This is a genomic window from Nitrospirota bacterium, from assembly GCA_015233895.1.
Taxonomy (GTDB): Bacteria; Nitrospirota; Thermodesulfovibrionia; order Thermodesulfovibrionales; family Magnetobacteriaceae; genus Magnetomonas.
The window spans coordinates 57,672-114,605 of the sequence record JADFXG010000010.1; the positions used below are offsets into that span (position 1 = coordinate 57,672).

Annotated in this window: 62 protein-coding genes (1 of these 62 cut by a window edge); 35 read left to right on the forward strand and 27 right to left on the reverse strand. The window is 42.5% G+C overall.

From position 1 onward, the window contains the following. Positions 1-187 precede the first annotated feature (187 nt). Genes rplM through HQK88_08890 form a run of 3 tightly spaced genes read left to right on the forward strand, consistent with a single transcriptional unit; the run spans position 188 to position 2,077 of the window. Positions 188-616: a 50S ribosomal protein L13 gene (gene rplM / locus HQK88_08880; GenBank protein ID MBF0616915.1), complete on the forward strand. Its 429-nt coding sequence runs from the start codon at positions 188-190 to the stop codon at positions 614-616. 19 nt (positions 617-635) lie between these two features. Continuing rightward, positions 636-1,028, forward strand: a complete 393-nt coding sequence (gene rpsI, locus HQK88_08885; protein ID MBF0616916.1) for a 30S ribosomal protein S9 — start codon at positions 636-638, stop codon at positions 1,026-1,028. Further along, a complete protein-coding gene (locus HQK88_08890) occupies positions 1,028-2,077 on the forward strand; it encodes an N-acetyl-gamma-glutamyl-phosphate reductase (GenBank protein MBF0616917.1) in 1,050 nt (349 codons plus the stop codon). Before rpsI ends, HQK88_08890 begins: the two co-directional genes overlap by 1 nt. On the opposite strand, the gene HQK88_08895 is transcribed toward HQK88_08890, so the two are convergent. Both HQK88_08895 and HQK88_08900 read right to left on the reverse strand, forming a co-directional pair. After that, complete coding sequence (locus HQK88_08895; protein MBF0616918.1) at positions 2,060-3,406, reverse strand: cobyrinate a,c-diamide synthase; 1,347 nt, start codon at positions 3,404-3,406, stop codon at positions 2,060-2,062. The genes HQK88_08890 and HQK88_08895 overlap by 18 nt on opposite strands. A gap of 274 nt (positions 3,407-3,680) precedes the next feature. Then, on the reverse strand, positions 3,681-5,306 hold the full coding sequence (locus tag HQK88_08900) for a 2,3-bisphosphoglycerate-independent phosphoglycerate mutase (protein ID MBF0616919.1): 1,626 nt from the start codon (positions 5,304-5,306) through the stop codon (positions 3,681-3,683). A gap of 160 nt (positions 5,307-5,466) precedes the next feature. Here HQK88_08900 and HQK88_08905 point away from each other — a divergent pair, with 160 nt between their 5' ends. Then, a complete protein-coding gene (locus HQK88_08905) occupies positions 5,467-7,026 on the forward strand; it encodes a PAS domain S-box protein (protein ID MBF0616920.1) in 1,560 nt (519 codons plus the stop codon). Between the two features lie 162 nt (positions 7,027-7,188). Here HQK88_08905 and HQK88_08910 read toward each other — a convergent pair whose 3' ends face one another. Genes HQK88_08910 through dsrH form a run of 4 tightly spaced genes read right to left on the reverse strand, consistent with a single transcriptional unit; the run spans position 7,189 to position 8,559 of the window. Then, positions 7,189-7,443 (reverse strand): sulfurtransferase TusA family protein, encoded by a 255-nt coding sequence (locus HQK88_08910; GenBank protein MBF0616921.1) that lies wholly within the window; start codon positions 7,441-7,443, stop codon positions 7,189-7,191. 29 nt (positions 7,444-7,472) lie between these two features. Beyond that, positions 7,473-7,883 (reverse strand): DsrE family protein, encoded by a 411-nt coding sequence (locus HQK88_08915; GenBank protein MBF0616922.1) that lies wholly within the window; start codon positions 7,881-7,883, stop codon positions 7,473-7,475. Between the two features lie 3 nt (positions 7,884-7,886). Further along, complete coding sequence (locus HQK88_08920; protein MBF0616923.1) at positions 7,887-8,246, reverse strand: DsrE family protein; 360 nt, start codon at positions 8,244-8,246, stop codon at positions 7,887-7,889. A gap of 16 nt (positions 8,247-8,262) precedes the next feature. Then, a complete protein-coding gene (gene dsrH, locus HQK88_08925) occupies positions 8,263-8,559 on the reverse strand; it encodes a sulfurtransferase complex subunit TusB (protein ID MBF0616924.1) in 297 nt (98 codons plus the stop codon). A gap of 499 nt (positions 8,560-9,058) precedes the next feature. On the opposite strand from dsrH, the gene HQK88_08930 reads away from it, so the two are divergent. The 4 genes from HQK88_08930 (at position 9,059) to HQK88_08945 (ending at position 13,254) form a co-directional block, all read left to right on the forward strand. After that, positions 9,059-10,255, forward strand: coding sequence for a hypothetical protein (locus HQK88_08930; protein ID MBF0616925.1), 1,197 nt, complete (start codon positions 9,059-9,061; stop codon positions 10,253-10,255). A gap of 62 nt (positions 10,256-10,317) precedes the next feature. Beyond that, the gene (locus HQK88_08935; protein ID MBF0616926.1) at positions 10,318-11,328 is read left to right on the forward strand and encodes a response regulator; all 1,011 of its coding nucleotides are present in this window, start codon (positions 10,318-10,320) and stop codon (positions 11,326-11,328) included. Next, a complete protein-coding gene (locus tag HQK88_08940) occupies positions 11,300-11,674 on the forward strand; it encodes a response regulator (GenBank protein MBF0616927.1) in 375 nt (124 codons plus the stop codon). Before HQK88_08935 ends, HQK88_08940 begins: the two co-directional genes overlap by 29 nt. 65 nt (positions 11,675-11,739) lie before the next feature. Beyond that, a complete protein-coding gene (locus HQK88_08945) occupies positions 11,740-13,254 on the forward strand; it encodes a response regulator (GenBank protein ID MBF0616928.1) in 1,515 nt (504 codons plus the stop codon). Between the two features lie 130 nt (positions 13,255-13,384). Here the strand turns inward: HQK88_08945 and HQK88_08950 are convergent, their stop codons facing one another. From HQK88_08950 to HQK88_08980, 7 genes are all read right to left on the reverse strand, one after another. Continuing rightward, on the reverse strand, positions 13,385-13,600 hold the full coding sequence (locus HQK88_08950) for a hypothetical protein (GenBank protein MBF0616929.1): 216 nt from the start codon (positions 13,598-13,600) through the stop codon (positions 13,385-13,387). An 11-nt stretch (positions 13,601-13,611) separates the two neighbouring features. After that, entirely contained in the window at positions 13,612-14,481 is an 870-nt protein-coding gene (locus HQK88_08955) for an ATP-dependent Clp protease proteolytic subunit (protein MBF0616930.1), read from the reverse strand. A 71-nt stretch (positions 14,482-14,552) separates the two neighbouring features. Beyond that, entirely contained in the window at positions 14,553-15,305 is a 753-nt protein-coding gene (locus HQK88_08960; protein ID MBF0616931.1) for an alpha/beta hydrolase, read from the reverse strand. Positions 15,306-15,313: 8 nt separating this feature from the next. Further along, a complete protein-coding gene (panC, locus tag HQK88_08965; GenBank protein MBF0616932.1) occupies positions 15,314-16,159 on the reverse strand; it encodes a pantoate--beta-alanine ligase in 846 nt (281 codons plus the stop codon). Between the two features lie 35 nt (positions 16,160-16,194). Continuing rightward, on the reverse strand, positions 16,195-17,607 hold the full coding sequence (locus HQK88_08970) for an insulinase family protein (GenBank protein ID MBF0616933.1): 1,413 nt from the start codon (positions 17,605-17,607) through the stop codon (positions 16,195-16,197). 24 nt (positions 17,608-17,631) lie between these two features. Next, positions 17,632-19,020: an insulinase family protein gene (locus HQK88_08975; protein MBF0616934.1), complete on the reverse strand. Its 1,389-nt coding sequence runs from the start codon at positions 19,018-19,020 to the stop codon at positions 17,632-17,634. Further along, positions 18,995-20,320 carry an HlyC/CorC family transporter gene (locus HQK88_08980; protein MBF0616935.1) on the reverse strand — a complete coding sequence of 442 codons (1,326 nt, stop codon included), beginning with the start codon at positions 20,318-20,320 and terminating at the stop codon, positions 18,995-18,997. Before HQK88_08980 ends, HQK88_08975 begins: the two co-directional genes overlap by 26 nt. A 407-nt stretch (positions 20,321-20,727) precedes the next feature. Here HQK88_08980 and HQK88_08985 point away from each other — a divergent pair, with 407 nt between their 5' ends. From HQK88_08985 to HQK88_09010, 6 genes are all read left to right on the forward strand, one after another. Next, on the forward strand, positions 20,728-21,567 hold the full coding sequence (locus HQK88_08985) for an MBL fold metallo-hydrolase (protein ID MBF0616936.1): 840 nt from the start codon (positions 20,728-20,730) through the stop codon (positions 21,565-21,567). A gap of 343 nt (positions 21,568-21,910) precedes the next feature. Then, positions 21,911-22,897, forward strand: coding sequence for a hypothetical protein (locus HQK88_08990; protein MBF0616937.1), 987 nt, complete (start codon positions 21,911-21,913; stop codon positions 22,895-22,897). A 24-nt stretch (positions 22,898-22,921) separates the two neighbouring features. Further along, positions 22,922-23,464 (forward strand): hypothetical protein, encoded by a 543-nt coding sequence (locus HQK88_08995; protein ID MBF0616938.1) that lies wholly within the window; start codon positions 22,922-22,924, stop codon positions 23,462-23,464. 125 nt (positions 23,465-23,589) lie between these two features. Then, a complete protein-coding gene (locus HQK88_09000; GenBank protein MBF0616939.1) occupies positions 23,590-24,369 on the forward strand; it encodes an SDR family oxidoreductase in 780 nt (259 codons plus the stop codon). Between the two features lie 31 nt (positions 24,370-24,400). Continuing rightward, entirely contained in the window at positions 24,401-24,988 is a 588-nt protein-coding gene (locus HQK88_09005) for a hypothetical protein (protein MBF0616940.1), read from the forward strand. A gap of 3 nt (positions 24,989-24,991) precedes the next feature. After that, positions 24,992-26,296, forward strand: a complete 1,305-nt coding sequence (locus tag HQK88_09010; GenBank protein ID MBF0616941.1) for a beta-ketoacyl-[acyl-carrier-protein] synthase family protein — start codon at positions 24,992-24,994, stop codon at positions 26,294-26,296. 29 nt (positions 26,297-26,325) lie between these two features. Here the strand turns inward: HQK88_09010 and HQK88_09015 are convergent, their stop codons facing one another. After that, on the reverse strand, positions 26,326-26,874 hold the full coding sequence (locus HQK88_09015) for an NUDIX hydrolase (protein ID MBF0616942.1): 549 nt from the start codon (positions 26,872-26,874) through the stop codon (positions 26,326-26,328). Next, entirely contained in the window at positions 26,862-27,605 is a 744-nt protein-coding gene (gene mqnB, locus HQK88_09020) for a futalosine hydrolase (protein MBF0616943.1), read from the reverse strand. Before mqnB ends, HQK88_09015 begins: the two co-directional genes overlap by 13 nt. Before the next feature lie 128 nt (positions 27,606-27,733). Here mqnB and HQK88_09025 point away from each other — a divergent pair, with 128 nt between their 5' ends. The 20 genes from HQK88_09025 (at position 27,734) to HQK88_09120 (ending at position 45,513) form a co-directional block, all read left to right on the forward strand. Further along, complete coding sequence (locus HQK88_09025; GenBank protein ID MBF0616944.1) at positions 27,734-28,030, forward strand: nucleotidyltransferase domain-containing protein; 297 nt, start codon at positions 27,734-27,736, stop codon at positions 28,028-28,030. Then, on the forward strand, positions 28,023-28,394 hold the full coding sequence (locus HQK88_09030) for a DUF86 domain-containing protein (GenBank protein ID MBF0616945.1): 372 nt from the start codon (positions 28,023-28,025) through the stop codon (positions 28,392-28,394). The genes HQK88_09025 and HQK88_09030 overlap by 8 nt, the downstream gene beginning before the upstream one ends. A gap of 53 nt (positions 28,395-28,447) precedes the next feature. Further along, on the forward strand, positions 28,448-29,806 hold the full coding sequence (locus tag HQK88_09035) for a sugar transferase (GenBank protein MBF0616946.1): 1,359 nt from the start codon (positions 28,448-28,450) through the stop codon (positions 29,804-29,806). Between the two features lie 3 nt (positions 29,807-29,809). Continuing rightward, the gene (asnB, locus tag HQK88_09040) at positions 29,810-31,684 is read left to right on the forward strand and encodes an asparagine synthase (glutamine-hydrolyzing) (protein MBF0616947.1); all 1,875 of its coding nucleotides are present in this window, start codon (positions 29,810-29,812) and stop codon (positions 31,682-31,684) included. After that, complete coding sequence (locus HQK88_09045) at positions 31,681-32,805, forward strand: glycosyltransferase family 4 protein (protein MBF0616948.1); 1,125 nt, start codon at positions 31,681-31,683, stop codon at positions 32,803-32,805. Before asnB ends, HQK88_09045 begins: the two co-directional genes overlap by 4 nt. Positions 32,806-32,881: 76 nt before the next feature. Continuing rightward, positions 32,882-33,271, forward strand: coding sequence for an isoamylase early set domain-containing protein (locus tag HQK88_09050; protein ID MBF0616949.1), 390 nt, complete (start codon positions 32,882-32,884; stop codon positions 33,269-33,271). A 127-nt stretch (positions 33,272-33,398) separates the two neighbouring features. Next, positions 33,399-34,091 carry a nicotinate-nucleotide adenylyltransferase gene (locus HQK88_09055; GenBank protein MBF0616950.1) on the forward strand — a complete coding sequence of 231 codons (693 nt, stop codon included), beginning with the start codon at positions 33,399-33,401 and terminating at the stop codon, positions 34,089-34,091. A gap of 30 nt (positions 34,092-34,121) precedes the next feature. After that, complete coding sequence (gene rsfS, locus HQK88_09060) at positions 34,122-34,499, forward strand: ribosome silencing factor (protein ID MBF0616951.1); 378 nt, start codon at positions 34,122-34,124, stop codon at positions 34,497-34,499. Next, positions 34,499-35,812 carry a DUF1049 domain-containing protein gene (locus tag HQK88_09065; GenBank protein MBF0616952.1) on the forward strand — a complete coding sequence of 438 codons (1,314 nt, stop codon included), beginning with the start codon at positions 34,499-34,501 and terminating at the stop codon, positions 35,810-35,812. Before rsfS ends, HQK88_09065 begins: the two co-directional genes overlap by 1 nt. A gap of 124 nt (positions 35,813-35,936) precedes the next feature. Beyond that, positions 35,937-36,278 carry a hypothetical protein gene (locus HQK88_09070; protein ID MBF0616953.1) on the forward strand — a complete coding sequence of 114 codons (342 nt, stop codon included), beginning with the start codon at positions 35,937-35,939 and terminating at the stop codon, positions 36,276-36,278. Then, a complete protein-coding gene (locus tag HQK88_09075) occupies positions 36,275-36,520 on the forward strand; it encodes a DUF2442 domain-containing protein (GenBank protein ID MBF0616954.1) in 246 nt (81 codons plus the stop codon). The genes HQK88_09070 and HQK88_09075 overlap by 4 nt, the downstream gene beginning before the upstream one ends. Before the next feature lie 161 nt (positions 36,521-36,681). After that, positions 36,682-38,706: an ATP-dependent helicase gene (locus tag HQK88_09080; protein MBF0616955.1), complete on the forward strand. Its 2,025-nt coding sequence runs from the start codon at positions 36,682-36,684 to the stop codon at positions 38,704-38,706. Further along, entirely contained in the window at positions 38,693-39,631 is a 939-nt protein-coding gene (locus tag HQK88_09085) for a hypothetical protein (protein ID MBF0616956.1), read from the forward strand. Before HQK88_09080 ends, HQK88_09085 begins: the two co-directional genes overlap by 14 nt. Before the next feature lie 38 nt (positions 39,632-39,669). Continuing rightward, on the forward strand, positions 39,670-40,545 hold the full coding sequence (locus tag HQK88_09090) for a cyclic nucleotide-binding domain-containing protein (GenBank protein MBF0616957.1): 876 nt from the start codon (positions 39,670-39,672) through the stop codon (positions 40,543-40,545). 75 nt (positions 40,546-40,620) lie between these two features. Beyond that, positions 40,621-41,340 carry a pyridoxine 5'-phosphate synthase gene (locus tag HQK88_09095; GenBank protein ID MBF0616958.1) on the forward strand — a complete coding sequence of 240 codons (720 nt, stop codon included), beginning with the start codon at positions 40,621-40,623 and terminating at the stop codon, positions 41,338-41,340. Continuing rightward, positions 41,337-41,720 (forward strand): holo-ACP synthase, encoded by a 384-nt coding sequence (gene acpS, locus HQK88_09100; protein ID MBF0616959.1) that lies wholly within the window; start codon positions 41,337-41,339, stop codon positions 41,718-41,720. The genes HQK88_09095 and acpS overlap by 4 nt, the downstream gene beginning before the upstream one ends. Then, positions 41,717-43,291, forward strand: coding sequence for an NAD(P)H-hydrate dehydratase (locus tag HQK88_09105; GenBank protein ID MBF0616960.1), 1,575 nt, complete (start codon positions 41,717-41,719; stop codon positions 43,289-43,291). Before acpS ends, HQK88_09105 begins: the two co-directional genes overlap by 4 nt. Before the next feature lie 212 nt (positions 43,292-43,503). Continuing rightward, positions 43,504-43,725: a hypothetical protein gene (locus HQK88_09110; protein ID MBF0616961.1), complete on the forward strand. Its 222-nt coding sequence runs from the start codon at positions 43,504-43,506 to the stop codon at positions 43,723-43,725. Positions 43,726-43,774: 49 nt separating this feature from the next. Then, positions 43,775-43,966 carry a hypothetical protein gene (locus HQK88_09115; GenBank protein ID MBF0616962.1) on the forward strand — a complete coding sequence of 64 codons (192 nt, stop codon included), beginning with the start codon at positions 43,775-43,777 and terminating at the stop codon, positions 43,964-43,966. A 164-nt stretch (positions 43,967-44,130) separates the two neighbouring features. Further along, positions 44,131-45,513 carry a radical SAM protein gene (locus HQK88_09120; GenBank protein MBF0616963.1) on the forward strand — a complete coding sequence of 461 codons (1,383 nt, stop codon included), beginning with the start codon at positions 44,131-44,133 and terminating at the stop codon, positions 45,511-45,513. A gap of 45 nt (positions 45,514-45,558) precedes the next feature. Here the strand turns inward: HQK88_09120 and HQK88_09125 are convergent, their stop codons facing one another. The 5 genes from HQK88_09125 to HQK88_09145 all read right to left on the reverse strand — a co-directional run bounded on the left by HQK88_09125 (position 45,559) and on the right by HQK88_09145 (position 48,574). After that, positions 45,559-46,077 (reverse strand): hypothetical protein, encoded by a 519-nt coding sequence (locus HQK88_09125; GenBank protein ID MBF0616964.1) that lies wholly within the window; start codon positions 46,075-46,077, stop codon positions 45,559-45,561. 19 nt (positions 46,078-46,096) lie between these two features. Next, entirely contained in the window at positions 46,097-46,603 is a 507-nt protein-coding gene (locus HQK88_09130; protein ID MBF0616965.1) for a zf-HC2 domain-containing protein, read from the reverse strand. Then, a complete protein-coding gene (locus HQK88_09135) occupies positions 46,593-47,135 on the reverse strand; it encodes an RNA polymerase sigma factor (GenBank protein ID MBF0616966.1) in 543 nt (180 codons plus the stop codon). The genes HQK88_09130 and HQK88_09135 overlap by 11 nt, the downstream gene beginning before the upstream one ends. 65 nt (positions 47,136-47,200) lie before the next feature. Next, on the reverse strand, positions 47,201-47,953 hold the full coding sequence (locus HQK88_09140) for a TlyA family RNA methyltransferase (GenBank protein ID MBF0616967.1): 753 nt from the start codon (positions 47,951-47,953) through the stop codon (positions 47,201-47,203). A gap of 6 nt (positions 47,954-47,959) precedes the next feature. After that, on the reverse strand, positions 47,960-48,574 hold the full coding sequence (locus tag HQK88_09145) for a hypothetical protein (protein ID MBF0616968.1): 615 nt from the start codon (positions 48,572-48,574) through the stop codon (positions 47,960-47,962). A 193-nt stretch (positions 48,575-48,767) separates the two neighbouring features. Here HQK88_09145 and HQK88_09150 point away from each other — a divergent pair, with 193 nt between their 5' ends. After that, positions 48,768-49,898 (forward strand): patatin-like phospholipase family protein, encoded by a 1,131-nt coding sequence (locus HQK88_09150; protein ID MBF0616969.1) that lies wholly within the window; start codon positions 48,768-48,770, stop codon positions 49,896-49,898. A 13-nt stretch (positions 49,899-49,911) separates the two neighbouring features. On the opposite strand, the gene HQK88_09155 is transcribed toward HQK88_09150, so the two are convergent. The 7 genes from HQK88_09155 to HQK88_09185 all read right to left on the reverse strand — a co-directional run. Continuing rightward, entirely contained in the window at positions 49,912-50,319 is a 408-nt protein-coding gene (locus HQK88_09155) for a hypothetical protein (GenBank protein ID MBF0616970.1), read from the reverse strand. Between the two features lie 80 nt (positions 50,320-50,399). Beyond that, entirely contained in the window at positions 50,400-50,702 is a 303-nt protein-coding gene (locus tag HQK88_09160) for a DUF1104 domain-containing protein (protein ID MBF0616971.1), read from the reverse strand. 155 nt (positions 50,703-50,857) lie between these two features. Beyond that, a complete protein-coding gene (locus HQK88_09165) occupies positions 50,858-52,195 on the reverse strand; it encodes a sigma-54-dependent Fis family transcriptional regulator (protein ID MBF0616972.1) in 1,338 nt (445 codons plus the stop codon). A gap of 2 nt (positions 52,196-52,197) precedes the next feature. Next, positions 52,198-53,448: an ATP-binding protein gene (locus HQK88_09170; protein ID MBF0616973.1), complete on the reverse strand. Its 1,251-nt coding sequence runs from the start codon at positions 53,446-53,448 to the stop codon at positions 52,198-52,200. A 12-nt stretch (positions 53,449-53,460) separates the two neighbouring features. Then, the gene (locus HQK88_09175; protein ID MBF0616974.1) at positions 53,461-54,708 is read right to left on the reverse strand and encodes a hypothetical protein; all 1,248 of its coding nucleotides are present in this window, start codon (positions 54,706-54,708) and stop codon (positions 53,461-53,463) included. Between the two features lie 54 nt (positions 54,709-54,762). Beyond that, entirely contained in the window at positions 54,763-55,698 is a 936-nt protein-coding gene (locus tag HQK88_09180; GenBank protein ID MBF0616975.1) for a sulfite exporter TauE/SafE family protein, read from the reverse strand. A gap of 70 nt (positions 55,699-55,768) precedes the next feature. Then, a protein-coding gene (locus HQK88_09185) for a hypothetical protein (protein MBF0616976.1) crosses the window boundary here: on the reverse strand, positions 55,769-56,934 show its 3' portion. It continues 1 nt past the right edge of the window; 1,166 of the gene's 1,167 nt are visible here — the last part of the coding sequence; its start codon straddles the right edge of the window (only 2 of its three bases are visible, at positions 56,933-56,934); its stop codon occupies positions 55,769-55,771.

A 56,934-nucleotide genomic window follows, 5' to 3' on the forward strand; every position in this document is an offset into this window, starting at 1 on the left:
ATCCGGCTAATACAGGAAATCGCGTTGTGTAGCTTTTTTGCAACACAAAGGTCATCACAAATGATAAAATCGCTGTTTCAAAAAATCAAACGGGATTTTTATTTTTTTTTACAGTATTTGGTTGACATATCGGTATATTTTATTTTACAATCTGAAGTAATCATTAAAATTTAAGGTGGAACGTATAATGAAAACCAGATATGTTACAAAAGACGAGGCAGATAGAAGGTGGTTTGTGGTTGATGCCGAAGGCAGGATACTTGGCAGAATGGCAGCAAAAATCGCCGTATATTTAAGGGGCAAGCATAAGCCCTCCTTTACGCCAAATGCAGACACCGGTGACTTTGTTGTTGTGGTTAACGCTGAAAAGGTAAAACTGACTGGCGATAAGTTAAACGATAAGATTTATTATCACCACAGCGGCTACATCGGGGGCATTAAGGCTGAGGCCGCTAAAGACCGTATAAAGAGACAGCCTGAGGCCATGCTTAAAGACGCTGTGTGGGGAATGCTGCCCAAGAACAGACTTGGCCGCGCTCTTATAAAAAAACTGAAGGTTTACGCCGGAAAAGAACATCCGCATTCCGCACAGAAACCGGAACTATTAAACTTATAGCCTGAAGGAGACACTAAAGATGGCAGATATAAAGTATGCGGCTACGGGAAAGAGAAAAACCTCCGTGGCACGTGTCGTTTTAAAGAAAGGATCCGGTGATATTACCGTTAACTCAAGAACTTTTGAAAATTATTTCACAAGAGAAACTCTCAGGATGATAATCAAACAGCCGCTTGAAATATCCGGCATGATCGGCAAATACGATGTGATGGCAAAGGTTACCGGTGGCGGCCCGGCAGGACAGGCTGGTGCGGTAAGACACGGCATTACAATAGCCCTCATTAAATCGGACTCTGATTTACGCCCTAAACTTAAAAAAGAAGGGCTTGTTACAAGAGACCCCAGAGAGAAGGAAAGAAAGAAGTACGGTCAGAAGGGCGCAAGAAAACGCTTCCAGTTCTCTAAGAGATAATGGGTGGGAAAATACGTGCTGTAATCTGTGGCGCTAGTGGTTATACTGGTGCGGAACTTCTACGGATTCTCAGCAGGCATCTACATGTTAAGGTAGTTGCAGCAACATCAGAACGGTCGGCAAATAAGCCTGTTACAGGCTTATTTCCGCACTTAATACAGTTTGCTGGTTTAGTCTTACAATCCCTCGATGTCAAAGCGCTTGCAGACAAAGGCGATGTGTTTTTTATGGCTTTGCCTCACGGAGCCTCTCAGCAGGCTGTTAATTCATTATTTGATGCTGGTAAAAAAGTCATTGATTTGTCGGCTGATTTCAGACTTAGAAACCCTGATGTTTATGAAAAATGGTATAAAGAAAAGCATAGCTATCACACTGCCCTTTCATCTGCTGTGTACGGACTACCTGAGCTTTACAGAGAATCCATAAAGGGGGCATCACTGGTTGCCAATCCAGGGTGTTATCCCACATCGGCAATTTTGGCGCTCTACCCGGCGCTTAAACAAAACATTGTCAACACTGCGGATATCGTGGTTGATTCAAAATCGGGAGTTTCAGGGGCTGGTCGAAAAGCCGACCTTGCAATTTCCTTTTGTGAGGTAAATAATGGGTTTAAAGCCTATGGCGTAAGCACTCACAGACACACGCCGGAGATAGAGCAGGAACTATCGGCTATTGACAAAACTGATATAAAAATAAGCTTTACTCCGCATCTTATCCCTGTAAATCGCGGAATGTTGAGCACTGTGTATGCCAAGCTTAAAACGGATATCTCAATAGATGAGGTAATCACTATTTATAATAACGCATATAAAGATGAGCCTTTTGTAAAAGTGCTGCCTCAGGGAATGTTTCCCGATACCCGGTATGTTGCCGGCACAAATTACTGCCACATTGGGCTTTCCATAAACCACAACAATACGCTGATTGTAGTCTCTGCCATTGACAACCTGATCAAAGGAGCATCAGGACAGGCAGTTCAAAACATGAATCTCATGTTTGGCTTTAAGGAAACAGACGCTCTCGATACTCTTTCACCGGCTATACCATAAATTCATTCCCGTTGCCAATTTTAATGCAAAGGATGGGTTTCCGGCAAAGTGTAGGTGTACATAGCTTGCAAGCGTATGCTTTACGAAAAACCCTGCTGCTCCCTCAGTGTTTTCATAAATATTTTCAATAGATGAGGAGTTTTCATAAATATCTGAGTAATGAAACTCATGGCCTCTCAAAATATCCCCCTTGTGTCCAATTATTGTGTCCTCAGTAAGTTTCACCTCTCTATAGCCAAGACGCGATAACTTTGGCCTCATCTCACACTTAACAGGCAACACACCACACATCGGATAAAAACTCCCGTCTGTAGTCTTTATCCCATCGGAAATATACATAAGCCCGCCGCATTCGGCGTACACAACCCCGCCACTTTCTGAAAACTCCCGTATCCGATTTCTAAGGTATTCGTTTTTGGAAAGTGCCTCACTGTAAAGCTCCGGATACCCGCCGCCAAAATAAATCCCACAGGTTCCCTCCGGCAGTTCCTTGTCGCTTATCGGACTAAAAAATACTGTCTCTATCCCAAATGAACGCAAAAGCTCAAGATTGTCCTCATAGTAAAAACAAAACGCCGCGTCACGTGCTACTGCAAGGCGCAGCTTGTGGTTATGTAATGGCAAATTCTTGTTATCATTTATCAATGACGGCACGGGTTCAATGCTGGTTTTAGCCAAAATCTTATCTATATCCACAGTGTCTTTTACTAATGACACAAGATTGTTAATAAAATCCGAACCGATAATTGAATCCTCTGCCGTAAAAAGCCCCAAATGACGCTCAGGTATTTTGATGTCAGCGCTTGCTGCAATAAACCCAAACACTTCTGACTTACAGTTGGATTCCACAGCAGCCTTCAGTCTTTCAAAATGTGTGCGGCTTCCAACCCTGTTTAAGATCACTCCGGCAACAGCCACATCCTTGTCAAATGCCTCTATGCCTGATAAAACGGCAGAAACGGTCTCAGCCATTCCCTTGCAATCCAGCACAACAATAACCGGTATGCCTAAAAATTTTGCAAGGTTTGCTGATGACCTCTCTTTGCCGTCAAAAAGCCCCATCACCCCTTCCACTATTGATACATCGGAAAGAGCAGTATACTTATTAAACACAGCCTGTACAAAAGTATCCCCGCACATCCACCTGTCCAGATTCCTTGAGTGAAGGCCTGTAACGGCTCTGTGAAGACCGGGGTCTATGAAGTCAGGGCCTGCCTTAAAGGGAGCAACTGTCAGTCCATGATGCTTAAAGAGAGCCATAAGGGCAAGTGAAACCGTGGTTTTACCTGCTCCGCTTTGTATGGCGGAGATTATAAAGGCGTTTTTCACTTTTGTAATTAATACCGAGTTACTTTCAAACCAATAATAATTATAAATTTTTTAATCTTTTCGTATGTTGTGCGGGCGGAGCTCGCCTCCCCTAAGGGGATTCCCCTGTAAGACTTTTTAACCGGCAAAATGCCGGTTAAAAAATTCTTTACCTAACAAACAAAACACTAAATAAAACCCAGTAGCCAAAAAACCGAGGGGTCACGGGGAAATCATTTCCCCGTGCGGAGGGGGTATAAGGGGGAGGCAGTGCCTCCTCCTTAAATATTTCCCTTTATTTAACAAAAGTAATTAGCGACGGATCATAGCCCGCCGGACTTTCAAACCCAAGCAGATTGCACAGTGTGGCTGCTGAGTTACTAAGCCCGGGTTTATCTACTTTAGAAAGTTTATACTCGCCAGCAAAGCCCTGATCGTATATGATAAACGGCACAGGGTTTAGCGTGTGTGAGGTCTTAACCGTTCTCTTACCCTTTTTAATTGAAATCATTTCGTCTGAATTCCCATGATCTGCCGTTACAATCGCTATACCGCCAAGAGAGCTGACTACATCAAGGAGTTTCCCGACACATTCATCAACCGTTTCAACCGCTGTGATTGCAGCCTCCATTACACCAGTGTGTCCAACCATATCGCCATTAGCAAAGTTAAGCCTCACAAAACGATACTTGCCGGACTTAAGAGCTTCAGTGACTGCTTCAGTTATCTCATACGCTTTCATCTTAGGAGCCTTATCAAAGGTTAATTTATCGGATGGAATTTCCATGTATTTTTCAAGTTTTTCGTCTATATACCCGGAGCGGTTACCGTTCCAAAAATATGTCACATGGCCATATTTCTGAGTCTCAGATATTGCAAACATCGGGATGCTCTCCTTAGCAAGATACTCACACACAGTTTTATCTATCTGAGGCGGAACGACCAGATAATTTTTGGGTACCTTTGCGTCCGAGTCGTACTCCATCATACCGGCATAAAATACATCGGGAAAACGCCCTCGCTCAAACTTATCAAACTCCGGGCCTGAATCAAATGTCTTAGAGATTTCTATTGCCCTGTCTCCCCTGAAATTGAAAAATATTACAGAGTCCCCGTCCTCCATGCGTCCAACAGGATTACCTGCGTCATCAACCACGACAAAGGCGTCCATGTTCTGGTCGTCAATGTCTTTTGCGTAAGAAGCGTTAACGTACTCGGTACAGGACTTACAAGGAGTTCCGATGCCGTTTACATGAGCATCCCAGCCCCGTTTTACAATCCGCCAGTCGGCTTCATACCTGTCCATGGTGACGTTCATTCGTCCGCCTCCGGAGGCTATGACGTAGTGAAATCCGCGTTCATCCCGGATTTTTTTCAGCGCCTCCTCAAGAGGGGTGACGTATTCAAGTGCGGTTCTTGGCCCCACATCGCGACCGTCTAAAAGCGGGTGCACCCGCACTTTTTTGACTCCCACCTCGGCAAGTTTATTAATCATTGCGTATAAATGGCTGATATTTGAGTGGACGTTAGCATCTGAAAAGAGGCCTATAAAGTGAACAGCGCCGCCGTTTTTGCCGCGTTCTGCGATTTTTTGCCAAAGCTTACCGCTAAACACGGCTCCAGTGGCAAAGTCTTCATTTACTCGTTTTGCTCCCTGAGCAAACACACGGCCTGCACCGAAGGCGTTATGCCCGACCTCGCTGTTACCCATATCCTCATCCGAGGGTAGCCCCACGGCCTCACCGTGTGCACGAATCGAGGTAAAGAACTCACTCTTAAACAGTTTATCCAAAGTCGGCGTTTTTGCTAAAAACACCGCATTGGTTTCATCCTCTTTACCAAGTCCCACACCATCCATGATTATCATAAGAAGCGGGCCCTTTCGTCCGGCAAAACCCTTTAGTTTTTTTAATCTCTCCATGTTTATTACTATCCTCCTAATTTATTCGCATCTCTCTCAGTAGTTGAGATTATATAACAATTGCAGGCTAATTATAAATAGCTTTTTAACAGCATAAAAAATTTGAGAAAAAATTTCATTTAGTGTTAGTATAAAAAATGCAAACCGGGAGATTATAGGGATGGCAAGCGGCAGAATTTTTGTTGTTGACGATGAGGTAATAATATCTCAGGATATAACTGTAACCCTTAAGAAACTTGGGTATGATGTTGTTGGATCAGCCTCCACAGGGCAGGATGCTATAGATAAAGTATTAGAGTTAAAGCCGGATTTAATTCTTATGGACATACAGCTCATCGGAGATATTGACGGCATAGAGGCAGCAAGAGAAATTCATAACTATTACGACATCCCTGTAATATTTGTAAGCTCCTACTCAGATGATCAATTATTAAAGAGAGCAAAAGTGACAGGACCCTTTGGCTACATCCTGAAACCATTTGATGACAGGTCACTGTATGCCTCAATAGAGATGACTCTCTTTAAACATGGCATGGAAAAAAAGCTGAAGGAAAATTCCGAACGCTATGCGATGGCTTCAAGTGCCGGAGGGATTGGGATATGGGACTGGGATATTGAGTCCGGTGATGTGTTTATAGATACCAACCTGAAAAGAATGGCTGGTTACAATGAAGATGAAATAGAAAACTCTATGAGCGCTTTCTATAGCTTGATTAGTGTGGATGATACGATTTATTTTAAAACTGAATTACAAAAGGCAATAAGCCAGTGTATGTCAAATTTTGAAATCACGCACAAGTTAAAGCATAAAGACGGCACAGTCTTGTCAATGCTTGCAAGAGGTAAAGTATATTGCGGCAAGAGGGGCAAACCAACGAGGGTTATGTGTGCCGACATGGATATATCAAGGCTTACCGCCATAGAGAAAACGCTTAAGAAAACCGTCATAAAAGAGATAAAACAGAAAGAGTTTTTTAAAGCCATGTTTGAAAAAAACATAGCCGGTATAATCATCACAGAGATAAATGGTAGAATTACAAATTCCAATAAAACGTTTCAAAAAATGCTTGGCTATAAAGCAGGGGATATTGCCGGGCGCTTCGTTTATGATTTGACCCACCCTGAGGATATTGAAACGGCAAAGAACTTTTTTAATGAAATTCTTGTAGGCAACAGAAATCATTTCACGATGGAGGCGCGTTATTTGAGGAAAACCGGAGGGTACTGCTGGGGACAGATAACAGTGTCTCTGATTTACGGAGTGGAGAGCTCTCCTGCTAATCTCTTGTATATAGTTGAAGACATTCAGAGAAAGAAAGATTTAGAGGAGCAGTTTCAGAAAAAAACAAAGGAAATTAATCTCATCTTAGACTCAATACCTGCCTGTATATGGGTCTTAGACAGTGCCGGTTTGATAGTTAACGCAAACAGATATGCCGTTGAAAGTTCCGGTTCAACGCTGGATGAACTTAAGAGTACACCATTTTCAGAGGTTTTTACGGATATTGAAAGTTCAGAAATTTTTGATTTAATTGAATCTGGAAAACCACAAACTAATTTAACTCTTGGGAGAATGATGCCATCTGGCGAAACGAAGCACTTTCGCATGGATGCTATTCCCTATACGGATTCCGGAAACGGTATTTCAGGTGTGGTTGTATATGCGTATCCGGTTACAGAAACAACACAGAACGTTGCTGACGATACGACGATCACGTAGGCAGTGATAGCTGCTTATAGACACAAATAGCTCAAAAAGTATACCTTTGTAATTACTTCGCTATCCCGTAAAGATTCTATCCGCAGATTGCGCAGATTATCGCAGATTTTTTCATCTGCGTCTATCTGCGTCATCTGTGGATTACTCCTTACTTATATAAACTTACTTGGTTTTCTTAATGTAGAGTTCCCAATGGCCCTTATCTTCTACCTTAACGGAGTCAAAGCCAAAACCCTGTTTTTCTGCGTATTTTGGAATAGAGTCCTCGGCTGATGCCGGGGCATCGCACAGAACTTTAAGAAGTGTGTCTTTTTCCATCTTTTCGAGTTTTTTCTTTGTTAACACTAAAGGATATGGACAAACCCTGCCTAACACATCCAGTACCTCTGTGGGTTCCTCAGCTTTTAAATCACCCATATAATTTTACCTCCAAAAGCAATATTTTTTTAAAAATACATTAAGTGTACAGACGACTCTATTTCAGCCATTATCTCACTAAAGGGAACAATCTGGCTCATCATGTCTGCACCAAAGTCCTCAGCATCCATAATCAGGTCTGCCTCTGCTATGCCAAGCCTCTTGACATCCTCCTCACAAATCAACACTTTAATATCGGTAAGGAGTGCGTTTTTTATGTGGGATTCCATAGTTGAAACACCATAAGCCTCTGCGTTTTGGTTCCTCAAACAGTTTAAAACGCCGTTGCCGACAAAGGCCAGTACGGGCTCCACGTTTTCGTCCTCCTCAAGGTGTATTTCTACAGTCTGGCTTGCTATGCAGTGAGTCAGTGCCAGTCTTGAACTTTCTCCCTTATACGGTAACTTATCAACAACGAAAGCTATCTTTTTAATAGCCATAGCTTACTCACCTCCTATGTGAAGCACCCGGTCGGCTCCAAAACAACTGGCTAAATACCAATCCATGCTTTTTCTGCCAAAGCTGTCTATGAAGTCCTCTTTGTGATACCCTCTTGCCTCAGCACAGGCCTCACAGGCTACAACAGTCATCCCGCCTGCCACCAAATCAGTCATGGTTTTTTCAAGCGATGAGTAATCCTTAAAAGAACGCTGCCCTTTCTTTGCAAGCATGGTGCCGTTACCGGAAAGCCACATATCAACATCATGGCCTTTTTTTCTTGCGGCCTCGGCAAGCTTCACGGCAAAATCCAGCGTCATAGACCCCACAAGGGATGAAAAACATCCTATTGTTAATTTGCTCATCTTTTTCTGTTCCCCCTTATAGCCATATTAATTTTTCAAAATTGTTAAAAATCAAATCCACGACTCCGCCGTAATCCACCACTGTTACTCTCTTGTCCACCTTTGACGGATCAAACCCCCTTACCAGCAAATCCTCCGAAAGAGCATACACTTTCGTACCTTTTCCAAGAACCGGCGACGCCTGGCCGTTTTCATTGACCACTGCATTGTAAACGCCGTTTTGCACTAACACTATTCCCAGAAAATCCGCTTTCAGCCTTTCGAGGGTATCGTTTGTTGTGCCGTATTCACTTACAAATACTCCTAACTTCATAAATACACCCCCCTTATGTTTCAGTTTTATTTAATTACCTGAGTTCTTCCAAACAACCCTGTAATTAAAACAATTAAAACATAAAATTGTCAACACTAATACTCAAAAAATGTTTACTCAAAATAAAATTGTTCAAAAAAAGTATCCGTTTTTTCTCGGTAAGAAGCCGTATACTGTTCTGAAATATCATCCAGAGTCTCTAAGTAATATCCAGAGCTTACAGAATTCTATAGGTGTTTTCGTATCAGATTTGAATTTATACAGGATTGAGGATATTAATTAACAAAAAAGAAATGACTTTGGTCACCGAAACGGGGTTTAAGTTTGATATTTTTTTAAAATTAGTTGTTTTTTATTGTGATTTTTATAACTATTAATTTAATATATGGGCGTGGATGAATTATTTGGGGATATGAAATCCGAGGCTGCCAAAAGGATAGAAGAACTTAGTGAAAACTATGCTAAGCAAACCATAATAAACGAGCTCCTTGGTCTTCTAATGAAAAACATGACCCTTAAGGAGCAGCTAACCGAAACCTTATCCCTTATACTGAAAGCACCAGCACTCAATGTACAGTCCAAGGGCGCTATCTTTCTGTGTGACGACAACAAGCGCCAGATGCAGATGTATATAAGTAAAAATCTTGCACCTCAGCTTCTGGAAAAGTGCGCCACTATAGACTTCGGCTATTGCCTGTGTGGCAGGGCAGCAGTGGACAAAAAAATAATACATGCCCACTGTGTAGATGACCGCCACGATATACATTTCGACGGGATGCCCGAGCACGGCCACTATAACGTGCCGGTGCTATTTGAAGGCCATGTAATAGCAGTCATAGTCCTCTATATCGAACATGGATGTAAGCGGGACAACAACGAGGAGGAATTCCTCTACGCCATAGCAAACATCGTAGGCGGACTTATCAGACACAAGCAGACCGAGGATGAACTTATACAGGCCAAAGAGGCGGCAGATGCGGCAAACGTTGCCAAAAGCCAGTTTCTGGCAAACATGAGCCATGAACTGCGCACTCCTCTGAATGCCATAATCGGTTACAGCGACATGCTTGTCGAGATTGCCAGCGAAGAGGGGCACGAGGCGCTCAGAATGGATTTGCTCAAAATAAACACTGCCGGCAAACACCTCCTGTCCCTTATCAACGACATCCTCGATATATCGAAGATCGAAGCAGGGAAGATGGAACTGTACATGGAGGAGTTCTATATAGAAAAAATGATAAAGGATGTTTCGTCCACCATCGCGCCTTTAATGGACAAGAGAAAAAACACCCTCGAAATACACTGTGAAAAACATATTGGCGCAATGTATGCCGACCTTACGAGGGTCAGGCAAATTCTGTTTAATCTCCTGAGCAACGCCTGTAAATTCACCGAAAAAGGCCTTATCACGTTAAGTGCTGCTAAGAAGATGATAGACGGCGTTAGCTACATGAGCTTTTATGTCTCCGATACCGGTATTGAGACCGTTGCAAAATTCCCAAAATGTGGGAAAAGTATTTCCCAATTAATACCGAGTAGCAGCCTAAAATATAATAATGATGAGATTACCACGTCGCTATCGCTCCTCGTAATGACGGATAGGTACGCCCACGCACAGCCCACGCCGTCATTGCGAACCCCCGCAGGGGGTGTGGCAATCTCATCCTTTTTCTATAACATTTTGTTATATTTTTGAACTCAACTTTGGTGTTATAATATTTTTGCAACGGTCTCGGTATTGGTATGACTTCGGAGCAGATGTCTAAAATCTTTCAGGTTTTTACACAGGCTGATGCCTCAACAACGCGCAAGTTTGGTGGCTCAGGCCTTGGCCTTGCCATTACTAAGAGCTTCTGCAGTATGATGGGAGGCATGATAAGCGTAGAGAGCAAGCAAGGTGAAGGCACCGTGTTTAAAGTGTTGCTACCGACTACTCAAATAGTAAAAGTAAAACAACCGCCTCCACAAGAGCCGCAACGGCAAGTACACGATACTTGCGAGCCAAGTGTTTTAGTTGTGGATGACGACCCCGCTGTGAGCGATCTTCTGGAGAGGATGCTCACAAAGGAGGGGTTTAGGGTCTATACGGCTCTGGATGCTAAGACGGCGGTGCAGATGGCAGTGGATTTGAAACCCGACGTAATAACGCTTGACGTGATGATGCCGGGCAAGGATGGGTGGGCAGTACTGGAGGCAGTCAGAAGCGACCCTTGCGTGTCGGAGATTCCGGTTGTCATGATCTCGATGATTGACGAAAGGCAGATGGCCTTTGCTCTTGGGGCATCGGAGTATATCATAAAGCCTGTGGACAAAAAATGCCTCACCTCGATTCTTGCTAAATATAAAAAGATTCAACGCCCCAATCTTGCCTTGATAGTGGAGGACGACAAAAACGCAAGCCATCTCCTTTGCAGGATAATAAAGAGGCTTGGCTGGGAGGCGGATGAGGCGGAAAACGGAACCGAAGCCTTGAGGATACTTTCTTTGAGGATACCCGATATAATAATACTCGATCTGATGATGCCACAGATGGATGGGTTCCAGTTTATCGGAGAACTAAGAAAATCGAGACAATACTCCACTATCCCTATTGTAGTAAACACTGCCAAGGAGTTGACCATGGAGGATAAAATAGAGCTTGGCGGTAATATCGAAAGGATAATCCAAAAAGGTGGTGTATCAACAGGGGAGTTGACAGATATAATAAAGGGACTGCTTAGAAATAAAAGGGGAGGGACGAATGAAGATACTTCTGGTGGAAGACGATGAGACAAACTATGACATGCTCTCCAGACGCCTCATCAGGGTGGGCTTTGATGTAATTGGCGCCTCTGACGGTATCGAGGGGATAAACAAGGCTCAACAGGGGAATCCGGATATAATACTTATGGATATAAGCCTTCCTGTCATGGATGGTTTCGAGGCAACGAGGATATTAAAAAAAGACCCGGCTTTGAAAAATATTCCCGTCATAGCCCTTACCGCTCACGCAATGACAAAGGACAGAGTGGATGCAATCAATGCCGGCTGCAACGACTATGACACCAAACCAGTCGATTTCCAAAGGCTTTTAACGAAGATATCCGCCCTGACAGAGAAAAGCCGGGGGATTTGACCTTGTATCGCCAAAAGAGGCACGAGCTTTTAACTCCATTAAACCACATTATAGGATATGCTGAGATGCTCATAGATGACGCCGCCACAAACGGCACCAATCCACTGCACATCGAGGAGTTTAAGACCGTTCAGGAGCTTGGCATTCAGCTGCTGGAGACTGTAAACGAGCTGTTTCCAGGACATAATTATGACACCGCACTGGTGGATATTAAGAAGGTTGATCTGTTGTTTATCATACCGATTCAGATTTATATATTGTGCGAAACACAGGCCAGACTCAGCGGCATAGACTGCCAGACAAAGGATATAAAGACGATACAGAGCGCTATCGGGCGGTTCCTTAGCCTTGCCAGCGATGCAAAGATGACACAATCTTTTAAGGGCAGCAGTATTGGAGAGTCCACGCTGTCTCTCGTAGAGACGTATCTGTCACGAATAAACACCTCCGCGTTGTCAAACAACGTAGTGCAGCAGGAGGGAGTTGGCAAAAGCAGAATTCTTGTAGTCGATGACAATCGCTTAAACAGGGAAATCATCCAAAGGCGGTTGAGCAAGCTTAGCCTTGGTTCCGACTCCGCAGTCGATGGCGAGGAGGCGCTAATTCGGCTGACGAAAGACAAATATGACCTCATACTGCTCGATATAAACATGCCAGGCATAAACGGCTATGAAGTTTTGAGCCGTTTGAAATCCAACCCGGCGCTATGCGATATTCCCGTTATCATGCTCTCTGCCATGACAGATACCGAAAACGTCGTCAAGGCCATCGAGATGGGAGCGGAGGATTTTATCCCAAAACCATTCGAGTACGTGATTCTAAAGGCACGCATAATGTCTTTGCTTGTGCGTAAGTCGCTTCAAGACCAAAAAGAGGCCTACAAGAAACAACTTGAACAGATAAATCTCAATTTGGAGGATAGGGTAAGGACTCAGGTAAAGGAGCTTTCCAGCTCTCATCTGGCAATGATATTTGCACTGTCAAAGCTCGCCGAATCGCGTGATCAAGAGACAGGGGAGCATCTGGAGCGCGTAAAATCCTATTGTGATATGATTGCCAGGACTCTCAGTGTCTATGCCCAATACGACAAGATAATTGATGCAGACTTTATCGAAACGCTTGCTGAGGCAAGCCAGTTGCATGATATAGGAAAAGTGGGAATCCCCGACAGCATACTTCTAAAACCGGGGAAGCTCACTGCCGAGGAGTTCGGGATTATGAAGACACATACCACGATAGGGGCACAAACGCTGCGTAACGTCGAGCTCAAGCATGGTGGCAACCAGCTTGTAAGGATGGGAATAGAGGTAACCGAAAACCACCATGAAAGGTATGATGGCAAGGGCTATCCAAACGCTCTGGCTGGTGAGCAAATCCCGCTTTCAGCCCGGATACTTGCACTGTGCGATGTGTATGACGCACTGCGCAGCAAGCGATGTTACAAATTGCCAATGACGCATCTGGAGACGGCAGGTATTATAATAGCCGAGAGGGGGCAGCAGTTTTCCCCCGAAGTAATAGATGCCTTTATCGAATGTCATGAAGAGTTAGATAAAATATGGGTACAACTACACGGTTAGGGTAAAACAGACATAACCGCCAGCACCAATACTGCTTTGCCTATGCTATAAAACATACTCTCTTGTGTATCATTTTCCTTGAGTCCGTCCCTGCCGCTTGATTATAAACTTCCGGCAAGTTTTACAGAGTTTAGTTATTAGTTTGATTTAATGAGTAATTACCCCTGTCTTCATAATATTTTCTACCAATTGTGTCCACAGGTTCAATATTATAAAACTGTTTTTTAATCAGACCGGCTTCTTTCATCTTTTTAAAAAAGTCCTGCATTTTTTTTAACTCGGAGTTTTTCGAAAAGTCAGAGTTATTATCTTCTAATATTTTTCTTATTTTATCTGATGTATCCATATCCCTTCCTCTTAAAAAAAGTATTTAGAATGCATAAATAAAGGCACCTTAGCTCTAATTATATACTCACAGATGAAATCATTATAATCTCTTATGAGTGTCTTTAATTCTATTTTGTTAGAATAATCTTCTATTTCTAACTTTAAGACATCTCTCAAGGTTTTAATTCCGATAAATCTCCCGTGAGAATGCCATAATTTATTATCACCCAGTAACTTTGCAATTTCTTCTGCTCTCTCTTGCTTTTCTTTTTTTGTAACTTCCTTCCCCTTTTTCGATTGAGTTGTTTTGTGTATTTTCCAATCGCTGAATTTATACTTTACTAACCATTCTTTTAAGAGGGTAACGGTTAAATCTCTCGCTTGTTCATATTTTCTCAGAAGAGCCAAATCCATGTTCTGTAAAATCACAAATTCGGCAGATGTTAAAGTGTTTTGTTTTGATTTTTCAACTAATTCATTTGCCTTATCTAAGTAACCAAGTGCAGGGACAAAGGTGTTATTAATGTATACTTGTGGGTCTATAGGGCCTAAAGATGAGGAATAATCCATGTAAATTTTATCGCCGGACATACAAAAAATTGTTCCTGCAGATAGAGCATGGTCTGGAATTATAAAAAATATTTCCTGATAATGATGACGTATAATTTCGACCATTTTTTCTACAGTCTCTACACTGCCACCATTGGTATTAAGCATAATAGTTAATCTATTTTTACTATTGTTGTCGGATTTTAATTGTTCTATAAAATCCCTGAATGCTTTTAAATAACCAGGGTTAATGTCCCCATAATAAAAAACCGCGTCAGAACCAAAGTGTTCAGATAACTTTTCTAAACGCTCATCCAAAACCGTTTTAATAGTATGGTCAAAATTTTTCAAGTGGTTCGTCCTTTAATTATCTTAACTTAATTTTGTACGTGTGTCAATTATGTAATAGCATTTAATAGCTTTTAACAACCGATAAAATCAAATAAAACCTTGTTGAACTCATCCGGGGTCTCCACCATGGGGCTGTGGCCGCAGTTGGGAATGGTTACAAAACTGCAATTTTTAATGGCTTCAGCTGTTTTCATGCTCCCTTTCATTGTTACAAATCTGTCCAGATGTCCTTGTATAAACAGGGTTGGAGAGTTTATCATACCAATCCTGTCTGACCAGTCGGCATCAAACATGGCCTTAGAGTGGCTAATGTAGGTATTATCCGAAATTGCTTTTGCCTGTGTTACGATTTCCTCAAAAAAATCCTCATCTTTAAGTTTTGGCATCACATTTTTGATTGATTTTCTAAATACCTGCTCGCGTTTCCTTAACTGTCTGAGATTGTCCTCTCCATAACTATAAAATGCCTTAAACCCATGCATCGGTATGGAATTTACCAGCACCAGTTTTTCCACACGCTCCGGATAATTTATAGCCATCAGCTGGGCTATGCCGCCTCCCATCGAATGCCCTACAAGAGTTACCCGCTCTAAGCCCTCTGTTTTCAGGAAATTGTTAATAAGCAAGGCTAAATACTCAAGTGTTATCACAGCTTCAGTCTCTTTGGTTTTGCCACATCCGGGAAGATCCACTGCGTAACCCTCACATGGCGCTTTAATCTCTGACAGGGTCTTTTTCCACCATAGCGAAGAGGCAAGGTTTCCGTGTATAAATACAATTTTTTTGTCCCCTGAGCCAGCCTTTATAAAATGCAGGTCAGCCATGCGGAAAGTTATGGGACAGTTACTACCAGGTTATCTATCAAGCGGGTGGAGCCGATTTTCACAGCGATAGCAAGATCAACCGGTTTTCCGCTGTAAGACGCTACATGTAGCTCTGAAATATCATCCAGCGTCTCTGAGTCATATACAGAGCTATACTGAATTTCACTAATGTGTGCAGAGGATGTTAGCACCTGGTGCATAAATGTAGCAGCATCTTTGAATTTAACCAGCCGCTTTTCACTTATCAGTGACCCGGCTTCACGCAGCGCCCTGTAAAGTAAGGGGGCATCTTGTCTTTGTTCAGAGGTCAGATACGTGTTCCTTGAGCTCATTGCAAGACCGTCCTGTTCTCTTACAGTTTCACAAAATCTGAGATTAACCGGCATGTTCAGATCGTTTACCATTTTCCTTATTACCACACACTGCTGATAGTCTTTGAGTCCGAAGTAGCTGCTGTCTGGCATCACGGTGTTAAAGAGTTTAGCTACGATTGTTGCAACGCCACTGAAGTGTCCTGCTCTGTAAGCGCCGCATAACCTGTTGGAAATTCCCCTTACCTCTATAAAAGTAGCAAACCCCTCACTGTACATATCTGTGGCTTCAGGTAAAAACAGAGCGTCAATGCCAGACTGTTCAAGTTTTTTAAAATCGCCGGCAAAATCTCTTGGATATTTTTCAAAATCCTCCCCTGCGGAAAACTGAGCCGGATTAACGAAGATGCTTACCACGGTAAGGTCATTTTCCAGCTTTGAGGCTTCAATCAGACTTATATGCCCACTGTGGAGAGCCCCCATTGTAGGCACAAACCCAACAGTCTTACCCATTTTGTGTTTCTTATGTGACCACTGCTGCATAGCAGCTGGAGTCTTTAACGATTCAACCACTGCGGTTATTTTACGTCCTGTGCCGCATTAATTTTGCTCTTACTGCCCACTATGACTAATTGATAGTTGGTGTCATTCAGATACTTTAATGCAACACGTTTGACATCCTCTTTGGTTATGCCGTTAATGTAGCCTATGTAGCGCTTATCGTAGTCAAGTCCCAGTCCGTAAAACTCGGTCTGAGCTATAAAAGTTACAACTTTATCGGTCGTATCGAGGCGTCTGGGAAAGCTGCCGGTTAAGTATGACTTTGCATCACTAAGCTCTTCATCCTTTACAAGGGTTTCTTTCATTATTTTTATTTGCTTTAAAATTTCAGTAATGGTAGTTTTGGCAAATTCATTTTTTGTCTGAGTAGTTACCCTGAAATCTCCGCCGTACTTGTAAGCAAGGAAGTGTGAGTGAACATCGTAGGCAAGCCCCATATCGTCCCTTATGGTTTTAACCATTCTTGAGGCAAACCCTCCGCCGCCTAAAATATAGTTCATTACGCTAATTGTATAGTAGTCTGGATTGTCGCGTTTGATACCGGTTGTGCCAAGTATTATGTTTGCCTGGGTTATGTCTCTGTCGATTAGTGTGACGTTTTTCTTTGTGAGATACTTTTCCGGCTTAAGTGCACCACGCTCTTTAACATGTCCTTCTTTCCAGTTGCCCATGTGCTTATCTAACAACGCTGCAATCTCATCGTAAGTAATATCACCGGCTACGGCAAGAATGCTATTTGACGGAACATAGCGCTCATGGTGGAAATTAACCAAATCCTGCCGCTTTATGGTATTAATAGTCTTTGGAGTCCCGGTTGAGAGCCTGCCGTATGGGCTGTTTCCATAAACCTCCGAAATAAATGCCCTATTTGCCACAAAATCCGGGGATTCCTCCTCTTGTCTCAAAGCGCCAAGAATCAATTCCTTTTTTTGGCTTAATTCTGACTCTGTAAATGCTGGATGCATTACACAGCCGGCAAAGATTTCAAATGCTCTGCCGAAGTCTTTTTTAAGAGCAGAAAGTCTTATAGAGGTATAATCAGCTTCTGAGTTCACCTCTAAGGAGGCGCCCATAAACTCTATCTCCTCGATGATTTCCTTAGATGTGTGTTCCTTAGTGCCCTCAAGCAGCATCTCGGCAACAAGGTGGGACAGCCCCGCTTTAGCTGCCGGCTCATCCAGCCGTGAGGCTGCAACAATCATTTCAAGCTTTACTATTGGGAGATTATGCCGCTCTGACACGATAACCCTTAACCCATCCGGCAAAACCTCCCTCCGTGCCTCCACACCCTCTGAGACGTCAGGCATAAAAGCACCTGCAGTTAAAACAATAAGCATTGCTGCTGTAAGGCAGACACTGTTTGTCACTGATTCTGCAATCCTTGTGCGTACTGTGTTGTATATGTTAAATACCGGTTTTTTAATTTTCATACCACATTTCTCCTGTTAAAAATATTACTCTGGTATCAGAACTCCAACAGTTCTGTTTGTCGGCACAAGGTATTTCTTTGCCACCCTCATGACATCAAGAGCAGTGACCTTACTGATTTCCTTAAGGTACTCGTCCTTAAGCCTCCGGTTTCCAAGCATCTCGTACATACCAAGAATTTCAGCCTGAAAGAAAATTGAGTCCTGTCCCATTATAAAGGTGGATTCAACCATGTTTTTTGCCTTTTGAAGCTCCCGTTCTGACAGAGGCTCCTCCTTAAGCTTCTCAAGTTCCATATCTAATGCTTTCTCAAACTTGTCAACGTCGCCAATATTTTTGGTGGTTCCTCCCACATAAAACAGGTATGGATCAATGTACAGACCGCTGTAGGAGGCAAAGGCGTTAAAAGCAATTCGCTGTTCCTTTACGAGATCACGGTAAAGGCGTCCACTTTTACCCGACAGCGCTATAGTTAACACATCCACTGCGTAGCTGTCCTTATCAGGCACGGAGGGCACGTGGTAGGCCATGACAAGATACGGTAGTTTAGCCTGTTTTTTAAGGGTTAAGCGTTTTTCTTCTGTCTGTGGTGGTTCAGTTACAGCCACAGGCTCTTTGGCCGGACCTCGCTTGATTTTCCCAAAATATCTATTAATCTTTTCCATGATTTTATCAGAGTTAACATCACCGGCAATTATTACAACCGCATTGTCCGGACTGTAGTACGTCTTATAGTAACGGTAAAGCTCATCGCGGGAAATATTTTCTATTTCTTTCATCCATCCAATTACAGGATTGCCGTAAGGGTGACGTGTGAAGGCCTTGGCGTTAAGCTTTTCCAACAGGAGGTCCTGCGGGTCGTCGTCGGTCCTCAGTCTGCGTTCCTCCATAACCACCTTTCGTTCCGAGTTGACATCCTCCTCTCTTACAAGAAGGTTGGACATCCTGTCAGCCTCCATCTCTACAGAGATGTCTATCCTGTCTGAGGCCACAGTCTGGTAGTACATGGTGTAGTTTTTCGTTGTGAAGGCGTTGTCAGTGCCGCCGTTTTTCTGGATAAGGTTAGAGAACACCTTAGAGCCATAGTTTTTGGTCCCTTTGAACATCATATGCTCAAGGAAATGGCTTATACCGGTCTTTCCGGGTTTTTCATTTCTTGATCCAACCCTGTACCACACCTGAAAGGTTGCAATCGGGCTTCTGTGGTCCTCTATGATTATTAACTTAAGGCCGTTTGAAAGAGTATATGCTTTTGTGTTGTCTAAGCTTTCTGTGTCTTTAATGTAACCGGATTTCTCACGATTTTCTTCTAAACCTGTACATGCAAATAGAGTTAATATAAGAAGGAGCAACGTTATAAAAATGAAAAATTTGTTGCAGGGATTTGACTTATTCAGTTTGTGAATCACTTTCATTGATCACCTCTTGTTTTTTAGTCAGTTCGATTTTAACTTTGGCTACCCTTGTGTGAACAACCTCAACGACTGTGAGTTTCATATCGGGCAGCTCGATTGTCTCGCCGCATTTGGGAATTTTCTGAAGAGTGGTCAGAACAAACCCGGCAAGCGTGTCATATTGCGGAGACTCGGGAAGTTCTATCTCATAGTCGTCTTTTAAGTCCCTGATGTTAATAGAAGCATAGACAATGTAGGTGCTGTTGCCTAACTCTATTACAGGCTGTTCTGTGTCGTGCTCGTCTCTGATTTCCCCTACAATTTCCTCAAGGAGGTCTTCAATTGTGACAATTCCTGTTACAAGTCCATGTTCATTAACAGCTATAGCCATGTGCATGCGTTTTCTTCTCATATCTGCCAAAAGCGTGCTTATCATGAGGGTCTCAGGTACATAAAAAGGCGGCCTTAGTAACTTCCTAAGATGTATCTCCCGATGTTTTGAGAGCATATTACAGACGTCTTTTGTGTGAATAATGCCAAGTATGTTATTTATCTCTTTACTATAGACAGGGTAACGTGAGTACTGCTCCTCGTAAATCCTGGCAAGGACGCTCTCAAGCGGATCATCAAGGGACAGTGCCACTACCTGGCCTGTGGGCACCATGACCTCCTTGACCGATATATCGGTAAACTCAAACACGCTTTGAATAAGCTCCTGTTCGGTCAGTTCAAAAATTCCCCTTTCTTTACCCTCCTTAATGAGCAGCTTTATCTCCTCCTGAGATATTAATGCCCTGTCCATAAAGGCGGTTTTACCAAATGGTTTTAGAAGCAGGTTGGTGCTGGCAGAGAGCACGTTAACTACAATTGAGCTTATTTTAGAAAATGTTGCGATAGGCTTAGCCACAAAAAGGGCTACTTTTTCCGGAAACATAAGGGCAATGGATTTGGGAACTAATTCGCCTAAAATCAAAGTCAGATATGATGTCACACAGATGACGCTACCAATAGCCAGAGGTTCTGCCCACCCTGATATAATCTGAATTGGCACATCTGCAATCACAGGCTTAAGAGCTTTTATAGCCAACACACCGCCTAATGAGGAGGCCACAGCCCCGCCTATTGTGACGCCCACCTGAACTGTTGCAAGAAATCTGTTTGGATTTTCTATTAGAGTGAGCAAAGTCTTTGCTGACCTTCCGCCCTCCTTAGCAACAGTCTCTATCCTTGCTTTACGAGAGGTAACTACTGCTATTTCAGCGCTGGCAAAAAAGCCGCTGAATATTATAAACACTAAGACTAATAATATTTCTATCCACATATCAGAACTTTAATCACGCTCCCCGGTATAAAAACCGCTCCGGTATAAAAACTGAACCGGTATAACAACCGCTTTTGCCAGTTAGATACAAACAGAGCTTTCATTGTCAAATCATTCTTGTCTGAGTGCCGCCGCCCCTGCACTTTGTTGTTAAATTATAGCCAGCGGATCTATCTCCGGCACATGCACTGTGTGAGCCACCACAGGGTTATTATAAACTTATGTCAAAGAAAAATCCATAATTTTTTAGTGGCATGGCTGACCCATGCCGGATAATTAGAAAATACTAAAAAAAATAATTTTTTTTTAATTAAAATATTTTATAATGCTATTGACGTGTGGGAAATGTGTATTCCTTTGCAAGGCCATGGGAATTATGATTGGAAACAATAAATGAGGAAATATAAATGCTGATAAGATGCTGGGGTTCAAGAGGTTCGATACCGGTATCAGGTAAGGAATATCTGAAATATGGGGGGGATACGACCTGCATCGAAATTATGACAGACAGCGGTGAAAGGTTAATAATTGATACTGGCTCTGGAATCAGAGAGTTAGGCAAAAAAATGATTGACGAAAATCAAACAAGGTTTCATATTTTCTTTACCCATTTTCACTGGGACCACATCATGGGGTTTCCTTTTTTCAGGCCGATCTACAAAGAGGGTACGCAAATTGATTTTTATGGATGCGTGTTTACTAAGGAAACTATAGAGGAGATGATCTCAAAGACCATGGTGTCGCCAAATTTCCCTGTTAATTTTAATGAGGTAAAAGCTGAGTTTAAATATACTGATCTTTGTAGCGGCACTTTTCAAATAAACTCAATGACTATAACCCCAATTCATCTCAGTCATCCAAACAAAGGACTTGGTTATAAATTTCAGGAAAACGGCAAAACTTTTGTATTCATAACAGATAATGAGCTGCGGTATAAACAACCCGGAGGGCTGGATTATAAGGACTATATGGAATTTTCAAAAGGGGCGGACTTGCTTTACCATGACTCAGAATACATCGAGGAGGAGTACGCTGAAAAGATAACTTGGGGACATTCCATATACACTGATTCGCTTAAGCTTGCCATAGAGGCCAATGTGAAAAGCTTCGGTTTATTCCACCATAATCAAAACAGAACAGACGATGAAATAGACGCTATGGTTGAAAATTGCCGGGCACACATAAAAAAAAATAATTCCTCTACCACTTGCTTTGCCGTGGAAAAAGGCAGCGAAGTAGAGCTGTAATAGAATTCAGTAAGATTTTCTTACGTCCTTTACAAAGAAATTATTATTTATCCGCACGTGTTATAAAAAAAACATATGAATTACCTACCCAAAAAAAACGTTCTAACTGGGAACTGCGCTGTTAGAGAGGTATGATAGGAAAAAAGGACACCAAAGTCACTCTACTTGGCATTAATAAATGACTTGACAAATTTAGATTATGCCATTTATTATTGAAGTGGGCGATGGGTGTATTCTTAGACTTCTACTACTTTGGTGGCATCCTCTAAAAAGATGTCTGTTGTTATGCGGCAACGATGTGAGGGTGATTATTAACAAAACAGTTTTAGGAGGAAAACACTGGATGGTTAAAAGAATTGAGGAGTACGTAAAAGGTAATTTTACTGCGCCTGCTGCAATATTTAATCCTATTTATATTTTGGCTTTTCTATTTATGCTGATAATGGCTTTTCGCTTAGTGCCTATCGGTACTGATGCGTACAGTTATTTTACAGCTAAGAGAATAGGATATGAGCACAATGCAAAAGAAAATGTTGGTGCACAACTGCCTGGGCCTGGCTTTAGAGGAGGCGGAGGAAAAAACTATTATGCAGCGTTTTCAGGAGCCACATCAACTAGTGCACTGTATATATTTAAAAACGGTTTCGGCGATGGCACTGTAACGGCAAACACAGGCACTATAAGTTGGACAGGGCCAAAAGGAATTCTCAGATCACAGACTACAGGTGCACAGATTACACTAACTGCAACGGCTTCGTCTCAGTCAATCTTTTCGTCATGGAGCGGGTGTAACTCTCTTAGTGGGAATCAATGCACTGTAAATTTTGCACCCAGTGCTATGGTGACAACTAATTTCAATGAGTCATCATTAGGAACTGCTGCAAAAACCGTCAAATACCAATTGCCATTCTTACATTCCGATACAAACAACGTTGTTTACTGCTTTCTCTCAAACTCCATATCTACAGAAGTAAATGTTGGTTTTCAGGTAACCAGCAGCGCAGCAGCGCCCACTTTGGGTATGACGTCATTTAGCTCAACTGTTGGTGGAGGTATAACTAGAATGATCCGGTTTAATGGTCAGTCCGTGTACTTAAACATCGGAACAACAGATGTGAGTATAAATTTAGCTCAAGATGTTGGAACTTCTAATGCCTATGGTGGTACGCTTAGGGTTGTTTCAACCACCGGAGAAGATGTCAACTGCAAAAGCGTAGGCTTGTCGTGTTTTCAGGGAACAACAAGTCCTAAGAGGAATATTGCTGGCTATCTGTGTGTGGATGACAGCACCTCAGGCCCCGGCGGCTTAAGGAATTTAGCAGACTTCTAAGAATTAATTAAAGGAGATACCAATATGAAGATTAAAAACATCGCAATTGGGGCTATAGCAGTCCTGTGTGTTTCAATGTTTGTTGCCGTAAGTGGCATAAGTGTAACCAATGTTAATGCTGCCTCAAACACTTACTACTATATGCCGTATTTCCACACTAATCAAGGCAATGTTGTTTACTGTTACCTGTCAAATGCATCTAATTATGCAGTTACTATATCTGTATCCGTAACAAGTGCAGCCACTGCTCCGACAACAAATGTGAGTACTTTCACTACTACTTTAGGAAGGGGTATCAGCCAGATGATTTCTTTTTCCGGACAAAACATCACATTTGGTAGCGAGACAAAGGATATAAGCACTCAAACAGGTGGCACAGGCAACTCACTCACTGCATATGGTCTCAGGCTTACTTTAGCCTCAACCGGCAGCGACCTTAACTGTAAAAATATGACCATGGCATGCTTTCAGGGAACTACAAGCCCTAAACGTAACGTGCTGGGCTACATCTGTGAGGACGACAGCACCTCAGGCCCTGGCGGCAATAAGAATGTACTTGGATTCTAATTATGTCACATTCTCAGACTTAAAACTTAAATCTCTTTGGGTTTTATTCCATAAGTCCGAACCGTGACTTAGTATAGACCTGCCTTGTTGATAAAGAAGCAGCCGTTTTGTTAGAATTGTCAGTTATGGAAGACATTGTAAATAACATAAGGTCTTGTGCTTTGATAACGGGCAGTTCCCGTGGAATTGGGCGGGCAATAGCCTTTAGGTTTGCCAAAAGCGGAGTAGATGTGGCCGTTAACTATTCCCGCGAGGGTGGAAAGTCCGAAAGTGCCGCCGAGGCGCTTGTTGAGGAATTCAAATCGCTGGGAGTTAATGCAGTTTCAATAAAAGCTGATATTTCTAAAAAAGACGAGGTTAAATATCTGATTGCTGAAACCATCAGCAATTTAGGCCGTCTTGACTATCTTGTTTTAAACGCAGCAAAGGCACCGTTTAAGCCGATTGAGAAGCTTTTTGAACGGGAGCTAAATGATCTTGTCAGAACTAATTATATGGGTAACATTTTCTGTGTCCAGGAGGCACTTAGCCATTTAGAGGCAGCCAGCGGAAAAATAGTTTTTATATCAAGTCTGGGCAGTAAGTACTACAATGCAAGCTACCCGCTTGGCAGCATGAAGGCGGCTATGGAGGCTGTGGTCAGGGATTTATCTGAAACGCTATCCAAAAGAGGAATATCTGTAAATGCCGTTTCAGGCGGAATCGTGAAGACCGATTCATTTAAAGTGCTTAGACAGTACGTTGAGGGTCTTGACATGATGCCGGAGTCGTTTTTTGTTACCCCTGAGGAAATTGCAGATGTCGTGTATTTTCTGTGCAGCGGCCAGAGCCGCGGCATATCGGGGCAAACAATAATAGTTGACCGCGGTATGAGCAACAGCCTGTTCAGAAACTTTACAAAATAATATATAAATATAAGCAGAAGGAGATGACCTTATGAAACAAAACATGATACCCTTTGAACGGGTAATAGAGGAGATGAAAACAGCAATATCGGACACTCTGACGATAGACAAAGAGAAAATTACTCCGGATAGCTCTCTGATAAAAGACCTTGGAGCCGAGTCACTGGACTTTCTTGACATCAATTACCGTCTTGAGCAGGCGTTTGGGATAAAGATGGCACGCCACTTCATAATAGAGCACATAGAGGAGATGTTTGGAGAGGGCACGGCGGTTGACTCTAACGGCCAACTTACCGAAACTGCCGTTAAGCTCATGAAGATACGTCTGTCTGCCGGAAAGGAGGCTGGGGAGAGTTTCGATGAACTCACTCCGGGTATGGATATGGATGCACTGCCAGCAATGGTGACCGTAAAGTCAATGTCAATGGCAGTTATGGATATTTTGGATTCTCTGCCTGAAAAGTGTCCGGCCTGTGGCGCATCAAGCTGGAAAACTGAGGACGGCACACATGTAATATGCGGTGGTTGCAGTGCCGAGGCGCCTTATGAAAACGGCGATGATCTCATTAAAAACTGGCTTGAAAAAACCCAAAAAGACCATAACATTATTAAATCCTGAAATATGAACACAGAGCACAAAAAGCGCCGGATTGTTGTTACCGGTTATGGCATGATAACTCCGCTTGGAGTCACTGCTAATGAAACGTTTGAAAATGCACTTCAGGGGCGATCCGGAATAAGAGAAATCACCAATTTTGATACAAGAGGGCTCCCTTGTACGGTTGGCGGTGAGGTTAACGGTTCATGGAACGTAAACATTAAGGACATCAACAGTGAAATAGATGTTAAACGGCTTGAAAAATATGTGACAAGAGGCTCAAGGTTTATGATAGGAGCCACTGATGAGGCACTTAAGAGAGCTAAGTTAAGCGCTAAAACCATACCGGAGAGCGCAGGGGTCGCTCTTGGTTTTCACGGTGAAAATCCGGTGGTTAGCGACATGGTGTTTCTGCACAGGTTTTATGACGGTAAAGGCGGATGGGATATTGAAGGGCTTAGAAACAAAGGCGGATATTCGTATTTTAACTTCTTCAGGCGAAAATCAGACGTGGGTTCAACGTTGCTTTCTGCGCTGTTTAACTGTAAGGGGCCTAACCTTGCCATAGCAAGCGCCTGTGCCGCTGGCTCTCAGGCCATAGGCGAGGCCTGTGCGATTATAAAGTCAGGTGCCACGGATGTTATGATAGCCGGCGGGTGTGAGTCTTCGCTGAATTTTACCGGATTTATCGGTTTTGTTCTTATAAAGGCATTGGTTGAAAAATATTCGTCACCGGAGAAGGCGTCACGTCCGTTTGACAGAAAGAGAAACGGTTTTGTTATGTCTGAGGGTGCGGGTGCAGTAATTTTAGAAGAGCTTAGCCACGCTAAAAAGCGTGGTGCTGACATTTATGCTGAAATCAAAGGTTTTGGCTCCTCTGCCGATGCCTACAGGATAACCGATATGCACCCAAAAGGGGAGGGCGCTGTAATTGCCATGCGGGCAGCCCTTGAGGATGCCTCACTTACCCCCGCAGATATTGAATATATAAATGCCCACGGCACATCCACTCTTCAAAACGACGCCACCGAAACCGTGGCTATTAAAGAGGTGTTTGGCTCCCTTGCTGACAGCGTTCTGATAAGCTCGAATAAATCAATGCTTGGACACACTATAGCCGCGGCAGGAGCAATTGAGTGTGTTCTCAGCATAATGGGTATCAATAGTTCAACTATACTTCCTACGATTAACTACGAATTCCCTGACCCCAAGTGCAACCTCAACTACGTGCCCAATACCGCTTTAGAGCGGCAGCATAGCTATGTACTTTCCAATTCCTTTGGCTTTGGCGGCCAAAACGCCTCTCTGTGTATCGGTGCTACCGATTAATTATATAATACGGCGGAAGTTGTCTTGTCTTAGATAAATCTCTTTGCCAGTTCAAACAGTCCGAAGAGTTTCAGGTCTATATACGTGCTTTCATTTTCAAGGGCATAGGCATTTTCGTAAAAGTTCTTCACAGGTAGGGTGATGATTTCAATTTCCTCTCCGAGGTCAAGGTTCTGGCCGGATGTTTTTTCAGCATCCACAGCAACAAAAACAGTCAGCACCTCAGTTGAAGCTCCGGCAGAGAGAGGGCCGGTTGCTATTAATTCCATTACAGGCGCGCTGTAGCCTGTCTCCTCAAGGAGTTCCCTGTGCGCTACTTCTATCAGTGATTCTCCTCCTTTGTCGCTTAAACCGGCTGGAAATTCTATTACGTATTTTTCCACAGGGGGCCTGAATTGTTTTATAGCCACCACCTGTCCGTCTTTGGTAAATGGCACAACTGCTATGATGCCGTTACAGTTTTGCCGCTTAAATGCCTCCCATATAAACTTCTCACCCTTTGCATTTTTTAATTCAATTAAAACTGTCTTTAAAAATTTACCCGTCCATACTGTTTTTTTGTCTGTTATTTCAGGCATGTTTGTAACCTCTGAGTGTTTAACGATTTTAATAATAAGATAACAGAGGAAGAGTAGTTTTTTATGGCAAGCATTATATTCCAGTTACTCTTATCCCTGTCTGAAACAATATTGCTGATTCCTCTAATCTCTATAACGGGCACATTGTACTTCGTGCAAACATGGGCAACTGCTGCCCCCTCCATATTTTCACAAATGGCAGAGTGTTTGTATGTGAGCATTAGCGCGCGCTCACTATAGCCCGTACAGGATGAGACGGTCAGAAATCTGCCCTTTCTTACGCCATATCCTGTCAAACCGTCCGATATTATTTCATAGGCCTTCTGAGTAATAGGAGTGTCCATATCAAATTCGTTATAAAAAAGTTTTTTGCCTTTTTTTAATAAAGGAATTCCCATCTGAAAAGTGTCCAGAAAACCGTCCTTTAATAAAACACCCTCATCGCCGTATATTTCGCAAGTTGAAACAGCTACATCCCCGATATTTAGGCCGGTGCCGGGATATGCTCCGCCTATACCGGTTGAGATAACAACGTCAGGCGCATATGTTTTTATAGCCAGTGCTGACTCACACGCAGCATTAACTTTGCCCATTTGTGTCTCAATACAGACAACTTTGTTGCCGTTAATAAATCCAACGTGAGTATGGCCGGAGACAGAGACTCTTTCAGAAAGCGCTTTTGTGACGTATTTGCCCTCTGCTGAGACCGCATATAAAACCACAACTACCATAATTGCCGGTTATTCTAACAGGTAAGTTTGAAATACGTCCACTGTCGCCTAAAAAAGGATAGCCTTGACTTTAGTTGAACTTCAATTGTTACAATAAGGTATAAAGAAGGTATACAGCTGGTGTTATGATGAGTGAAGAGAGTGATAAAATAATTTTTTTATTGAGTCAGTACAAGAAACAATTTGCTGGCCAATATGGAATTATATCTCTTGGAGTTTTTGGTTCAGTTGCCCGCCGGGAGATGCGTGGAGACAGTGACGTTGATATTGTAATAAAAATAACCCATCCTAATATAGTGACTTTATCCCGTATCCGTCTGGAAATAGAGGAGCTTGTCAGTAAACATGTTGATATAGTGCACTATAGAGAGAAAATGAACACATTGCTGAAAGAAAGAATAGACAAAGATACAATCTATGTATGACAGACCCCTTGTCATTGCTATTTTAAAATCAGTATTTTCAGCAGCCGAAAGGATTATTAAAAAAATGGCAGTGATTGATTCTCCTATGGGTTTTAGTGATAACGATGAAAAACGTGACTGCCTTGACGTTATATGTATGCAGTTAGCAGCTATTGGAGAGGGACTTAAGAAGATTGATAAACTTACAGACGGTGGATTATTAATTAACTACACACAGGTTGACTGGAAAGGGCTTAAGGGAATTCGGGATGTTATTGCACACCAATATTTTGACATTAGCGATGAAGCTGTTTTTGCTGCCTGCCGTAACGATATTCCGCTTCTCATAAAAACTATCAAACAGATTCTTGATGATTTGATTTAAAAATTAATGTCTTCTATCTCTAAACGCAATCTGCTATGATACAATAACACTGTATGGCTCAAGGCTCTTTTAGGATTGTTCCCATTAAGGCTGTAGTGTTAGCCGTTGGCGATGTGATTTTAATTTCGCTGTCTTTGTACCTTGCCGTGTATTTACGGATGGATCATTTTTTAAGTCCTGCTTATTTTATGAAAGCTCTTGCCATAAGTACTATGGTTCATTTGTTTTGCTTTTATATTCTTAACCTGTATTCAACGCATGAGTTATCAATCGGGCAGAGATACACGATGCGCGTGGCATCTGCCGTGTTACTGGCCTCTGCCCTTAATGCCGTCTTATTCTATATTATTCCCTTTTGGCACAGAGGCATATTTATACTTAATGCGGCTTTTGTGTTTACTTTCATATCCGCATGGAGAGCACTGTTCAGAGCCATTATTGAGAAAACAAAAAGCAAAATCCGGCTGGTCATCATAGGTGCCGGCAAAAAAGGAGAAATCCTTGCTGAAAAACTCAAAGAAAACCTTAATTTTGAGTTTCTTGGATTTCTTGACGATAATTACTCAGAAAAGACGCCCAATGTGATAGGCACAACCGCACTTTTAAAATCCCTCGTTTATGAGGACAAACTGGATAGAATTGTCATAGCCTCCGATCTGACCCATACGGCTGAAACGTTTGCTGTTATTGTGGAGGCAAAATTTAAAGGCATTGAAATCTACGACATGCCGGATATGTTTGAAGAGCTTACCACAATGATGCCTGTCTTCAGCCTTGACGATATATGGCTTAGCTATGCCTCATTTTACGGCATTAATAATAACATCTATAATGCAAAGTTAAAACACATTGTAGATAAAATTATCTCTGTTGCCATTCTTATAGTTACTGCGCCGGTTGCTGCACTGACTGCCGTGTTAATTAAACTTGATTCAAGAGGCCCTGTGTTTTTTACTCAGGAGCGGGTGGGATTTAACGGCCAAACGTTTAAAATTATAAAGTTTCGTTCTATGAAAGCTGATGCCGAAACAAACGGCGCCGTGTGGGCAAGCAGCAACGACCCCAGAGTGACTAAAGTTGGAAAATTCATACGGAAATTCCGGATAGATGAGCTCCCGCAGCTTATAAATGTTCTAAGGGGAGAGATGAGTTTTATCGGGCCTCGTCCGGAAAGGCCGGATTTTGTACAGGGTTTTAACTCAAGCATTCCGTACTACTCCCTAAGGCACAGCGTACGCCCCGGGATTACCGGCTGGGCTCAGATAAAGTACCGATATGGGGCATCATACGATGATACTGTAATAAAGCTACAGTATGATCTTTTTTATATTAAGAGGCTTTCTTTTCTGTTGGATTTGCTTATTATGTTTGAAACTGTTAAGACGGTGCTGTTTGGCAAAGGGGCACGCTAAAATATGTGTGGGATAGTTGGGATGGTAAGTTTCAGAGGTGGCAGGATAAATGCTGAGAGACTAACAAAAGCACGCGACCTGCTCTCTGAGCGCGGCCCCGACGATGCCGGAATTTGGACAGAGGGAGATACCGGTCTTGCACACAGACGGCTTTCCGTTATTGATGTCACCACTGAGGGGCATCAGCCTATGTTGTCACTTTGTGGGCGCTTTGTGATTGTATATAATGGGGAAATTTATAATTTTCAGGAAATCAGGGCGGCTCTTGAGGCTGGTACTGCTGTCAGCTGGACAGGTGGCAGCGATACCGAGGTGTTGCTTGAAGCGTACAAAAGATGGGGGGCGGAGTGCCTAAACCATCTACGCGGAATGTTTTCTTTTGCCGTGTGGGACAGAAAGGAAAAATCCCTTTTTGCCGCTCGTGACAGAATGGGAGAAAAACCATTTTACTATCACTACGACAGCGGCGTGTTTGCCTTTGCCTCCCGTTCAAGGGCACTCTATGAACTTCTCCCGGGACTTTCCCGTGATATAAATATGCAGGGGCTTAGATACTACATTGAAATCGGCTATTTTCCAGCTCCTCTTACCATTTATAACGAAATTAGAAAACTCCAGCAAGCCCATTACCTTATTGTGAACAATGATGGCATCACAATTAAACGCTATTATGATTTACGGCAAACAGTGCCGGATAAAAAGTTAGAGAGGGCAAAAGAGGGCGACCTGCTTGACGAGCTTGATGAGACACTTCTGAAAGCGGTAAAGCTGCAAATGATAAGCGATGTCCCGCTTGGAGCGTTTCTCTCTGGCGGTATAGACAGCTCGCTTGTTGTAGCTCTGATGAGAAAACTCTCAACCTCTGGCGTTAAAACATTTACCATAGGATTTAAAGAAGCACAGTATGATGAAAGCGCTCATGCTCTCAGAGTGTCAAGACACCTTGAGACAGACCACCATCAACAAATAATGAGCGTAGATAACCTGCTTACCCTGATTCCTCGCTTTACGGAGGTCTTTGACAAGCCATTTTTTGACTACTCGGCACTCCCTTCGATGGCTGTCTCTGAGCTAGCAAGAGGGTTTGTAACAGTAGCGTTAACCGGAGATGGCGGCGACGAGTTGTTTGGCGGTTATCACTACTATGTGCTGTTGAAGCGGCTCGAGGCTTTGTTTAAAATACCGCCGGCTGTCAGAAATATAGCCTCAACTGCACTATCACTAGTACCGGCTCATAAGCTAAAACTGCTTTCACAGATGCTTACGAAACCTGACACTATCAGTGCGTTTGCTTTTACACGAAGTATCATTAAGGATTTTTCAGCTATTATGCTTAGTGATTTAACCAGCAGTACAGAAGGCATTGCGGGGTGTTTTTTAACTGCCGCACGGGAATTTCCCAAAACTCTTTCGGCAACTGAAATGGCGATGCGCCTTGATACGTTGTTTACACTGCCGGATGATTATCTGCAAAAGGTCGATGTCTCCTCGATGGCGTATTCACTGGAAGCGCGTGCTCCGCTTCTAGATCCCGGAGTCGTATCGTTTGCTATGAGGCTGCCTGAAACATGGAAAGTTCGCGGACTAACAAATAAATACCTGCTGAGGAAACTTGCTTACAGGTACATTCCCCGTGAAATTCTTGACAGGCCAAAGCAGGGTTTTTCAGCTCCAGTTGCTATATGGCTTAGGGGTGGTCTTAAGGAGTGGGCACTTGATAGGTTTAATGACAAGGAATCACTAAGAGCGCTTTATCTTAATCACACGGAAATTCTAAAACTTTACAATTCACACTTAAGCGGAAGCAGAAACGCTGCTTCAATTTTGTGGGCGGTAGCGGTGCTGGTGGATTTCTACAGGAGAGACCACTTACTATGAGACTTGGCGTGGATTGCTCTAATTTACGGGCGGGCGGAGGTATTACACACTTGATTGAGCTTTTTAAGGCGGCTGATTTTAAAGCTTACGGCTTTAGCAACGTGACTCTTTGGGGAGGCAGGGATACACTTAGCAAAATAACTCCCAAAGAGGACTTAACTCTTTGCCATGAGCCAATGCTTGATAAACCGCTCCCATATAGGCTTTACTGGCAAAACTGGGTGCTTCCTGAACTTGCCGCTCGGTTTGCCGATATTTTGTTTGTGCCCGGCGGAAATTTTAATGGAGACTTTAAACCCTTTGTCACTATGGCAAGAAACCTGCTGCCGTTTGAAACAAGGGAATTACTAAGATATGGTCCGTCCTTTATGGCTCTAAGGCTCTTGGCTCTCCGTAAGACCCAGATAAACACATTCAGGAAAGCTGCCGGAGTGATTTTTTTGACTGAATACACCCAAAAAAAGGTTTTTGAGCTTTCAGGGAAACTCCCTTGTAACACCATTGTTATTCCTCACGGTGTTTCTCCGGTTTTTAGAAACATGCCGGATAAAAATAAAGTGCTGAGCACGCCGAGTCCGTTTAAGTGGCTATACGTGTCTATAGTGGACGTGTATAAGCATCAGGGTAGCGTTATCAGGGCAATTTCAGAGTTGCGGGAAAAAGGGTATCCGGTAACTCTCTCACTTGTAGGCTCTTACTATAAACCGTCTTTGAATGATCTTATGAGAGAGATACGGAAAAGGGATCCTAACAACGAGTTTATTACGTATAAAGAATTCATCCCTTACGAAAAACTTTCTCAAACCTACAGAGAGGCTGATGGATTTGTCTTTGCATCCAGCTGTGAGACGATTTCCAATATTTTGCTTGAAGCCATGTCAGCCGGGCTCCCTATAGCGTGCTCTGATATGAGTTCAATGAAAGAGACCCTTAAAGACGGCGGAGTGTATTTTAACCCTGAAGAGGTGGAGAGCATTACCTCAGCGCTCAGAACTCTGATGGATACCCCTGAGTTACGGTACAAAAGCGCATTACGAGGCTTTGAGCTATCAGAAAGCTACACGTGGCAGCGCACTGCCAACGAGACATTTGCCTTTATTGCCGGGCTATGTAATGATTAATTATGTTTCAGATAGTGTTACAATACTAAAGTGAAGCTATCTGGCTTGATACTTTAAGGTGCGAGGGAGGTCTCTGATGAAAGAAACACAGAATATAACCGCTAAAAAAGCAAATAACACCGCAAAACAAAAAGATGAGCTGGAGTTAACCAGGCTTACAAAACAATATGTGGAGGGAACTAACCTTTGCAAGGTCACTTTTATGCTACCAAAAGAGGCTACTGAAAACGCTCACAAGGTAACTTTAACCGGAGACTTTAACGACTGGGATACAGAGGCCACACCGCTTAAAAAGGATAAAAACGGCATTTTTTCGGTCACTGTTGAATTAGAAGCTGAAACGGAACATCAGTACAAGTTTTTGATAGACGATGAGCATTGGGAAAACGACTGGAATGCCGACAGATACGAAAAAAGCTGTCTGGGTAATTTTGAAAACTCGGTAGTGGAGTTATATAGAGATTAAGGGTATGGTTATAATATACCAAGTTGCAGTCAGAAGTATAACAAGGCGGCAAGGAGAAAGCGACGGAGGCGTACTTTTTAGTACGTTGAGGAGCTTTTGACGTATGCCAACGAAGTTAGGCGATTGAATGCAGCTTGGTGTGGAAAAGATAAAAAGTGTTGGGCTTTTTGGCGGCACCTTCAACCCTGTCCACTATGGGCATCTCAGGGCAGCAGAGGAGGCCTTGAGCGCATTTTCGTTAGACAAGGTGGTTTTTATCCCCTCATATAATCCGCCTCTGAAAAAGCACGGACTTGTCCCGTCAGATGACAGACTTGAAATGGTCAGACTTGCCACAGACAGTAACGAGCGCTTTGAGGTCTCAGACATTGAGTGCAAACGAGAGGGACTTTCCTACACAATTTGGACGCTGCAGGAGTTGGTTCAAAATTACGGAGACCGCTCTGTACTTTACTTTATACTTGGCATGGATTCATTTTTGGATATGCCTAACTGGTATCAGGCTGAGGCTGTTATCTCAACGGTTAACTTTATAATTCTTACAAGGCCGCCTTTAAATGAAAGTGAAATTTTAAAATCTCCCTATATTGATGCTGAAGCACTGAACTTTTCGGCATCAGAGGGTGTAACTAAGGTTAAACTAAAACACACAGGGGAGGCGTTTCTTTTAAATATAACCGCTCTTGATATTTCATCAACCATGATAAGACAATTAATCAGCCGGGAGGAAAGTGTAAAATACCTCTTGCCTGAAAACGTGCAATCGTATATAATTGATAAGGGGCTGTACAGGGGGCAAAGCGCAGAGCGAAAGAATTAATGCAAAAAGCAAACATAAAAGGCGGGTAATTTGGAAAAAACTGAAAAATACTTAAAAACAGTAGTGGAGGCTCTTTCAGAAAAAAAGGGCGATGACACCGTGGTGTTGGATTTAAGAGGATTAACCCAGATAGCAGATTATTTTGTAATATGTACGGGCAGCTCAGTGCCGCACATAAGGGCACTTTCAGATGGTGTGGAAAGTAAGCTAAAGGAAAGTAAAATCAAACCGTTGCATATAGAGGGGCAAAGGAACAACAGTTGGATTATTTTGGACTATGGCGACATACTGGTACACATATTTAATCCGGAGACAAGAGAGTACTACGAGTTAGAGAGATTTTGGCTTGATGCCCGCAGAATAACTTTTGATAATGCTCAGGGCACAGTATCGGCGGCTTTGAACTGATGACAAGATTTACATCGTTATTGTTTCTTGTTGTGCTCTGTGGCGTGTTTTATCTTGCCATCTACAACAGTGATTCAGTAAGGATGCATCTTACAAAGGAACTTGCCTATGACCTTCCTTTAATAGCTCTTATGGCTGTCTCAACGGTAATCGGAGCTGCTTTAATGTTTGTGATTTTTTTTATACGTGATACCAGAAACTATATTCAGTCGAGGTTAGCGCAAAAGAAACGTAAAAAAGAGGAGATGTCGCAGGTTTTGTACTCAAAGGCAGTCAACTATGCCGCTGCTAATCTTGTGGATGAGGCAGTGGTGGAGCTACAAAATGTGCTAAAAGAAAACCCGGAGCACATTCCCTCAATTATAAAGTTAGCCGATATGTACAGTAAAAAAAATGAAACCATGAAGGCAATGGAGCTTTACCACAAGGCACTCACCATGGACTCAGGCAACATTGAGGTACTCTTTAAGTCTCTGGATGTGCGAATAGCACAGGGAGCGTTACATGAAGCGGAGGAGACAGCCGATAAAATTCTTGCGTTAGAGCCGCATAACGCACTTGCTTTGTATAAGAAGCGCGAGATATTTGAACAGCAATCCCGATGGGATGAACTGATGTACCTGCAAAAGACGATAATTAAGAATCTGCCGGACAGTGATTCCAATAAAGAGGCACAACAGAGAATTCTCCACGGTTACGAATACGAGTATGGCAGACAGTCTCTGGAAAATTCCGAAATTGAGAAGGCAAGGAAAGTGTTTAAAGAAGTGATTAAGTATGATAAGTCATTTATTCCTGCGCATCTGGGGCTTGCCGAGGTGTTTTTGCTTGAGGGCAATACCGAGGCCGGTATAAATTATCTTGAGAAGGTTCATAAGGAGACAAACTCCTTGATAATACTTGCACGGCTTGAGGATCTGCTCATAAATGAGAGTGAACCATCCCGGCTCATCAGAATTTATAAAAATGCGCTATCTGACACCCCAGAGGCCGATGCTATAAAACTCTTCCTTGGTAAACTCTACTATCGGCTTGAAATGCTTGACGAGGCGCTGGATATTTTCAACTCCTTTGACAGCACATCCACCTACTCAGAGGTGCATAAGATAAAGGGCAGCCTCTACTTAAGAAGAAACGAATGTGAAAAGGCAGCCGCAGAGTTTTTAAAAGTCATAGGGCTTAAGAGAGCGCTGAGAATCCCCTACCACTGTTTAAACTGCAACCACGAGGCCACAGACTGGGAGGGGCGCTGCCCATCCTGTAAAACATGGAACACTTACGACTTCAATTTCGATAAACATCAGAAACCATGACCAGTTAGCAAGAAGTTTAGGCAATTTAGCAGAGAACCAATTTATATTATTTCCCTTGCCATAAATTATGGCCTTAAAGAAAATCAGATTAATGAAATCAAAAAAACAGTAGAGGATAATGTCTATGAAATCAGAAACAAGTGGCGTGATACCGAGTTGCTGCCAAAAAGGTAATGTAATGGTGGAGATAAAGGACTGGATCCCGCAACAAGTGCGGGATGACAAAGTGGTGGTGCGGGATGACAAAGTGGTGGTGCGGGATGACAAAGTGGTGGTGCGGGATGACAAAGGGGTGGTGCGGGATGACAAAGGGGTGGTGCGGGATGACAAAGGGGTGGTGCAGGATGACAGAGTGGTGGTATTATGTAATTCCTGCTCCTTTTCTGTCATTCTGTTTTTTTCTGTCATTCCTGCGCAGGCAGGAATCCATGTCTTTTATTTATATCTTGAGCGCAACTTTGAGTGAATACTTTGGATGTTGAAGTTACAAATATTTCTCCCTTTGGAATTTGGCTTTACCTGAAAGACAGTGAATATTTTTTACCTTACGAGGATTATCCATGGTTTAAAAATGCGAGGATCAGCCAGATTTTTAACGTTATTTTGCAAAGCCCACATCATCTTTACTGGCCTGAGCTTGATGTTGATTTATCCGTTGAGAGCCTTAAACACCCTGAGAAATACCAGTTAACTGCAAAGTGCCTATAATAGTGAGCCGCTGCGCTATTGGCTGGGATTGTTTAACGATGTTTGCAATTTAGCTCCTTAACTACCGGCACTAAGTCTGCCATTTTTCCAAATATTGCTAATAGCGCCTCTTTGTTATTATAATAGCGTACATTATCCTTTTACCATAAGAGAAAAGTTAAATGGAAAAATACACAATACGCAGAGATATTGCATCCAGAAGGATCAATTTTTCAGAGGAGCTAAATCCCTCGCAACTGGATGTGGTTACCTGTAAGGGCGGGCCTATGCTTGTACTGGCAGGGGCAGGAACCGGTAAGACTACAACTGTAACCTATCGTGTTGCGTGGCTTATAGAACAGGGGGTCAGGCCCTCTGAGATACTCCTTCTCACCTTTACAAATAAAGCGGCTAAGGAGATGATGTCACGGGCGGAAACTTTGGCAGGCGGAGAGATTAGCTCACTGTGGGGTGGCACGTTTCATCACATTGGAAACACCTTGCTGCGCAGATATGCTGAACTTCTGGGCTACACCAAGGACTTTACCATTTTGGACAGAGCAGACACTAACGAACTCTTTGATTCCTGTAAGTTAGAATATGAAGGCTCTAAACTTACGGCAGGATATTCAGGAGGGAAAGCTTATGGGGTGGCTCCTATCCCGAAAGCCGCTGTCCTTTCTGATATTTATTCATATGTGAAAAACACTTCTAAAACCATCGAGGATTCTATAGCAAAAAAATACAGTAAACTCCGCACTGCTACTGACGATATTATAGCAATATTTAAACTCTATGAGCACAAGAAAACCACGCTGAATTTGATGGATTTTGACGATTTGCTTATAAACTTAAAAGTTCTGCTCACTGATTTTCCCGACGTACGGGAACAACTAAGCGGCAGATTTAAGCACGTACTGGTGGATGAGTACCAGGACACGAACTCAGTTCAGGCTGAGATTGTCTATCTTCTTTCCTCTGTACACAAAAATATCATGGCTGTAGGAGACGATGCACAAGCGATATTTTCCTTTAGGGGAGCAAATCTCGATAACATTTTAAATTTTCATAATTATTATCCAAACACTAAGATATTTCGCCTTACCTATAACTACCGCAGCACTCCTCAAATTCTAAATCTTGCTAATGCAATAATCAGAGGCAACCGCCGGCAATACAGAAAGGACCTTGAATCCAGCCGAAACGATGTAACACATGAGGGCAAACCGTGTCCGCTCCCATATCTGGTAGAGCTTTCTGATGTTGAGGCACAGGCGGAGTTTGTGTGCTCTAAGCTCAGGGATATAGCCGAGGAGGGAGGCTTATTATCGAACGTTTCTGTGCTTTATCGCGCTCACTACCAGTCCCTTGAGCTACAACTGGAGTTGACCCGGCATGGGATCTTCTATGAGGTGCGCTCCGGCATGAAGTTTTTTGAAATGGCTCATATCAAGGATGTTATGGCATATCTTAAGGTTGTGGTAAATCCATTTGATGAAATTGGCTGGAAACGGATTTTAAAAATGATTCCAGGTGTTGGAAACAAAACCATAGAGAAATTTTGGGTTATTCTGACTCAAAATCAGGAGGAGACCCCCTTAGACGCACTGCCGAAACTTAACAACTCTATGCCGCAAAAAGGCAAAGAACGTTTCCGGCAGCTTTTAGAAACAATTGAACAAATAAAAAACCAAAGATCACCATCCAAAGCTATAACACTTATCACAGAGGGCGGCTACGAACAGTTTATCTACGAGGCTTACACTAACGCTGAGAGCAGACTTGAGGATATAGACAAAATGTCGGAGTATGCTATAAAGTACGACAGCATTTCCACATTTGTCAGCGATATGGCAATTGGGGGCGACACCGATGAGGATGAGGAGGCTGGAGACAGTTTCATGGGCAAAGTTGTGCTTACCTCGGTGCATCAGGCAAAGGGACTGGAGTGGAAACGGGTCTTTATAATCGGCCTGAACGACGGTCAGTTTCCGCTATTTAAATCCATTGCCGCAGGTGAAGAGGAGGAGGAAAGGAGGCTTTTTTATGTGGCTGTAACGAGGGCCTGTGATGAGCTTTATCTTTGCAACACACAGATGTCTAATATAGTAGGTCCTGTGAAACCATCAAGATTCATTGATGAGCTTGAAAGCCGTCTTTACCAGCCACTTGAGATCTCTTATGGAGGTGACAATGACATTTTCTGATGCCATAAAAATTGGTATAACCGCTACCAACAAGAACTGGATGCTGGTGCTTGTTAATGTTATCTCAATGATTGTAGCACTGATTGGTTTTGCCATAATTATAATTGTACCTTTAGTGGTACTTCTTGTTGTTGCCGGAGTCAACTCAGTTGGTTCTCTTAAAGACATTGACCCTGAGCCGATTTTTACCCTGTTTAGCACTAAGTACCTTGGGCTTGTTTTGTTTTTTGCCGCCCTGGCCTTTGTTTATACAATCTTTGTGATGTCCGCAATGCTGTTTATTTATGGAGCATCCTCAGGGGTTTTTGCAAAAACTCTGGCCAATGAGGGGTTCGATTTTTCCTTTAACTCTTTTATGTTAGAAGGAAAGCGGCTTTTTACCCCCATGCTTGGCTATACAACGATAGTTGGTCTTGCCGCTGTTGTTATATTAGTAGTGGTGGCGGTGGTTTTATTTATTTTTTACAATGTCTTACCCTCTGAGAGCGTTACAACCAGTTTTGCCGCTACTTTCCTGAAATATCTGGTTTTACTGGTTATACTTACGGCTGTTTTTTTTGCGTTTAACGCACTTGTTGCTCTGACTTTTTACGGATCGGCTGCCATTGCATCCGGCAATTTGAAAACCTTAGAGGTTTTCAAAGACTGTATAAGAGTGATGTTTAAAAAGCCGTCAACATTTTGGTTTTATCTGTTTACACTGTTTCTGCTGGTTGTTGCAAAGATAATTTTGCTTGTCATAACTGTGCTCATGTCGGCTATCCCTCTGATTGGTGTGGTTTTTGGCTTTACACTTAATATTGCGATGCCGGTTGTTTTCATTTATTTAAGCTATGTTTTTATGGCAAGCCTTTTTGCATACTACTTTGAGGTGGACACGGTTAAAACAGACACTGTAACTCATGAAATTATTATTGAACAATAGCTGTTTTCGTTATGATATAATGCGTGGGGGGATTGTGTATGGGAAAAGACTTTTTCTTAGGTAAGTACTTAATAGACAGAGGCCTCGTTATGGAGGAGGACGTTATAGATGCCCTTGAAATTCAAAGGAGAGAGAGTCCTGCCTTTGAAAAGGTATCACTTGACTTAGAGTTTCTTACAATGAAACAAATATTTCAACTGCTTACATATCAGGCTGACTCTGACCTTACATTTGCTGAGGTTGCATTGAGAAAAAAATACCTGACTCAGGAGCAAGTGATAAGAGTTAACAACATAATCATAGACACAAGACCGTTTTTAGGCAAAATCCTTGTCAGTGCTAACAAAATAACTAAGGAGAAATTAAACGAGGTTATTAGCTCATTTGATCAGGCGACTGAGAAATATCTGGACTTAGCTGAGGCTTTGAAAAGAATAAAAATATTTGAGCTGCTAGATGAAAATGCTCTTGAGTCGCTGGCTTACATTGCTCTAACAGAAAGATACGCTACCGGTGAGACGGTTTTAAGAGAGGGCGATGAGGCAGACGAATTTTTCTGCATAGTTTCTGGCTCTTTAAAAATCACAAAAAACACACAAGATACAGAAGGCGGCACCTGCTATATGGGGAGCATTCAAGCTCAAGATGTTTTTGGCGAATCTTGCATATTTGACCGCGGCAGGCGCACTGCAAACGTTATAACTGAAACCGAAACAGTTCTGGTAAAATTTAATCGCACATCATTCATAAATTTTCTGAAATACTATCCTAAGTCATCAATTTCGATACTGATTTTTATTGTGCAGCGGCTTATGGGACGCCTTGAGAGGTCTGACCGTGAGTTAGCATGCGAGAAAAAACGCGGCATTTCACAAAGCGAAATTGATGCTGTACTTGAGGAGTTTTTTAATTAATTTAGAGGGGTGCTGTACCACTTTCAGACTATTAAAAAAATGCCTGATAATGTATAATAGCCGCAGGGAGCAGATATGTTTTTAAGTGTAAATGTTGATCATATAGCGACTTTGAGGCAGGCACGGCTTGGGGTTGAACCCGATCCTGTAGAGGGTGCTCTGCTTGCCATCTCAGGAGGCGCTGACGGTATTACTGCTCATCTTAGAGAGGACAGGCGGCACATCTCAGACAGAGATTTAAAACTGCTCCGGCAGGTAATAACTGCGCCTTTAAATCTTGAAATGGCTGCCACCGATGAGATGATAGCAATAGCGCTATCAGTTAAACCTGACATGGTCACGCTTGTTCCTGAAAAACGGCAGGAGCTGACCACTGAAGGCGGTCTTGACGTCAGAGGGCAAAAGCAACGGCTAAGTTATGCGGTAGATAAAATCCAGTCTGAGGGGATACCGGTCAGCCTGTTTATAAATCCATCTGAGACTGATGTTACAGCAAGCGCTGAGACCACAGCAGAGATGGTTGAAATCCACACCGGTCTCTATGCTAACGCCGTGGGCGAAAAGGCAAAAACAGCAGAGCTGGGTAAAATTATCACAGCTGTATATGAGGCTCAACACCTTGGTCTAATCATAAATGCCGGACATGGTTTAAACTACAGAAACGTTTCACACATAGCAGCAATCAGAGAAATCAGAGGGCTTTACATAGGGCATGGTATAATGAGCAGGGCTATAATGACAGGCATTGAAAAGGCAGTGTGGCAGATGCGTGATTTAATAAGGCAGGCCGGATGATTTTCGGTATCGGCGTTGATATAATCATAAATCAGCGCATAAGAAAGGCGTTTGAAAAATGGGGAGACAGGTTTTTAACCCGTGTATACACAAAAACCGAACGTGATTATTGTGTTGGACAGCGTTTTTCAGAAACCTCTCTGGCTGCAAGGTTTGCTGCTAAGGAGGCTTTCATAAAAGCAGCGGGTGTGTTTTTTCCTTTTACGCTGATTGAGGTATGTAATGATAAATTGGGTAAACCTTACCTTTTGCTTTATGGCGGTGCGGATGATTTTACAAAACAACACGGAGTATGCCGTATGCACCTAAGTATAAGTCATGAGTCAACCCACAGTGTGGCAATGGTAGTACTTGAGAGTCAGGAGGCCAAAAGACAGTGAAAGCAGTTACAGCAAAAGAGATGATGGAAATAGACCGCAGGACTATAGAGGACGTGGGAATTCCGCAGGTGGTACTTATGGAAAGAGCGGGACTTGCTGTTGCAAAGCGGATAATGGAACGGTTTGCGCCCCAGTCGGTAACTGTAATCTGTGGCGGGGGAAACAATGGCGGTGATGGTCTTGTCGCTGCAAGAGAGCTTTATAATAACGGTTTCTGTGTGCATGTGTTTATGGCTGCCGAGCTTGCTTCTTTAAGCGATGCCTGTCGTTTTCAATTTGAGCTTTTAAAGAAATACGATATTGAGGTCTTTTCTAAACCTGTCGTTCGTGACAGTGATATTGTTGGTAATATCTTAGTTGATGCCATGATTGGTACCGGTCTCATCAGGCAGGTAAAGGATGCTATGGCTAAAACCATTGATTATATAAATTCAAGCGGCTGCTTTGTTTTTTCAGTTGACATTCCCTCAGGTATATCCTCAGATACGGGTGAGATATTAGGACATGCTGTTAAAGCAACAAATACAATAACATTTGGACTACCCAAACGCGGCCACTTGTTACATCCAGGACGTGATTACACAGGGGAGCTGTTTGTAGAGGATATAGGATTTCCGAGAGTGTTTCTTACTGATGAAAATATCACCTGTGAAACTGTGGAAAAAAATCTGGTATCAATGTTTTTGCCGACTCGTCCTGACTACTCATATAAGGGTAATTATGGACATGTACTTTTTATAGGCGGTGCAAGGGGTAAAACCGGCGCAATTGTAATGGCGGCAAAGGCCGCTATGAGATCAGGCTCAGGGCTTGCCACAATCGGGGTGCCATCCTCACTGCTGGACACCTATCAGTCACGGGTTACCGAGGAGATGACCCTGCCTGTTGCTGATAAGGGCAAAGGAAGGTTTTCTAAAAAGGCACTTACTGAGATACTGGATTTTGCAGAAAGGCGTTGTGATGTTATAGCCATAGGGCCGGGTATGGGAGTTGACACTGACACCGTGGAACTGGTCAGAGAGTTAATCGCTAACTCTCCTGTGCCCATAGTGCTTGACGCTGATGGTATAAATTCCCTTTCAGCACTAAAGTACCATGACAGGATAAACATTTTAAACACATCTCCGTCCCCGGTAACTATCACACCGCATACTGCTGAAATGGCAAGGCTCGTGCTTGAGGGTAAAACATCAAACCTCTCTCCTAAGTGTATGGAGGTGGAAAGGGACAGAGTGGGTGAGGCATCAAAGTTTTCTGCCCTCTCAACCTCTTACCTGATACTCAAGGGAGTGCCCACTATAACGGCTGACCCTGAGGGAAACACGTTTATCAATCCCACAGGCAGCCCCGCTATGGCAACCTCAGGGGCTGGGGATGTCCTTACAGGCATAATATCATCATTTTCAGGACAGGGCTTGCCTCCGCTATATGCTGCCCTCTTAGGAGTCTATATACATGGCATGGCTGGCGAGATTGCTGCCGATAAAGTTGGTGTATATTCCACTATTGCGTCAGACCTCATAGAATATATTCCCTTAGCAATTAACTACTTAACGGGAAAGGAAAAGTAAAATCCTCATATGAGGATAACACTGCTTATTTAGGAATACATTTTTACCTTTTATGGTAAGAGTTTTTATCAAATCACCTGTTTTAGCCTTTGGCATGGTACTTGCTACTTACTACAATAGTTATCGCCTGAAGATGGTGGAGGCGGTAAAAAAGTGATGAACACGGTTATACTGTAAATAAGTAAAAAAAGAGTTTAAAGGAGGTGACACAGATGAAGAAATTATTAGCAATCCTTGCAACTTTAGCACTTACCCTGTCATTTGCAGCATTTGCAGTGGCTGAGGAGCCAGCAAAAGACGCAGCAGCAGCACCTGCAGCAGCAGCACCTGCAGCAGAAAAGCCTGCAAAGGTAAAAAAGGCAAAAAAGGCAAAAAAGGCAAAAAAGGCAAAGAAGGCAAAAGCAGCAGAAGAAGAGCCTAAGAAAGCAGAGTAATCTTTTTATTTAATTAAAAAGAAGGTTTGGAATGTACAGGAGACAACAAATGAAGAAGCTTTTATCAGTTTTAGTAGCAGCCGTATTTGCACTTTCACTTTCAGTAGTGGCGTTTGCAGAGGATAAAGCACCAGCAGCTTCCCCAGCAGCTTCCCCAGCAGCCGATGCAAAGAAGGATGCTAAGAAAGACGTTAAGAAAGACGAGAAGAAAGACGAGAAGAAAACAGAAGAGAAGAAGTAGTTTCTTTCTGTATGATAAGAAAAGGACAGCAGCTATAAGGCTGCTGTCCTTTTTTATTGGTTTTACAAGGTGAATTTTTATTGAACATGTTTATTTGACAAAGAAGAGAAAATATGATAGACTGCCGGTGCGATGGGATATCTTATGCTCACAGCGAGGTTCTGATGAAAACAGTTTTTGTGCGTTTACATACAACTGCTGATGAGATAATTCCTCCGTTAAATTACGGTTATCTTAGTTCATCAATGCCAAACAAAAACACTTTGATTTTTGACCAGCTCAGGGACAGGAACTCAGACACTGTTTTAATTAAAAAGATAATTAATGAAAAACCGGATATACTTGGTTTTTCTGCATACACAAAAGACATCTCATTTGTTAAGCGCTTTGTTTCACAAATCAGGTCTTTTTTACCTAATACCATTATTGTTTTAGGCGGCGTTCAGATTACGTTAATGCCTGTGGAAACGTTTAAATATTTAGGCGGGATCATAGATTATGGTTTTAAAGGTGAATGCGAGCTTGCATTTAAGAAATTTACAGATCAACTCCCCCGACCAGGGGATGATCTCGATGGTTTTGATAATCTTGTATGGCTAAAAGACGGTCAGGTAAAAGAAAATGCTATCATAGCCCCTAAAAACCTTGACGAACTACCCTTTCCGCGATGGGATTTGATGCCGCCAGGCAGTTATCCCAAAGCGCCGCATGGTGCTTTCTATAAACAATTCCCATACGCTCCCATGATTACTTCAAGGGGCTGTCCATATCCGTGTACTTTTTGTTCGGCAGGGTTCATATCAGGAAAAAAGATCAGGTACAGAAGCATAGAAAATGTTATCGAGGAAATCAAGTATCTGAATAAATATTTTAATGTTAAAGAGGTTCATATTGAAGATGATAACTTTTCTATGGAAAGAGAGCGTGTTATTGATTTTTGCGAATCACTTATGCGAACAAACCTTAATATAACCTGGGCTTTGCCAAACGGCTTAAGATTAGATAAACTTGATCTTGATGACTTAAAATTAATGAACCGTGCCGGGTGTTATTCGGTAAATGTTGGAGTGGAAAGTGGAAATGAAAGCAGACTAAAACTAATTAAAAAGAAGATAACAAAGGAAAAAATAAAAGAAAAGATTGCTCTGGTCAAGCAGGCAGGAATGGATATTGGCGGTTTTTTTATAATAGGATTTCCTGGGGAGACCCGGCAGGAAATCGAGCAGACATTAAAATTCACCACTGAGCTTGAATTAGACAGAATAGGTATTTCATATTTCCAGCCATATCCCGGCACAGAGGATTTTAAACAGCTGCTTGACTCTAAACAGTATAGTTTTGACCTTGAAAATGCTCATCACTCACTCCACACGATAAGCTTTATTCCGGAGGGTATGAGTTATAATGCAATAAAAATCCTAAGATTTAAGGGTTTTTTGAGGTTTTATTTCAGACCGAGGATATTCCTGCAATTAGTAAGAACGATAAAGAGTTTTGAGCATTTAAAGTTTATATTAAAAAGGGGAATTAGGTGGCTTACATCATAGTACTAAGCAGCATGTTTCTGACTGCTGCTTAGTATAAAGGTAGTCTCAGTCTTCTTTACCGTCCTTGCTGCGATTGCGGCGTTTTTCCGCCATGATTTTTTTTATCGTTTTGTTAAAATCCACACTGAAAAGAATATATTTTGCCTGTTGCTCCGTTGTAAACATACTCCTTAATTCGTTTAATTCGTCCACCTCAGACAGCTTAAGTGAGAGGAGCTCTTTTTGGTTATGCACTATCTTATCAACAAGGGACCTTGTCATATTATCTTTTTTGTCGTCAACGGCTTTTCTCAGATTTTTGATGTCAACTCTCATCCCTCGCATTAACTCATGTCTTTTATCATCATATTTATCTATTACAGAAAATAGTTTTTCTGAGGACTCTTTATTCAAACCAAGCGCCTCTGTAATTTTCTTCTTTTTCAGGGCTTTTATCTTTTGGTGCATCTCTGCCATCTCTTTGTCATCCATTTTAGTTTCAGCTTGCACCAAAACAAAACAGCCAAATATAAACACCGACAAAAGAAACATCGTCATTGTTACGAATACTCTGGACTTTTCCATTCTAACTCCTCCATTGTGACTATAGTGTTATTACTAAATATTCCTCACCATCATAATCGGTTGAGACTGAGTCTTCATACTCATCTTCTAAATAGAGAATATCATCTGTTGTTAAAACATCCATAACTTTATCTTTTATAATGTCATTTTTCACTATTTCATTTCCACTGTGTTCGAGGATTCGTTGTACACTTATAAACCCTGCATAATTATAAACAACCAAAACAATAACCAGACACAAAGCCGCCACAGCAATCGGGTTAAGCCTGAGAAATTCCCATAAGCGGAACTTCTGCGGTTTTGTCTCTTTGGCTTGTCTTATAACATTTCTTGCAAGGTTATAAAAAAATATGTCACCAGGGTCTGGCACTTCGTTTTTCACCAGAGATTCAATGACATTGATTTCTTTAGCACACTCGTTGCATGCAGGGATATGTTCTTTTATTATTAGTGTTAGCTCCTCACTTAGAGCGCCTTTAAGGTAATCATGCAGCTTGTCTTGTATGTCATCATGCTTAATTTTCATTAACATTACCACCATCAAATGACTTTTTAAGTTTTTTAATAGCGCTATGATAATGAGCTTTAACAGCTCCCTCAGAGCAACCCATAACCGCAGCCGTTTCAGCCACGCTTAAGTCCTTATATACCCGTAGAATGACCGAGAGGCGCTGTCTGTCTGGGAGGGAAGCGAGGAGGCTTTTTAGGTGCCTCTCTCGCTCTTTTAGTATTAGGTGGGACACAGGACCTTGATCACTTGATTGTATAGTTTCATTTAATTCAACTTTAATTAAGGAGTTTCCACGCATATGGTTTAAGGCTGTGTTGACAGTTATTCTGTAGAGCCATGTTTTAAAAGATGATTTTTTTTTAAAATTTTTTAGCTCTGTCACAGCGCTGATAAGAGCCTTTTGAGTTATGTCCTTGGCCTCTTCCATATCCCCTGCCACCCGATATGAGAGTGAATAGACCTCCTTTTGGTATTTTTTTATAAGACTCTCAACCGCTCCCTCATCACCACAAAGATAAGAGTCTATCAGTCCGCTGTCTTCATCCATCCGTATTCGCTGACATTTTACTTATTTAGACACATCTTATCAGATAAAGGTTTAGTGAGTTTTAATTATTTTTTAACTGCAGCATAAAGCAGATACTCTATGTTTCCCTTATGTCCTTTGATTGGGCTTTCACATACACCGCAAAGTTTTAAATTTAAAGTTTGTACAAATTCACTAATATCGGAAACAACCCGCTCTCTTTTTTCTTTTGTTTTTATTATACCGCCTTTTTCCACCTCTCCCTTGCCTACCTCAAACTGGGGTTTTATAAGTGCTATAATTTCTCCGGACTGATTGTCAGAACCCACCGGGGCCAGAAATTCCACCGCTTTAGGCAATACAAGTTTTAGAGAAATGAAGGAGACATCTATCACAACGATGTCAATAGTATCTTTTATTGAAACTCTGTCTAAGTATCTGATATTGGTTCGCTCAAAAACGGTCACACGTTCATCGCGGCGCAATTTCCAGCCAAACTGCCCATACCCTACATCAACGGCATAAACCCGTGTTGCTCCCCTTTTTAGCAGGCAGTCGGTAAAACCCCCTGTTGAGGCGCCAATATCGAGGGCTGTTTTGCCGGATACAGATATATCAAAAGTGGAAAGCGCATGTTCGAGTTTTAGCCCGCCCCGGCTAACATAGGGACATGTTTCACCTTTTAAAGCAATATCAGCAGTTTCCTCTACAAGTTCGCCGGCTTTACTTACAACCGAAAGATTAACAACCACTGCTCCTGACATTATCAGCGCCTGTGCCTCATTTCTTGAGGACACGAGGGCTCTTTCAACGACTAATACATCGAGTCTTTTTTTCAGTTTAGTTTACTTTACTGTTTTCTTTCTGCCTGGAGATTTTGTTGTTTTCTTAGTGTCGGAGTCTGCTTTAGGAGCCGCTGTTTTTCTAACCCTTGGTTTCTTCTCAACAGTTGTTGGCTCAGTCTCAGGAGCTGCAGGCTTTTCAACTTCAGCGGCAGTAGTTGATGGCGGATTTTCACTTTCTGCAGGTTTATCCTCCACGCTTCTTGTTGGCAGTGTTATATAGAATTTCTTTGCCGCCTCTAAAAGCTCACCAAGGTATGCTCTGCCCTCCTCAGTCATGTTTATTCCCTTTTGCTGCAGTTCTTTTATAAAACCCTCCCAGCCGGCGTGGTCCCACTTGCCCTTTGTCTGTTCTACAAAGTTTACAGTTTGTTCATACATCACTTTTGTGGCATCTGAAAACCCCTTCCCAAATCCCTGCTTGAACGAGGACGTTTCATAAATTCTCTTCATTGACTGGACAATTGTGCCAAGATATGTCTGCATATCGCTGGTTAACTGCAAACCTTTTTCCTGGGCATCCTTAAGAAGGCTAAGCCACGCATTGTGGTCCCAGTACCCCTTCTGTTTTTCTACAAACTGAGACGATATCCTTAGTAAATCCCTGAATAATGTCATCTTACTTTCCTCCATGTAAGTTCATTTGTTGGTATTATACTGCTAACTCTGAAAAAAGAAAAGTATTCATACCACAAAAAATGTTTTAACTGCGGTTTATTGCAATGGAATTTATTAAAAAAAACGAAAAATATTTTAAATATAGTATAATAGCACGGGTGGGAATGATAAAAATATGCGGCGAGGTGAAAGTATGGGAAAGCATGGATACGAGGGCATAGGTGTGGCATTTCAGGGAGGGGGTTCTTTAGGGGCCTACCATATTGGGGCATATAAGTCAATGTCAGAGGGAGGCTATGAGCCTGATATTGTTTCAGGCATTTCAATAGGTGCATTTACGGCTGCTATCATAGCAGGAAATGCACCAGGCGACAGGCTAAAGAATCTGTTTGGATTTTGGGATTCTATAGCGTGGCCTGATGTATCCTCTTTTTCAAAGACAGGGATTCAACTCAAGAGGTTTCATAATACATTGTCTTCAATACAGGGGTTTTTGTTTGGCCAGCCTAATTTTTTCTCACCCCGTCTGCCGGTTCCTCAGTTTTTTCCTGCTGGCTCTATAGAAGCAACGAGTTACTACGACACTGAAGAGCTCGCTTCAACTCTTAAAAAATTTGTTGACTTTGACAGAATCAACTCCAATAAGACGCGGCTGCTTCTTGGCTCAGTCAGAGTAAAGGACGCTGTGCTTAAGTTTTTTGATACTCAGCATGCTAAAGATAATAACTACAGAATAGGCCCTGAGCACGTTATGGCAAGCGGCGCTATGCCTCCGGGTTTTCCCGGTATAAGGGTGGACGGCGACCTGTACTGGGATGGCGGCTGCATATCCAACACCCCGCTTGAGGGCATATATAAGGCCGTCCCGGAGAAAGATATGCTGGTCTTTATGATAGATCTGTTTAATCCCATAGGGAAAGAGCCAGAGGATATGAACGACGTCATGTCAAGATACAAAGACATACTGTATTCCAGCCGCACGTTTGACCACATAAAGCACATTAACAAGCGGCATAATCTTGCTTGTGCTTTAAAGAAAACTCTTGAGATCTCAGGTAGCCTGGATAAAGACACTTATGCTAAGCTTAAGTCTCAGCTTAGGGACAAATTATTTGACATAGTGCATATCGTATATGATGCGCCTCCGTTTGAGGTTCCGACACGGGATTGTGAATTTTCAAAAAGCTCTATCCGCGAGCGTGCCGAACATGGTTATAACGACATGGTGAAGGCACTGAGGGAAAGCCCGTGGCTAAAAGAACGCCTACCGGGGACACATTCATTGTTTTCCGGTTTCAGAGGTGGTAATCCTTATGATACTTAATATTTCTCAATAATTACCGCCAGCGGCCATGGCCTTGTCCGTGCCACAACGGCCTTTGAGAATTTGAATCTCTAAACTGGTAAGTTTTCGATTCAGCCGGTATAAAAATAGAATATGCGGCAATGGATAATTCTCCCTTTCTGTCATAAAACTTAGAGCCCGTAACCACTACATTCATTCCGGTCTTTATGGCAAGTCCTATTTGATTCAGATACCATCTGGGGCCGGTCACTACATTAAATGTCTTATCTGCCGAGAGAATTGTAAAAACATATGGCCCTCTCATTGACTCATCAGCCACAGTGACCACTCCGTTAACTGTTATCTCTGTGTTTGAGTCGTAACCACACCACTCATCAGCACTTACATTTTGTATCAGTAACATTGTTAATAACGTGGCTAAAAAAAGTGTTTTTAGCATATTATCCCAGCCTTTACACAGCGTTACACGGCAAAGTTAGCTTTGCCGTGTAACTCAGCGATTCTTTATGCTTCATTATGTTAGTTTGTCCTATATGGGCAGTATGGACCATATCCCATCCCTCTACCTATTCCTCCTCCTCTACCCATTCCTCTGCCAGCCAATGCCGGCCTGCTTGAAAATTCCTTCTTCTGCTCCTCTGTCATCTCCGGTACTCTTTTGCTAAGCTCAGTGTGTAATGCAGTTCTCTCCTCAATTGTGGCATTCCACATTGTGCCTCTTAGCCCAAGGAGCTCATCCGTAGTGTACTTGCTGAAATCTGTTGCGTACGCAACCCCTGCCAAAAGTGTAAGGGCTAATATTATCACTATCATCGTCCTCATATCCTTTCACCTCCTTTGTGATTGTTCATATCTATAACAATGCAAAGGTGATGCCAAAGGTGAAAAGCCCGGAATATCATGCGTTTAACAATATAATGACAGATTAAATACGAATTATTGCATGTGTAGATGCAATAATTGCACTTTGGTTATAATTATTTCAGGCCGTATTCTTTAACCTTATACTGTAGGGTTCTCATCGAAATCCCTAACATTGCAGCAGTTTCTTTTCTATTACCACCTGTGTGTTTTAAAGCGTTTTCTATTGTGCTTCGTTCAATTTCTATCAGGTTGAATGTGTCTTTTGACTCAGGCAACTCTGCTGGAATAGCCTTTAGAAAATCAACTATGCCGCCCTTTGACATGATTATCGAGCGCTCTATAACGTTTTGTAGTTCTCTGACATTACCTGGCCACTCGTATGATGTAAGCTTTTCAATTGATGCTTTTGATATATCACTTACATCTTTTCCTATCCTTTTTGATATGGATGCGGCCATATAGCGGCACAGTTGTGCAATAAAGGTTTTCCTTGTCCTTAGTGGGGGAATACTTATTGGGAACACATTTAACCGAAAATAAAGGTCCTGGCGAAAATTTCCTTTAGCAACCTCTTTTTGAAGGTCTCTGTTTGTTGCGCATATTATTCGTGCATCAACTTTTTGCGCAACCGTACCTCCTAATCTTTCAAAAGCACTGCCCTCAAGAACTTTTAAAAACTTTGCCTGAAGGGTTTGTGACATTTCTGAGACCTCATCAAGCAAAATACTGCCCCCTGATGCAAGTTCAAACTTACCACGCTTTGCTAAAACGGCTCCGGTAAATGCTCCTTTTTCGTAACCAAACAGTTCACTTTCCATCAGGTTTTCTGGAATGGCAGCACAGTTTAACTCAATGAAGGGCCCGCCACGTTTGCTTAGGGCATGAAGTACTCGTGCAATGAGCGTTTTGCCGGTTCCGGTCTCACCGGTCAGGAGTACCGCCGAGTTTGTACCGGATACGGCTGTTACCTCCTCTAAAATATCCTCCATTCCTCCAAAGATTATCTCAAGCGGTGGCAGCCCCTTTAACTGTTCAGTTCTTAGTGCCTCGTTTTCTGTAAGCAGCCGCCTTAGCTCATACGCCTTTGCAACGGCAAACCTAAGCACATTGGGGTCACTAAGTGGTTTTGTGATAAAATCCATCGCTCCAAGTTTCATAGCCTTTACTGCGCTATCCACTGTGCCGTATGCCGTTAGCACTATGAAATCAGTCTCGTGGTGAGAGAAATCACTCTGCTTATACTTCTCAATAAACGTAAGACCATCCATTTGTGGCATCTTAAGGTCTAATAAGATAAGATTGGGCTTGTAGTTTTCACAGATTGATATTGCCTCTATGCCGTTTGATGCGGATTTAATCGTGTATCCCTCGTCCTCCAAAACCCGTAACAGCAGCAATCTGATGGACTCCTCGTCATCAACAATCAGAACCCTGTAATTGCCTTTACTCATTTTTATCTCTCACAGGGCAGCGTTACCGTAACTGAGGTACCCATTGCAACCTGGCTTTCTATTAATATTGTCCCACCCATGGCAGTAACCAGATTATCCACTATCGAAAGCCCCAGACCGGTTCCTTTAACCTTAGTTGTAAAAAATGGCCTGCTTGCGTCTCTGAGAACTGAGTTGTCCATTCCCTTTCCTGTATCTTTTATCGTAAATTTGATCGCTTTTTTGTTCTCCCTGACTATTATGTATATTTTACCACATTCCTCAATTGAGTCCACTGCGTTGGATATAATATTTATCAAAACCTGTTTTAATTTTTCTCTGTCACAGTTTAGTGTATCATTTGTAACAGCGATTTCTGTTTCAACAGTGACCCCATCACCGTATGTAAGCATTCCTGTTACCTCTTCTATTAGCTGCCCAAGGGACAGTGGCTGGATTTTCACCTCAGGCGGCCTTGCATAGATAAGCAGATCGTTTGCGAGGTTCTCAAGGCGGCTTGATTCGTTAATTATAACAGAAAGACCCTCTGCCGCCCTGCCGTTTTCTTTAAGTTTCTCGCTAAGATATTGAGCAAAACCTTTGATTGAACTAAGTGGAGTCCTGATCTCATGAGCCAAAACGGCAGCCATCTCGCCAACAGCCGCAAACCGCTCCTTCACAAGAGCCTTCCTTTCCATCAGGTCCGTTTTTTTAAGATAATAGATAAACATAAACGCCAGAGTCCACATAGCAGTGACTATTGTAAGAAGAATAAACATGTGCAGTTTAGCACTTCTGACCGCCTCCATGGACGGATATGTGTGAAGAGCAATAGAGAGTACCATTGGCGCAACTGAATGTATATGAACCGGCATGTTCATTACATAGACTATCTCTCCGGTCTTCAGTGTTAAGTAGGTGGACTGTGGAATGCCTTCAATAAACGGTTCTGTGGTTGTCTGGCCTATCAGTTTGGGGTTAGAGTGTAAGACGATTTTTCTGTCCCTGTCATAAAGGATGATGTAGGCGATATGTTCCCAACGCTGTTTTTCCATTATTTCAGAGATTAGACTCTCGTCTATACCCGTACGGTTGAGGGCCTGATCGAGGGTAATTCCAATAAAATAGGCGGTAGACTTGAGTGATTCCTCAGATGAGCTCTTTGCTATCTCATAAGTGGAAATAGCACTAAAAGCCGACAAGGCTGTAAATATCGCAACCGCACTGATAACTATAAATCTTTGATTTAACTTCTTATTCGTTTTTATCTCCATTTACGTTACGGATTAATTTCCTTTAATGCTTACGTGTTTAGTCAATTTGTACAGGTCGAACGTGGAGGTTGCCACACCGGGCTCAACCACAAGTTTAAGCGATGCCTCCACTGTGGCCTCCTCAACACCGGCAGGCAACTTGATTTCAAAATTTTCCTCGTTAGTCTTAAATGGCTGAAGGGCGGTATCTCTCATCAGAGAGATTTTCCTGAAAGAGGCAAAGACCATCTTGTTTTCCGCATAGCCGAGTTTTTTCTGAGGCATGTAGTACCTGGTTTCGTTAAAAATCTCCTTGCCGTCTTTTGCCTTAACAATAACATTCATATCAAAGTGAGTGGGGGATGGGCAGCCATCGGGCATTCTGTGGCCAAGTTCCACAGGTATTGTCTTAGTCTTGACAACCACCATTGGAATGGAGACAAGTTTAGGGGTCTTAATCTGAAAAGTATATGCCATAGCATGTAGTTCAAACTTAAAATGCTCTTTGAGGCGCTTCATTTCAAAGGCCGTATCGTCATAGTTTGGTGGAAAACGGTGTCCGGTATCAGGCGCTCTCATATGGCAGTCCTGGCAGCTCTTATCCCCTCCGTTAGGTATGTAGTTTTGCAACAGGCTGTCATAGTTTGAAACACACCAAAATGGCTCTGGGGAGTTAAGCACGTTAGGGCCCTGGTGGCAGCCACCACAAAAAGAAGAGTCGGCAATCATGCTGTTTACTTTGGATTTGGTAAAGACACTGTCAGGGTGAGCGCCCCCAATGTCTTTAGTGCCGTAAACTACGTTCTTTTCAGGCAGCCCGTCTCTGAACTTACGCACTATGGCGTTTCTGTTGTGGCAGATTATGCAGTTAATCTGGAGTTTGTCTAAAACATCGTAGTTCTCTTTTAAAACCGCATCGGCAATTTCTTTAGCCACTTTTTCGGTTGCGTCCTCAAGCTGAGGGATGTGGCAAATAAAGCATGGTATCATATATTCTTTAGTGCTTTCTGTGACCTCATGGGATTTCTTAAGCTCGCCATCCCGCTGCTTCAGGTAGTCCTGCAGAGTGCCGAGAGTTTTACCAAATGGCCCCACCATGGGTTTACTGTGCAGTGACTTTTCCCAGTCATTATAAATCTCTTCATGGCAGGGTTTACATCGGGTGGAGTCGTATTTTTTTATAAGCTCATCAAGGCTGTCTATTTCTTTGGCAAAACCGTTTGATGGAACGATTAACAAAAAGAAACATATAATTAGAAAGAAGTATTTAAACCTCAACATAAATACACCTCCTTTTGCATTTTATGCCAAAGCAAAGTTGCAATAAATAACCCCTTAAAAATACTGGATTATATAATTTGCTGCAAGGAAAACTATAACGGCACCGAGCATCAGCTTTATGATTTTCTGCGGGACATGTTTTTGTGTCTTTGCCCCCAGATACATGCCTATGAGCCCTCCGATACCAAAGAGTATCCCCAAAAGCCAATCGGGAGTAGCTGAGACTCCTCCTGTGGCAGGAATTAAACTAAAAAAAATCGCCCCTGCTAACGATGTTATGAAAGTTCCCATCAAAGCAGCCCCGGCTATGGTATAAACTGGCAGATTGAATATGGCCACGCAAAATGGCGCTATAATAGATCCTCCGCCAATTCCATATGCTCCGCCAATGATGCCGACGACAAAGGACAAGATGAACATACTGACTGGTTTGAATGAAAAAGTCTCTCCCCAGAATTCGTATTCTATCTTTTTTATGGATAACGATATTGTTTTCACTACGGCATCCGAGGAAACCCCTGCATGAATTTTAAACTTCTCGTCTAATGTTTTTGAGACAGGGGAGTTTGATTTCTTTTTGACGACAAATTCTTTCAAAAGCCTTATACCTATATACATTAAAACACATCCTACAAAGAGCTTAAATACTTTTGGATCGGGAAGATAAAAAACCCTTACGTAGTAGCCGATAAACACGCCGGGCAATGTCCCTAAAACTACAACCCATGTAAGTGGCCATGCCATACGCCCTTCTTTTATGTACCGGTAAACGCCGCTTGGAATTGCAAAAATATTAAAAACATGATTTGTTCCGCTAACCGAGGGTGCTGTGTAGTTAAGAAAACTCATCTGGAATGGAAGCAGGAGAAATGCACCGGATATTCCTCCCATAGACGTAAAAAAAGATATAACCATTGCCACAAAGGGAGCCAACAAAATATTGGCTTTAACTCCTGATACTGGAAATGTTACTGTAAGTAAATCCATCATAGTATTATTCTCCTCGATAAAAATCCAAATAATTATGTTTCATGACGACAATATCGTCAACTTTCATCTTTCATTCTGTACCCGGGAAATCCTGCCCTTCTTTGATTCCAAAGAACATTGCAGTTTTTCCTACAGGTATCCCCGACACGACTTCCATTGTTGCTACGTCTATCTTGTTCATAATGTTGTCTTCTGCGTTGATCATGTAAAAGAACTTCCCATCAGGGGTGAAATAAGAAGCATGAGCCTGTTTTTTCCCTTTTCCAACATGGATATCTTTTACGACCTCCTGTTTATCTACATCTATAACCGTAACAATATTGTCTTTATGCTGAATAACAAATATATATTTGCCGTCAATAGCCATTGCCGGATGTCCTGCACCCATGCCTGCCTTTAAGGTTTTCGTAATTTCCTGTTTATCCACATCCAGTACTGCTACAGTTGTACCGCCCTCATTACAGGAAAAGAAATACTTTCCATCTTTCGTGAATACTCCATGATGTCCCAGCCCCTTTTCCCCGGCTTCAAGAGGAATGGGAATATTCTTGACGATTCTGTCCTTGTCAACGTCGATTAACGTTATAGAGGTACCACCTTCCTTTGTGGTTTCGTTCACCGCGTAGAGCAGTTTGCCATCTTTTGAGGGATGGAGGTAGTGATTTGAACCCGGCATACTAAGCGTTGATTTTATCTCACCTGTTGCCACAGCTATTTTGACAATTGTGTTATTAACATTATCTGAGACATATATGTATCCGCCGTCCTTTGACCAGTAAGGGTGCTTAATCATAGCGCCCTTAAATATTCCATCAGGCTCTTTCCCTATGGGAATCGTCTTTATTATGGTGTCGGTTGCCGTATCTATGAAAGATACTTTTAGGGCGTCTTTGTACACAACCGCAAGGGTTTTCCAGTGGGGGGATACCGCAATCAACATGGAAATGGCAGGCAGTGGGATAGTTTTGATTATCTCGAATTTATTCGCATCGATAACAGTCAGATCTCTCGACCCACGGTTGTTCACATATACTTTTCCGTTTTTAGTAAAAGCAAGTGCATGGGGTGTCTTGCCGGTTGGCAGTGTTTTCACAACCTTCTCCGTGCTAAGGTCAACTACTATAAGGTTATCGTCACCTTCATTTGTAACATAGGCAAGCAGTTGGGCAGCATGGACAACATGGTCGGCAAATAAACACCATATAAGTACTGTGAGTAAAACTGCTGTTTTTCTCA

Excerpts from the sequence above, each read along its gene's own strand:
- HQK88_08915 (MBF0616922.1), bottom strand. The coding sequence starts at position 7,883 with ATGGCTATTAAAAAGATAGCTTTCGTTGTTGATAAGTTACCGTATAAG.
- HQK88_08910 (MBF0616921.1), bottom strand. The coding sequence starts at position 7,443 with ATGGGTGATTTAAAAGCTGAGGAACCCACAGAGGTACTGGATGTGTTA.
- HQK88_09170 (MBF0616973.1), bottom strand. The coding sequence starts at position 53,448 with ATGGAGATAAAAACGAATAAGAAGTTAAATCAAAGATTTATAGTTATC.
- HQK88_08985 (MBF0616936.1), top strand. The coding sequence starts at position 20,728 with ATGCTGATAAGATGCTGGGGTTCAAGAGGTTCGATACCGGTATCAGGT.
- HQK88_08960 (MBF0616931.1), bottom strand. The coding sequence starts at position 15,305 with ATGGCTGACCTGCATTTTATAAAGGCTGGCTCAGGGGACAAAAAAATT.
- HQK88_09095 (MBF0616958.1), top strand. The coding sequence starts at position 40,621 with ATGTTTTTAAGTGTAAATGTTGATCATATAGCGACTTTGAGGCAGGCA.
- HQK88_09065 (MBF0616952.1), top strand. The coding sequence starts at position 34,499 with ATGACAAGATTTACATCGTTATTGTTTCTTGTTGTGCTCTGTGGCGTG.
- HQK88_09015 (MBF0616942.1), bottom strand. The coding sequence starts at position 26,874 with ATGCCTGAAATAACAGACAAAAAAACAGTATGGACGGGTAAATTTTTA.
- HQK88_09165 (MBF0616972.1), bottom strand. The coding sequence starts at position 52,195 with ATGAGTAAAGGCAATTACAGGGTTCTGATTGTTGATGACGAGGAGTCC.
- HQK88_09055 (MBF0616950.1), top strand. The coding sequence starts at position 33,399 with ATGCAGCTTGGTGTGGAAAAGATAAAAAGTGTTGGGCTTTTTGGCGGC.
- HQK88_09080 (MBF0616955.1), top strand. The coding sequence starts at position 36,682 with ATGGAAAAATACACAATACGCAGAGATATTGCATCCAGAAGGATCAAT.
- rpsI (MBF0616916.1), top strand. The coding sequence starts at position 636 with ATGGCAGATATAAAGTATGCGGCTACGGGAAAGAGAAAAACCTCCGTG.
- rplM (MBF0616915.1), top strand. The coding sequence starts at position 188 with ATGAAAACCAGATATGTTACAAAAGACGAGGCAGATAGAAGGTGGTTT.
- HQK88_09010 (MBF0616941.1), top strand. The coding sequence starts at position 24,992 with ATGAACACAGAGCACAAAAAGCGCCGGATTGTTGTTACCGGTTATGGC.
- HQK88_09155 (MBF0616970.1), bottom strand. The coding sequence starts at position 50,319 with ATGCTAAAAACACTTTTTTTAGCCACGTTATTAACAATGTTACTGATA.
- HQK88_08950 (MBF0616929.1), bottom strand. The coding sequence starts at position 13,600 with ATGGATACATCAGATAAAATAAGAAAAATATTAGAAGATAATAACTCT.
- HQK88_08890 (MBF0616917.1), top strand. The coding sequence starts at position 1,028 with ATGGGTGGGAAAATACGTGCTGTAATCTGTGGCGCTAGTGGTTATACT.
- HQK88_08995 (MBF0616938.1), top strand. The coding sequence starts at position 22,922 with ATGAAGATTAAAAACATCGCAATTGGGGCTATAGCAGTCCTGTGTGTT.
- HQK88_08930 (MBF0616925.1), top strand. The coding sequence starts at position 9,059 with ATGAAAAACATGACCCTTAAGGAGCAGCTAACCGAAACCTTATCCCTT.
- HQK88_09145 (MBF0616968.1), bottom strand. The coding sequence starts at position 48,574 with ATGACATTATTCAGGGATTTACTAAGGATATCGTCTCAGTTTGTAGAA.
- HQK88_09110 (MBF0616961.1), top strand. The coding sequence starts at position 43,504 with ATGAAGAAATTATTAGCAATCCTTGCAACTTTAGCACTTACCCTGTCA.
- HQK88_09125 (MBF0616964.1), bottom strand. The coding sequence starts at position 46,077 with ATGGAAAAGTCCAGAGTATTCGTAACAATGACGATGTTTCTTTTGTCG.
- HQK88_08935 (MBF0616926.1), top strand. The coding sequence starts at position 10,318 with ATGTCTAAAATCTTTCAGGTTTTTACACAGGCTGATGCCTCAACAACG.
- HQK88_08945 (MBF0616928.1), top strand. The coding sequence starts at position 11,740 with ATGCTCATAGATGACGCCGCCACAAACGGCACCAATCCACTGCACATC.
- HQK88_09035 (MBF0616946.1), top strand. The coding sequence starts at position 28,448 with ATGGCTCAAGGCTCTTTTAGGATTGTTCCCATTAAGGCTGTAGTGTTA.
- HQK88_08900 (MBF0616919.1), bottom strand. The coding sequence starts at position 5,306 with ATGGAGAGATTAAAAAAACTAAAGGGTTTTGCCGGACGAAAGGGCCCG.
- panC (MBF0616932.1), bottom strand. The coding sequence starts at position 16,159 with ATGCAGCAGTGGTCACATAAGAAACACAAAATGGGTAAGACTGTTGGG.
- HQK88_09045 (MBF0616948.1), top strand. The coding sequence starts at position 31,681 with ATGAGACTTGGCGTGGATTGCTCTAATTTACGGGCGGGCGGAGGTATT.
- mqnB (MBF0616943.1), bottom strand. The coding sequence starts at position 27,605 with ATGGTAGTTGTGGTTTTATATGCGGTCTCAGCAGAGGGCAAATACGTC.
- HQK88_09180 (MBF0616975.1), bottom strand. The coding sequence starts at position 55,698 with ATGATGGATTTACTTACAGTAACATTTCCAGTATCAGGAGTTAAAGCC.
- HQK88_09130 (MBF0616965.1), bottom strand. The coding sequence starts at position 46,603 with ATGAAAATTAAGCATGATGACATACAAGACAAGCTGCATGATTACCTT.
- HQK88_09050 (MBF0616949.1), top strand. The coding sequence starts at position 32,882 with ATGAAAGAAACACAGAATATAACCGCTAAAAAAGCAAATAACACCGCA.
- HQK88_08980 (MBF0616935.1), bottom strand. The coding sequence starts at position 20,320 with ATGTGGATAGAAATATTATTAGTCTTAGTGTTTATAATATTCAGCGGC.
- HQK88_08970 (MBF0616933.1), bottom strand. The coding sequence starts at position 17,607 with ATGAAAATTAAAAAACCGGTATTTAACATATACAACACAGTACGCACA.
- HQK88_08905 (MBF0616920.1), top strand. The coding sequence starts at position 5,467 with ATGGCAAGCGGCAGAATTTTTGTTGTTGACGATGAGGTAATAATATCT.
- HQK88_09090 (MBF0616957.1), top strand. The coding sequence starts at position 39,670 with ATGGGAAAAGACTTTTTCTTAGGTAAGTACTTAATAGACAGAGGCCTC.
- HQK88_09085 (MBF0616956.1), top strand. The coding sequence starts at position 38,693 with ATGACATTTTCTGATGCCATAAAAATTGGTATAACCGCTACCAACAAG.
- HQK88_09175 (MBF0616974.1), bottom strand. The coding sequence starts at position 54,708 with ATGTTGAGGTTTAAATACTTCTTTCTAATTATATGTTTCTTTTTGTTA.
- HQK88_09000 (MBF0616939.1), top strand. The coding sequence starts at position 23,590 with ATGGAAGACATTGTAAATAACATAAGGTCTTGTGCTTTGATAACGGGC.
- HQK88_09135 (MBF0616966.1), bottom strand. The coding sequence starts at position 47,135 with ATGGATGAAGACAGCGGACTGATAGACTCTTATCTTTGTGGTGATGAG.
- HQK88_09115 (MBF0616962.1), top strand. The coding sequence starts at position 43,775 with ATGAAGAAGCTTTTATCAGTTTTAGTAGCAGCCGTATTTGCACTTTCA.
- HQK88_08920 (MBF0616923.1), bottom strand. The coding sequence starts at position 8,246 with ATGAGCAAATTAACAATAGGATGTTTTTCATCCCTTGTGGGGTCTATG.
- HQK88_09005 (MBF0616940.1), top strand. The coding sequence starts at position 24,401 with ATGAAACAAAACATGATACCCTTTGAACGGGTAATAGAGGAGATGAAA.
- asnB (MBF0616947.1), top strand. The coding sequence starts at position 29,810 with ATGTGTGGGATAGTTGGGATGGTAAGTTTCAGAGGTGGCAGGATAAAT.
- HQK88_09070 (MBF0616953.1), top strand. The coding sequence starts at position 35,937 with ATGAAATCAGAAACAAGTGGCGTGATACCGAGTTGCTGCCAAAAAGGT.
- acpS (MBF0616959.1), top strand. The coding sequence starts at position 41,337 with ATGATTTTCGGTATCGGCGTTGATATAATCATAAATCAGCGCATAAGA.
- HQK88_09120 (MBF0616963.1), top strand. The coding sequence starts at position 44,131 with ATGAAAACAGTTTTTGTGCGTTTACATACAACTGCTGATGAGATAATT.
- dsrH (MBF0616924.1), bottom strand. The coding sequence starts at position 8,559 with ATGAAGTTAGGAGTATTTGTAAGTGAATACGGCACAACAAACGATACC.
- HQK88_09025 (MBF0616944.1), top strand. The coding sequence starts at position 27,734 with ATGAGTGAAGAGAGTGATAAAATAATTTTTTTATTGAGTCAGTACAAG.
- HQK88_08990 (MBF0616937.1), top strand. The coding sequence starts at position 21,911 with ATGGTTAAAAGAATTGAGGAGTACGTAAAAGGTAATTTTACTGCGCCT.
- HQK88_08940 (MBF0616927.1), top strand. The coding sequence starts at position 11,300 with ATGAAGATACTTCTGGTGGAAGACGATGAGACAAACTATGACATGCTC.
- HQK88_09160 (MBF0616971.1), bottom strand. The coding sequence starts at position 50,702 with ATGAGGACGATGATAGTGATAATATTAGCCCTTACACTTTTGGCAGGG.
- HQK88_08975 (MBF0616934.1), bottom strand. The coding sequence starts at position 19,020 with ATGAAAGTGATTCACAAACTGAATAAGTCAAATCCCTGCAACAAATTT.
- HQK88_09030 (MBF0616945.1), top strand. The coding sequence starts at position 28,023 with ATGTATGACAGACCCCTTGTCATTGCTATTTTAAAATCAGTATTTTCA.
- HQK88_09150 (MBF0616969.1), top strand. The coding sequence starts at position 48,768 with ATGGGAAAGCATGGATACGAGGGCATAGGTGTGGCATTTCAGGGAGGG.